46 protein-coding genes (1 of these 46 running past the window's edge) are annotated in these 57671 nt (G+C 41.6%); 22 read left to right on the top strand and 24 right to left on the bottom strand.

Annotated features, from left to right (window positions below):
- Positions 1-8, bottom strand: the beginning of a protein-coding gene (locus G6Q48_RS13920; RefSeq protein WP_166267060.1) for a type II toxin-antitoxin system RelB/DinJ family antitoxin. Its footprint begins 277 nt before the window's first position; the window shows 8 of its 285 coding nt (coding positions 1-8); it begins with the start codon at positions 6-8; its stop codon lies beyond the left edge, outside the window.
- 161 nt (positions 9-169) lie between these two features.
- Between G6Q48_RS13920 and G6Q48_RS13915 the strand changes: the two genes are divergently transcribed.
- The 6 genes from G6Q48_RS13915 (at position 170) to G6Q48_RS13890 (ending at position 6430) form a co-directional block, all read left to right on the top strand.
- Entirely contained in the window at positions 170-751 is a 582-nt protein-coding gene (locus tag G6Q48_RS13915; protein WP_166267058.1) for a HutD/Ves family protein, read from the top strand.
- 222 nt (positions 752-973) lie between these two features.
- On the top strand, positions 974-1726 hold the full coding sequence (locus G6Q48_RS13910; RefSeq protein ID WP_166267056.1) for a M48 family metallopeptidase: 753 nt from the start codon (positions 974-976) through the stop codon (positions 1724-1726).
- A gap of 237 nt (positions 1727-1963) precedes the next feature.
- Positions 1964-2605 (top strand): lysophospholipid acyltransferase family protein, encoded by a 642-nt coding sequence (locus G6Q48_RS13905; RefSeq protein WP_166267054.1) that lies wholly within the window; start codon positions 1964-1966, stop codon positions 2603-2605.
- Positions 2602-3546 (top strand): phosphatidate cytidylyltransferase, encoded by a 945-nt coding sequence (locus G6Q48_RS13900; protein ID WP_166267052.1) that lies wholly within the window; start codon positions 2602-2604, stop codon positions 3544-3546. The genes G6Q48_RS13905 and G6Q48_RS13900 overlap by 4 nt, the downstream gene beginning before the upstream one ends.
- 405 nt (positions 3547-3951) lie before the next feature.
- Positions 3952-4929 carry a 6-phosphofructokinase gene (gene pfkA, locus G6Q48_RS13895; RefSeq protein WP_047756829.1) on the top strand — a complete coding sequence of 326 codons (978 nt, stop codon included), beginning with the start codon at positions 3952-3954 and terminating at the stop codon, positions 4927-4929.
- Between the two features lie 487 nt (positions 4930-5416).
- Positions 5417-6430, top strand: a complete 1014-nt coding sequence (locus tag G6Q48_RS13890) for a sulfate ABC transporter substrate-binding protein (protein WP_166267050.1) — start codon at positions 5417-5419, stop codon at positions 6428-6430.
- A gap of 174 nt (positions 6431-6604) precedes the next feature.
- Here the strand turns inward: G6Q48_RS13890 and G6Q48_RS13885 are convergent, their stop codons facing one another.
- The 3 genes from G6Q48_RS13885 to G6Q48_RS13875 all read right to left on the bottom strand — a co-directional run bounded on the left by G6Q48_RS13885 (position 6605) and on the right by G6Q48_RS13875 (position 9568).
- Complete coding sequence (locus G6Q48_RS13885; protein ID WP_166267048.1) at positions 6605-7549, bottom strand: OmpG family monomeric porin; 945 nt, start codon at positions 7547-7549, stop codon at positions 6605-6607.
- Between the two features lie 440 nt (positions 7550-7989).
- Positions 7990-8760, bottom strand: a complete 771-nt coding sequence (gene tpiA, locus G6Q48_RS13880; RefSeq protein WP_166267046.1) for a triose-phosphate isomerase — start codon at positions 8758-8760, stop codon at positions 7990-7992.
- A 178-nt stretch (positions 8761-8938) separates the two neighbouring features.
- Entirely contained in the window at positions 8939-9568 is a 630-nt protein-coding gene (locus tag G6Q48_RS13875) for a DUF1454 family protein (protein ID WP_181489947.1), read from the bottom strand.
- Positions 9569-9603: 35 nt separating this feature from the next.
- Between G6Q48_RS13875 and G6Q48_RS13870 the strand changes: the two genes are divergently transcribed.
- Positions 9604-10023, top strand: coding sequence for a DUF805 domain-containing protein (locus G6Q48_RS13870; RefSeq protein ID WP_166267044.1), 420 nt, complete (start codon positions 9604-9606; stop codon positions 10021-10023).
- Between the two features lie 58 nt (positions 10024-10081).
- On the opposite strand, the gene fpr is transcribed toward G6Q48_RS13870, so the two are convergent.
- Positions 10082-10828 (bottom strand): ferredoxin--NADP(+) reductase, encoded by a 747-nt coding sequence (gene fpr, locus G6Q48_RS13865; protein WP_166267042.1) that lies wholly within the window; start codon positions 10826-10828, stop codon positions 10082-10084.
- A 456-nt stretch (positions 10829-11284) separates the two neighbouring features.
- On the opposite strand from fpr, the gene emrD reads away from it, so the two are divergent.
- Positions 11285-12469 carry a multidrug efflux MFS transporter EmrD gene (emrD, locus tag G6Q48_RS13860; protein ID WP_166267040.1) on the top strand — a complete coding sequence of 395 codons (1185 nt, stop codon included), beginning with the start codon at positions 11285-11287 and terminating at the stop codon, positions 12467-12469.
- 43 nt (positions 12470-12512) lie between these two features.
- Here emrD and G6Q48_RS13855 read toward each other — a convergent pair whose 3' ends face one another.
- The 3 genes from G6Q48_RS13855 to G6Q48_RS13845 all read right to left on the bottom strand — a co-directional run bounded on the left by G6Q48_RS13855 (position 12513) and on the right by G6Q48_RS13845 (position 18910).
- Positions 12513-16286, bottom strand: a complete 3774-nt coding sequence (locus G6Q48_RS13855) for a hypothetical protein (protein WP_166267038.1) — start codon at positions 16284-16286, stop codon at positions 12513-12515.
- Positions 16287-16519: 233 nt separating this feature from the next.
- Positions 16520-18046: a glycerol kinase GlpK gene (gene glpK / locus G6Q48_RS13850; RefSeq protein ID WP_166267036.1), complete on the bottom strand. Its 1527-nt coding sequence runs from the start codon at positions 18044-18046 to the stop codon at positions 16520-16522.
- A gap of 3 nt (positions 18047-18049) precedes the next feature.
- Positions 18050-18910 carry an MIP/aquaporin family protein gene (locus G6Q48_RS13845; protein WP_166267034.1) on the bottom strand — a complete coding sequence of 287 codons (861 nt, stop codon included), beginning with the start codon at positions 18908-18910 and terminating at the stop codon, positions 18050-18052.
- A 305-nt stretch (positions 18911-19215) separates the two neighbouring features.
- Here G6Q48_RS13845 and zapB point away from each other — a divergent pair, with 305 nt between their 5' ends.
- Positions 19216-19455, top strand: coding sequence for a cell division protein ZapB (zapB, locus tag G6Q48_RS13840; RefSeq protein WP_004265299.1), 240 nt, complete (start codon positions 19216-19218; stop codon positions 19453-19455).
- A gap of 396 nt (positions 19456-19851) precedes the next feature.
- On the opposite strand, the gene rraA is transcribed toward zapB, so the two are convergent.
- From rraA to priA, 7 genes are all read right to left on the bottom strand, one after another.
- A complete protein-coding gene (rraA, locus tag G6Q48_RS13835) occupies positions 19852-20376 on the bottom strand; it encodes a ribonuclease E activity regulator RraA (RefSeq protein ID WP_166267032.1) in 525 nt (174 codons plus the stop codon).
- Between the two features lie 119 nt (positions 20377-20495).
- Positions 20496-21419 carry a 1,4-dihydroxy-2-naphthoate polyprenyltransferase gene (locus G6Q48_RS13830; protein WP_166267030.1) on the bottom strand — a complete coding sequence of 308 codons (924 nt, stop codon included), beginning with the start codon at positions 21417-21419 and terminating at the stop codon, positions 20496-20498.
- A gap of 187 nt (positions 21420-21606) precedes the next feature.
- Positions 21607-22941, bottom strand: a complete 1335-nt coding sequence (gene hslU, locus G6Q48_RS13825) for an HslU--HslV peptidase ATPase subunit (RefSeq protein ID WP_102140415.1) — start codon at positions 22939-22941, stop codon at positions 21607-21609.
- A gap of 9 nt (positions 22942-22950) precedes the next feature.
- Entirely contained in the window at positions 22951-23481 is a 531-nt protein-coding gene (hslV, locus tag G6Q48_RS13820) for an ATP-dependent protease subunit HslV (protein WP_166267028.1), read from the bottom strand.
- Positions 23482-23650: 169 nt separating this feature from the next.
- The gene (gene ftsN, locus G6Q48_RS13815; RefSeq protein WP_166267026.1) at positions 23651-24457 is read right to left on the bottom strand and encodes a cell division protein FtsN; all 807 of its coding nucleotides are present in this window, start codon (positions 24455-24457) and stop codon (positions 23651-23653) included.
- A 73-nt stretch (positions 24458-24530) separates the two neighbouring features.
- On the bottom strand, positions 24531-25559 hold the full coding sequence (cytR, locus tag G6Q48_RS13810) for a DNA-binding transcriptional regulator CytR (RefSeq protein ID WP_166267024.1): 1029 nt from the start codon (positions 25557-25559) through the stop codon (positions 24531-24533).
- 341 nt (positions 25560-25900) lie between these two features.
- A complete protein-coding gene (gene priA, locus G6Q48_RS13805) occupies positions 25901-28099 on the bottom strand; it encodes a primosomal protein N' (RefSeq protein ID WP_166267022.1) in 2199 nt (732 codons plus the stop codon).
- 218 nt (positions 28100-28317) lie between these two features.
- Here priA and rpmE point away from each other — a divergent pair, with 218 nt between their 5' ends.
- Positions 28318-28533 (top strand): 50S ribosomal protein L31, encoded by a 216-nt coding sequence (gene rpmE, locus G6Q48_RS13800; RefSeq protein WP_004265313.1) that lies wholly within the window; start codon positions 28318-28320, stop codon positions 28531-28533.
- A 66-nt stretch (positions 28534-28599) separates the two neighbouring features.
- Here the strand turns inward: rpmE and G6Q48_RS13795 are convergent, their stop codons facing one another.
- Entirely contained in the window at positions 28600-29328 is a 729-nt protein-coding gene (locus G6Q48_RS13795) for an outer membrane protein (RefSeq protein WP_166267020.1), read from the bottom strand.
- 365 nt (positions 29329-29693) lie between these two features.
- Complete coding sequence (gene metJ / locus G6Q48_RS13790) at positions 29694-30011, bottom strand: met regulon transcriptional regulator MetJ (protein WP_004265315.1); 318 nt, start codon at positions 30009-30011, stop codon at positions 29694-29696.
- Positions 30012-30326: 315 nt separating this feature from the next.
- On the opposite strand from metJ, the gene metB reads away from it, so the two are divergent.
- The 3 genes from metB to ppc all read left to right on the top strand — a co-directional run bounded on the left by metB (position 30327) and on the right by ppc (position 36984).
- Positions 30327-31487, top strand: coding sequence for a cystathionine gamma-synthase (metB, locus tag G6Q48_RS13785; protein WP_166267018.1), 1161 nt, complete (start codon positions 30327-30329; stop codon positions 31485-31487).
- 12 nt (positions 31488-31499) lie between these two features.
- Positions 31500-33941 carry a bifunctional aspartate kinase/homoserine dehydrogenase II gene (locus G6Q48_RS13780; RefSeq protein ID WP_166267016.1) on the top strand — a complete coding sequence of 814 codons (2442 nt, stop codon included), beginning with the start codon at positions 31500-31502 and terminating at the stop codon, positions 33939-33941.
- A gap of 403 nt (positions 33942-34344) precedes the next feature.
- Positions 34345-36984: a phosphoenolpyruvate carboxylase gene (ppc, locus tag G6Q48_RS13770; protein ID WP_166267014.1), complete on the top strand. Its 2640-nt coding sequence runs from the start codon at positions 34345-34347 to the stop codon at positions 36982-36984.
- A 68-nt stretch (positions 36985-37052) separates the two neighbouring features.
- On the opposite strand, the gene gadC is transcribed toward ppc, so the two are convergent.
- The 4 genes from gadC to argE all read right to left on the bottom strand — a co-directional run bounded on the left by gadC (position 37053) and on the right by argE (position 43057).
- On the bottom strand, positions 37053-38606 hold the full coding sequence (gene gadC / locus G6Q48_RS13765) for a glutamate:gamma-aminobutyrate antiporter (protein ID WP_102140407.1): 1554 nt from the start codon (positions 38604-38606) through the stop codon (positions 37053-37055).
- A 112-nt stretch (positions 38607-38718) separates the two neighbouring features.
- Positions 38719-40119 (bottom strand): glutamate decarboxylase, encoded by a 1401-nt coding sequence (locus G6Q48_RS13760; RefSeq protein WP_102140406.1) that lies wholly within the window; start codon positions 40117-40119, stop codon positions 38719-38721.
- Positions 40120-40786: 667 nt separating this feature from the next.
- On the bottom strand, positions 40787-41671 hold the full coding sequence (gene metF, locus G6Q48_RS13755) for a methylenetetrahydrofolate reductase (RefSeq protein ID WP_166267012.1): 885 nt from the start codon (positions 41669-41671) through the stop codon (positions 40787-40789).
- Positions 41672-41902: 231 nt separating this feature from the next.
- Complete coding sequence (argE, locus tag G6Q48_RS13750) at positions 41903-43057, bottom strand: acetylornithine deacetylase (protein ID WP_102140404.1); 1155 nt, start codon at positions 43055-43057, stop codon at positions 41903-41905.
- Positions 43058-43159: 102 nt separating this feature from the next.
- On the opposite strand from argE, the gene argC reads away from it, so the two are divergent.
- The 4 genes from argC (at position 43160) to argH (ending at position 47675) form a co-directional block, all read left to right on the top strand.
- Positions 43160-44164, top strand: a complete 1005-nt coding sequence (gene argC, locus G6Q48_RS13745; RefSeq protein ID WP_166267010.1) for an N-acetyl-gamma-glutamyl-phosphate reductase — start codon at positions 43160-43162, stop codon at positions 44162-44164.
- A 14-nt stretch (positions 44165-44178) separates the two neighbouring features.
- Complete coding sequence (argB, locus tag G6Q48_RS13740; RefSeq protein WP_102140402.1) at positions 44179-44955, top strand: acetylglutamate kinase; 777 nt, start codon at positions 44179-44181, stop codon at positions 44953-44955.
- Positions 44956-44999: 44 nt separating this feature from the next.
- Positions 45000-46220 (top strand): argininosuccinate synthase, encoded by a 1221-nt coding sequence (locus G6Q48_RS13735; protein ID WP_166267008.1) that lies wholly within the window; start codon positions 45000-45002, stop codon positions 46218-46220.
- Positions 46221-46298: 78 nt separating this feature from the next.
- Positions 46299-47675 (top strand): argininosuccinate lyase, encoded by a 1377-nt coding sequence (gene argH, locus G6Q48_RS13730; RefSeq protein ID WP_166267006.1) that lies wholly within the window; start codon positions 46299-46301, stop codon positions 47673-47675.
- A 63-nt stretch (positions 47676-47738) separates the two neighbouring features.
- On the opposite strand, the gene G6Q48_RS13725 is transcribed toward argH, so the two are convergent.
- The gene (locus tag G6Q48_RS13725) at positions 47739-48092 is read right to left on the bottom strand and encodes a hypothetical protein (RefSeq protein WP_102140399.1); all 354 of its coding nucleotides are present in this window, start codon (positions 48090-48092) and stop codon (positions 47739-47741) included.
- 1111 nt (positions 48093-49203) lie between these two features.
- On the opposite strand from G6Q48_RS13725, the gene oxyR reads away from it, so the two are divergent.
- Positions 49204-50109, top strand: a complete 906-nt coding sequence (gene oxyR / locus G6Q48_RS13720) for a DNA-binding transcriptional regulator OxyR (RefSeq protein ID WP_102140398.1) — start codon at positions 49204-49206, stop codon at positions 50107-50109.
- A 78-nt stretch (positions 50110-50187) separates the two neighbouring features.
- Here oxyR and sthA read toward each other — a convergent pair whose 3' ends face one another.
- Positions 50188-51585, bottom strand: coding sequence for a Si-specific NAD(P)(+) transhydrogenase (gene sthA, locus G6Q48_RS13715; RefSeq protein WP_102140397.1), 1398 nt, complete (start codon positions 51583-51585; stop codon positions 50188-50190).
- Between the two features lie 462 nt (positions 51586-52047).
- Here sthA and fabR point away from each other — a divergent pair, with 462 nt between their 5' ends.
- Both fabR and G6Q48_RS13705 read left to right on the top strand, forming a co-directional pair.
- Positions 52048-52704 (top strand): HTH-type transcriptional repressor FabR, encoded by a 657-nt coding sequence (gene fabR / locus G6Q48_RS13710; protein WP_004265350.1) that lies wholly within the window; start codon positions 52048-52050, stop codon positions 52702-52704.
- Positions 52705-52716: 12 nt separating this feature from the next.
- Entirely contained in the window at positions 52717-53106 is a 390-nt protein-coding gene (locus G6Q48_RS13705) for a YijD family membrane protein (protein WP_102140396.1), read from the top strand.
- A 68-nt stretch (positions 53107-53174) separates the two neighbouring features.
- Here the strand turns inward: G6Q48_RS13705 and trmA are convergent, their stop codons facing one another.
- Positions 53175-54272 (bottom strand): tRNA (uridine(54)-C5)-methyltransferase TrmA, encoded by a 1098-nt coding sequence (gene trmA, locus G6Q48_RS13700; protein ID WP_102140395.1) that lies wholly within the window; start codon positions 54270-54272, stop codon positions 53175-53177.
- Between the two features lie 481 nt (positions 54273-54753).
- Here trmA and btuB point away from each other — a divergent pair, with 481 nt between their 5' ends.
- The gene (gene btuB / locus G6Q48_RS13695; RefSeq protein ID WP_166267004.1) at positions 54754-56640 is read left to right on the top strand and encodes a TonB-dependent vitamin B12 receptor BtuB; all 1887 of its coding nucleotides are present in this window, start codon (positions 54754-54756) and stop codon (positions 56638-56640) included.
- The gene (gene murI, locus G6Q48_RS13690) at positions 56585-57448 is read left to right on the top strand and encodes a glutamate racemase (protein ID WP_166267002.1); all 864 of its coding nucleotides are present in this window, start codon (positions 56585-56587) and stop codon (positions 57446-57448) included. Before btuB ends, murI begins: the two co-directional genes overlap by 56 nt.
- The last annotated feature ends 223 nt before the right edge of the window (positions 57449-57671 follow it).

The following is a 57671-nucleotide window of genomic DNA, read 5'->3' as shown; positions in this document are numbered from 1 at the left end:
TTGGCCATTACTGTTATCCTCTTCTTATGATGAACAATTAAATCGTAGCACATGCGGGCTACGATTTAAAATTGATTTTTTAATAGACGTTTTTTTGTTGAAAGTCTGCTATTTTCATCTCTCATTCTTACTATAAAAACAATGTATCCACCAAAGTAGGGCTCTCTTTATGACTCAGATATTAACGACACAAGATTATCGCAATATGCCTTGGAAAAATGGCCAAGGGTCGACGCTTGAACTGGCTCGCAGTCATGGTGAAGGTTTAGATGATTTTGATTGGCGAGTGTCGATTGCCGATGTTAAAACCGCGGGAGCATTTTCGTTTTTCCAAAATCGGCAACGTATTATTGGCGTATTGGAAGGAGAAGGGCTTATTTTACATGTGGATAAGAACCCAGCGGTGACATTACAGCAAAAAGAATTTTTTGCTTTTAATGGGGACAGCGAAGTTTATGCAGAACTTATCCAAGGTGCAATTCGTGATTTTAATGTCATCTATAACCCTGAAAAATATCAAGCGCGCTTACAATGGGTGAATACTGAGCTTATTAACTCTTGGGTGAGCGGAGCTAGCGAGATCTTAATTTTTAATATTGCTCCCAGTCTAGGGATGAAAATTAATTCAGATTCCTTTTATTTAAAACCATTTGAGACTTTACTAGTCAAAGAAAATCGAGAAGTTCTTCAATTTACTATTGAGCAAAATATAGAAAATGATTTTTGCATTATTGAGTTATTTATTAAATAGTTAAGTTCGTTTTTACTCTGAATTTTAATTGGTATTTGTATGACACTTATATGGCGCTTATTGTTGGAATAATATTCTGCCCATTTTGCAATTTTAGCCAAAACGTTATCAAATTCATATATTATATAATTATGGCTTTATTCCTATTGTTATTTTTCGCAAAATTCATAGTCTTTAGCGTTGTTAAAAAATAATACTTATATACTACAGGAAAAATGTTCTATGAAGATGAAAGCGCTTGTGGCAGTTGCTGTTTCTGCTGTCATTTTAACGGGTTGTAAAAATTTAGACCAAGGGATGTTGACTAACTCAGGCATGCAATTATTCCAAGCGGCAACATTGAGTGATGCAGACGTTAAGAAATTCAGTGATGAATCATGTAAAGAAATGGATGCGCAAAACAAAATTGCACCAGCGTCTAGCAAATATGCAAAACGTTTAGATAAAATCGCAAAAGCATTGGGCAACGAAGTTGATGGTACCCCAGTAAACTATAAAGTTTATATGACTAGCGATGTAAACGCATGGGCGATGGCGAATGGTTGTGTTCGCGTATACAGCGGCCTGATGGATGTGATGAATGACAATGAAGTTGAAGGTGTTTTAGGCCATGAAATGGGCCACGTTGCATTAGGTCATACACGTAAAGCTATGCAAGTTGCTTATGCAACGGTTGCTGCACGTACTGCTGCATCATCAGCTGGTGGCGTAGTAGAACAACTGAGCGCATCACAAGTTGCTGCTCTGGGTGAAAAACTGATTAACTCACAGTTCTCTCAGCACCAAGAAAGTGAAGCAGATAACTTCTCTTACGATTTACTGAAAAAACGCGGTGTTAAAACTGACGGTTTAGTGACTGGTTTTGAAAAATTAGCAAAAATGGGTAGCAGTGAAACAAGTATGTTTGATTCTCACCCACCATCAAGCGAGCGTGCACAAAACATCCGTGACCGTATTGCTGCTGACAAAAAATAATATTTAATTATTGATGTTAGTTGGATGTCGTTCTGGTGTAGTAATGTGATGATATATTGCTACATCAATCATTTATTTCCTGCTGTTTATCTCAATATTACTTTTCTTATATTACAAATCAGAACTTATCCCGTTGTACTCCTGTAACTGACTCTCTATCTTGTTAATTAAACGATATTCAGGTCTTTTCGTAATTTTGCAAATTTTCGTTTGATAAAACGTTAGCAAGGAAAAAAGATGGAAAAAGTGCAGAGAATTTCTCTTTTAGCTAAGGGAATGGGCATGCTGTTATCGGGAACCTGCCGTTTATTAACCGGTGTTCGCACACGCTGGGTGGGATGCCAACCGTCAATGAACTCGCGTATTTATTATGCCAATCATTCCAGCCATCTTGATGGTTTGGTTATTTGGTCTGGGTTACCACCTTTAATGCGCCATTTTGTTCACCCTGTTGCCGCTAAGGATTATTGGATTAAGACGCCATTTCGGCGTTACTTAGTTAATAAGGTTTTTCGGGCGGTATTGGTCGACAGAAAAGGTGATAAGCCTGCACAGAATAATATATTAGCTCCCTTAGAATCAGTATTAGAGTCAAAGCATTCATTGATCTTTTTTCCTGAAGGCACCCGCGGTGATGGGGAAACTTTAAGCCAATTTAAAAGTGGGCTCTATTATCTCGCGAAAAAATACCCTGATGTTGAAGTTGTTCCAGTGTATTTGGAAAATTTAAATCGTGTATTACCGAAGGGGTCAAAGCTTGTTGTGCCTGTGATTTGTTCAGCTATCGTTGGTAAGCCTTTAGTACCTATCATGGAAAATGAAAATAAAATCGCCTTTTTGCAGCGAGCAAAAGAAGCACTTGAGGAGCTAATGCCATGAGTATTGGGGACAGGGAGTTAGTATTACTATTGTCAGGTGTGTTTGGGATACTGGTATTTGCCAGTGTTATTGGTGGTATCCTTGCATACCGTTATTCAGGTGAAAAAAGTAACCCAACCATTGATAATTTAAATGCTCGTATCCGCGCATGGTGGGTCATGTGCATTATTTGTGTGCTTGCTGTGGTACTTGGCAACATAGGTGTGGTGATCTTATTTGCGCTGATATCGTTCTTTGCACTCAGAGAGTTTATTACCTTAACGCCAACACGACGAAGTGACCATGAAGCTTTATTTTGGTGCTTTTTTGTTTTTATTCCATTGCAATATGTCTTGGTAGGTATTGAATGGTATGGGTTATTTTCAATTTTCGTGCCTGTTTTTGTATTCCTTTTCTTGCCCACCCGTATTGCTTTAGCTGGAGATACCTTTCATTTTCTTGAACGCACTGCAAAGATTCAGTGGGGGATGTTGGTGGCTGTTTTCTGTTTAAGCCATGTTCCTGCGTTATTGATGCTGAATATTCAAGGCTATGAAGGCGAAAATGTAAAACTATTACTTTTCTTGATTATTGTGACGCAAATTTCAGATGTGTTGCAGTATGTTTTTGGCAAGTTAATGGGTAAGCGGCCTATTGTGCCTAAGTTGAGCCCAAATAAGACAATTGAAGGTTTTATTGGCGGAATATTATCTTCAGTATTAATTGGTATTTGCCTCTACTGGGTAACCCCGTTTAGCTGGTGGGTTGCAGGGCTGATGTCATTAGCGATTACCATTATGGGGTTTGTGGGAGGATTATGTATGTCAGCAATTAAGCGTGATAGTGGTATTAAAGATTTTGGGGCGATTATTGAAGGGCATGGTGGGATGCTGGATCGCATTGACTCATTGTGTTTTGCTGCGCCTATTTTTTTCCATTTAACGCGTTATTACTATACATAGTCCTATTTTATTTTCGTTTTTGTTCGTTCACCCAAAGAGCACCAAATGGTGCTTTTCTTTTGTTTTATAGGTACAGCATCGAAGGAATTTAAGTGTTATCATCAATACTTAATTTTTATTTCAAACTAAGATTCAACTAGGGTAATTCGCTTCAGTTTGTACTCTAGAGCTTTTTTTACATTGAAAGATTTACCTATTGGGGTGATCGGCTAGAATTATGTAAACTGGATCACAATAAAACATAAAAGCTTGATGGAAAGCAGATGCATAATTCACTCTTTGCCGTATTATGCTGCTAGGTGAATCAATTCAGCACTGGTAAGTCAGTGTAATTAGCGTTAAAAAGATTAACAGCGTAACGGTTTTATCGGTTTGCAATTTTATGTTCATTAATCAGAGGTCATCATGGTCAAGCAGATTAAAAGAATTGGGGTTTTAACGAGTGGTGGTGACGCGCCAGGCATGAATGCAGCGATCCGCGGTGTGGTTCGTGCGGCATTGGGTGAAGGTTTAGAAGTCATGGGTATTTTTGACGGGTACCTTGGCCTATATGAAAACCGCATGAAACAATTAGATAGATACAGCGTATCGGATATGATCAACCGCGGTGGCACCTTTTTAGGCTCAGCTCGCTTCCCACAATTCCGTGATGAAAAAGTACGTGCAATAGCCTTTGAAAATCTGAAGAAAAATCATATTGATGCACTAGTCGTTATTGGTGGTGACGGTTCCTATTTGGGTGCGAAAGCACTGACCGAAGCAGGCTTCCCGTGCATTGGTCTACCAGGTACAATCGATAATGACGTTGCAGGAACCGATTACACCATTGGTTATTTTACTGCGCTTGAAACCGTTGTTGAAGCAATTGACCGCTTGCGTGATACCTCTACATCTCATAAACGTATCTCTATTGTTGAAGTGATGGGACGTTACTGCGGTGATTTAACATTATCTGCGGCGATCGCGGGTGGGTGCGAATTCCTTGTATTGCCTGAGCAAGAAATGGCGTTCGATCGCGAAGAATTGTTATCTGAAATCAAACGCGGTATTGAGAAAGGCAAACGCCATGCAATCGTTGCTATCACTGAACACGTTTGTGACGTGGGTGAGTTAGCCAAATATATTGAGCAAGAAACCCATCACGAAACACGTGCAACGGTTCTAGGCCATATCCAGCGTGGCGGATCTCCAGTTGCTTATGACCGCATTTTAGCATCACGCATGGGGGCTTATTCCATCCAACTTCTACTGGAAGGTTACGGTGGGCGCTGCGTAGGTATTCAAAATGAGAAGTTAGTCCATCATGATATTATTGATGCGGTTATGAATATGAAGCGTGTCTTTAAGAAGGATTGGTTTGATACGGCTAAGAAGCTCTACTAAAATCTTCGTCATATTTCAAGCTGTAGGGGTGTTGGCTACGCATACTAACCCTAGTCACATACTTATGTATGCTCCTAGGGATTAGCTTTGCTTGCCGCCTACCTACAACTTGAACTCTTTAGAAGATGGATATTTGTCATATTTCGCACTGTAGCGTTGTTGGCGACGCTCGCTAACCTTAGTCACATACTGGTGTATGCTCCTGGGGATTAGCTTTACTTGCCGCCTACCTACAACTTGAACTCTTTAGAAGATGGATATTTGTCATATTTCAAGCTGTAGGGGTGTTGGCTACGCACACTAACCCTAGTCACATACTTATGTATGCTCCCCGAGCTATCCTCGTTTGCCGCCTAGTCATAACTTAAATCTCCCCCTTATCTGTTCACATATTCCCCTTAAGCATAAGTTTTTCTTTTTAATTATTTCCCGTAATTGGTGCTATCTGTCAGCCTCTCCTTATCATAAATTTAATGAGGAAAGGCAGATGGCAAGTTCATGGCAGGTAACAAAATCACAATTCACCACAGCATTGTTATTGCTGTTAGCGACAGGGGCATGGGCGAAAAACATTCAATTACTGAATGTGTCTTATGATCCGACTCGTGAGTTTTATCAACAATATAATCAGGAATTTAGTGATTATTGGAAAAAGAAAACGGGGGATACTGTCACTATTCGGCAATCTCATGGGGGTTCAGGTAAGCAAGCCATATCAGTAGTGAATGGGTTAGAAGCTGATGTTGTGACGTTGGCTTTAGCCTATGATGTTGATGCTATTGCACAAAGTGGCCGTATAGATAAAAACTGGATAGAAAAACTCCCCGATAACTCAGCACCTTATACATCGACTATCGTCTTTCTAGTCCGTAAAGATAACCCGAAAAATATTAAGGACTGGGATGACTTAGTCCGCAAAGACGTCTCTGTGGTGACACCGAATCCAAAAACCTCAGGCGGAGCACGTTGGAATTATTTAGCGGCATGGGGATATGCGTTAGATAAAAACCAGCAAGATCCTGAAAAAGCAAAGCAATTTGTTAAACAACTTTATCAAAATGTGGAAGTACTCGATTCAGGGGCTCGTGGTGCGACCAATAGTTTTGTTGAACGCGGCATAGGTGATGTATTAATTGCTTGGGAAAATGAAGCGTTGTTAGCTATCAATGAGTTGGGGGAAAGCGGGCAGTTTGAAATAGTGACGCCAAGTATTTCGATTCTTGCTGAGCCAACCGTCGCTGTTGTTGATAAAACTGTCGATAAACGTGACCGCAGGGCTGTTGCAGAAGCTTACCTAGAGCATCTTTATTCTGCGGAAGGGCAGGAAATTGCAGCGAGAAACTATTATCGTCCACGAAATGTGGAAGTGGCTAAAAAATATCAGAAGCAGTTCCCTGAGCTTAAGTTGCTGACGGTAGATGCCAGTTTCGGTGGTTGGCAATTAGCACAAGCAACGCATTTTGCGAATGGGGGGGTGTTCGACGAAATCATTCGACGCTAATACTCTTCATATTTCGTACTGTAGCGTTGTTGGCGACGCTCGCTACCCCTAGTCACATACTGGTGTATGCTCCTAGAGATTAGCTTCTCTTGCCGCCTAGCTACAGCACGAACTATTTTGAGTATTGTATTTTCGGGTATTTCTCTGTGAACTAAGTTAGTTGCAAACTAAAAATTACCACTGATATTTTACGCCGATTTTACCGAGATATAGGGTTTGCTTGTTATCATACCCTGACGTGATCCCATTCTTTTTAGGCGATTTCCATGTTGAAGGCTCATAGGCGAGTTCACTCCATAAAGTTAGAGATGGTGTAGCTTTGTATTCCACGCGGGAGCCAATGCGGAAGCCATTTTTAATTTCCTGAGTTAAATAATTATTTTTGTCATAGGTATTTTCTTGTAAGAAATAGCGTACATACGGTGTAATTTTCCAGTTGGGTTTAATGGTAATGGGTAAGTAAGCGCGAACTTGTGATTGTAAAAAGCGGGTACTGAAATGTTTATCCCATTGGTTATCAATATAAACAGTGAGTTTTGCTTTTAATGCATCTGAATATTTATAAGTCACGCCATATTCGGTTTCTGCTTCATGGCTACTGTCGTTGAAATAATTGCTGTAATAAAGATAAGAGAGCCAAAAGTTAAAAGACCAATCATCGTTGAAACGGTACTCACCGGCAGGGGTTAAGCCATATAAACGATTCGAAGAACGTGCTTTGCTGTTAGGCTCCACATCGTTTGACTCTTTTCTGTAACGAAAACCAAGTTCTAAGTCTGATTTTGAGGTGTTGATAATTTGCTTGATAGCATCAATTTGCGTGCGGTTCCGAATGTAAGAATCCCGTGAGGTTGAGAAATTGCGACCATGATTCCTTAAGGATTCACGATGATCTAGGGTAAAACGCCAGTCAGATTTAGGGTTGTATAGCTTTAATTGGCCAACTGTGCTGATTTTATCGTAGACTCTATTTTTGAATGAATCACGCTGACCTTGGTATTCTTCTATTTCCAAATAAATATTAGTATTAACTCGCCAAGAGTCATCGTTTGATTCAGAAAAACAAATTGCAGGGAATATAGTTATGATGCTATAGATTAAACCAACTATATATTTCATATTTATCCTTCAAGGTAAAAGTTATTAATGTTAATTATCTAGCTGAGCGATTAGCGAGATTAAATGTGAATTAACTTTTATAGGTTGTCTACCGTTATTATTTAATAGAGGATAAGTGGTATAGATAAAATGAAATTGAAGCCCATTTCAATTTACTGTTATTTATGGTGTTTTTATTTTGTTTCAAATTGATGAATATTTTTATTAATGATTTATTTCTGAGTTTTTAATCATTCGTTTATTAATTTATTTCGAATTTAATTAATTTCAATTTATTTTTTTAAAAATTAAATTTCAATTATATTGTTTGGTGGTAATTGTTTTTTGGCAATTATTATGGGAGTAAGGTTATTGATATTAAATTATTTATGAATAACAAAATTAATAAAAACAAAAAAACCGCCAATATTGGCGGTTAATCTCAAGGTGTTAAAATAACCTTATTTTGTTTTTTTTGCTTCAGCTGCAGCTTTAACAATTACAGCAAAAGCGTCAGCTTTCAGAGAAGCTCCACCCACTAAGGCACCATCGATGTCTGGTTGAGTGAATAGCTCTGCTGCATTGCTGGCATTAACAGAACCACCGTATTGAATGATCACTTGTTCAGCAATGGCTGCATCTTTTTTCGCAATATGGGTACGAATAAATTTATGGATTGCTTGTGCTTGTGCAGGTGTTGCTGATTTACCTGTACCGATAGCCCAGATTGGCTCATAGGCGATAACGGCACCTTGGAAAGCTTCCGCACCTAAAGAATTTAATACGGCATCAATTTGGCGAGCGCATACTTCTTCAGTTTTACCAGCTTCATTTTCAGCTTCAGTTTCACCAATACACAGTACTGGGATCAGGCCTTGCTCTTTTAATACCGCAAATTTCTTAGCGACAAATTCATCACTTTCGTTGTGATAGGTACGACGTTCTGAGTGGCCGATAATGATGTATTTGGCGCCAACATCTTTTAACATTTCAGCAGAGGTTTCACCTGTAAATGCACCTGATAGGTTAACGTCAACGTTTTGTGCACCTAATGCAATACGGCTACCTGCTAACGCATGTTTAGCTTGGGTCAAATAAAGTGCAGGTGGTGCAACAGCCACACCACAGCCATCAACGCTGCTGAGTTCATTACGCAAGCCAGCGATGAGGTCATTGACCATCTGTGTGCTGCCGTTCAGTTTCCAGTTACCCATTACCAATGGATGTCGCATGTTGTTTCCTCCAACCAGAGAGTTTGAATGATTAATCAATAAGTTATTCATCACACGCTTATGTTACACGCGCAATGTGACAATGTTGTCGCCATTCACCTTCTGCATTATAAGAACAATGGATAATAATAGCTTTGCTTTTTATCATGCTTGTTCTTAGAGCGTGATCACAGTCAGTTTAGGGTGTTTGTTGTTCTAGCTTAATCGGTTCAACAGCAAAAGTAAGCACATTATTGTCACTTTTTACTAAAATATACCTTAACGTACCTAATCGAGCTTCTTCCGCGTGAGTTGTACTATTATTGGCAATAAATTTATTTAAGGCTTCCGTAAGCTCAGGGGCTTTATCCAGTGAAACTTCAGGGGAAAATATACGGACCATTGCCATGGTATAACTTTCCATTAATTGCCGGTTTTTTTGGTTTTCTTGTGGGTTATCAGACGGTAGTAATGTGATCTGTAAACTTTTAATTTTTTCACTACCACGCTCTAACACTGCTGAGGAGTATATCTGTTGGTTAATACGAGAGGCCGCGCGAATGTAAGGAGCGGAGATATCCTGACTCGTAATGACTTTATATTCATGGAGATATAAATCTTTATATTCATGATTGAATTGATTGCGCAGCTCAGGAATAGTCAACTCAAAAGAGGGGGCGTCAGGGGCTAAATAGGCGACTTTGAAATCGGTATCTGGCAAAGTGGGGACTTTCTGAGCGAAAGCCAGTTGTGGCGCACTAAGCACAAAAATGGTTATGATGGCGTATACCGAGCGAAATAAAGTTTGGGTCATTTTTGAGCCACTCATTTTTAGTTTTCCACATTGTATCAGGATTATAGGTAATGACATTACAACAATGGGCTTTTTCCTTCAAAGGCCGTATCGGTCGCCGGCCATTTTGGGTAGGTATTGCAGTCATTTTTATTTTAATGACCGCCGTTGCCCTGTTACAAAATGCACTGCTATTTTCTGAAACGCTTGCTATCTCGTTATTTATTTTACTACTTTATCCTTTGGCGGCTATCTTTGTGAAGCGTTTACACGACCGTGGGAAATCGGGGGGATGGTTTGCGTTAATTTTATTGGCATTTGCACTTTTTTCAATCGATGTCAGCCAATTTGAACCTGTGTGGCAATGGGGGATAGGGCGTTTCTTACCATTATTAATTACTATGATAATGGTACTCGATTGTGGGGCTTTTGTGGGAATGGATGGTGTTAATCACTATGGTGAAGAAACAGAAACAGTAGATTATCTATAGCGCGAATACCATATAGCATAAATGCTACCCTGAAGATGCATCAGGGTAGTGTATGACATTACCAATATTGTTCACTAGATATATGGCCAGGCTTGCGGCGCAAGTGTTTAACCATCCCATGGCTATTTTTCAGCGTATCACGAGTATCTCTGACCATTTCAGGGTTGCCACACAACATGACGTGACAAGTGTCAGGCGAAAGTGTTAAGCCAACAGTGTTTTCGAGTTCATGATCCTCAATTAAAGCTGGAACCCGACCATATAATGAACCCGCACATTGTTCCCGGCTCACTACGGTGACAATCTTTAATTTTCCTTGGTATTGTTGTTCCAACTTTTTCATTAAGGGTAAATAACTTAAATCTTTCTCATAACGGACAGCGTGAAGTAAAACAATTTTCTCGAAACGCTCAAGGTCTTTACCCTCCTGTAAGATGGACAAAAAAGGCCCAATTGCGGTACCTGTTGATAACATCCACAAATTTTTACATTCAGGTATTTCGTCTAGCACGAAGAAACCCGTGGCTTCATCCGTGATCTGCAACGTATCATCCGGTTTTAATTGCGCTAGTTTGGGGCTAAGTTTTCCTTCGGGAACGATGACAAAATAAAATTCAAGTCGGTCATCACTGGGTGCGTTGACATAAGAGTAAGCTCGCTGAACACGAACCCCTTCGATCTCTAGTCCAAGTTTTGCATATTGCCCTGCGGTAAAGGGTTTAATCGGGGCCTTGATGACAAGGCTGAATAATGAATCGGTCCAAAATCTGGCTTCAATCACTGTTCCTGTTACCCAATTTGCCATAAATCCCACCTCTTCATATTTTAAAATCGACTATCTTAGAAATAACTCATTTTTGATATAAATGAGCCAAAGTCTGGTTTACTAGGATTTAATACTAAAACAGTTCATTATTTATGCTTATCGATAATGTGTTTCAGTGTTTTATTCTTGGAATTGGTAAGTTTTAAAGTTCAATGTACAGTTATGTTGACAATGCTGGCGAATATTACTGCCATTAGCGGAAAATATAAAATGTCGTACTACTACGAAAAGATGGCAGCTTTTGTTATCTTAGTCACACTCAAGCAAAACGCATTATTTGCTATTTATTTAAAATGACATGAAAGCGTAGAGCAGTATTTTTATATTGATAATTAAGCACCTAAATAATTTTGCGTTATTACAATGAAATAATGCAGCGTTATTTTGTGTCCGAAATAGAGTGTTTTTGCATTATTGGATGTATTTGAGAGAAAAATGAGAAAACTGGAACATTTTAATTTGCTATTGATGCTAATTGCATTGGCAGCGGTCGGCCAAATGACACAAACTATTTATGTTCCTGTCATTGCTGAAATTGCCGCTTATTTTAATGAGCCATCTGGTGCTGTTCAACAAGTGATGGCGGCTTATTTATTTTCTTATGGTTTTTCGCAGTTAGTTTATGGGCCGCTCTCTGACCGAATTGGTCGCCGACCTGTTATTTTAACGGGTTTAACTATTTTCTTATTTTCAACGATTGTGGCAATTTTTGCGCCAACATTAAATGTACTCACTATAGCGAGTGGGTTGCAGGGCCTAGGAACGGGTGTTGCGGGTGTGATGGCAAGAACCATGCCTCGTGACCTATATAAAGGCACTGCGTTGCGTTATGCAAATAGTTTATTAAATATGGGAATATTAGTGAGCCCATTATTAGCTCCAATGTTTGGCGGAATATTGGCGCATTTCTGGGGGTGGCATGCTTGTTATATTTTCCTCTTTGTCTTAGGTGCTTCTGTATTATTAAGTATGTATCGTTGGTTACCAGAAACACGCCCTGTTTCACCTGAAAAGCATAAAATGATCGCATCATATAGAGAGTTATTATCGAGTGGCTCATTTCTCTCTTATCTTGCTATGTTAGTGGGTGCATTAGCTGGAATAGCAGTGTTTGAGGCCAGTAGCGGTGTATTGATGGGCGGTGTATTGGGGCTAAATAGCATCACCGTAAGTATCTTATTTATCTTGCCTATTCCTGCCGCTTTCTTTGGTGCTTGGTATGCAGGGCGAGAGGGAAAAACGTTTTATAATTTGATGTGGCATTCAGTGCTTGTTTGTTTATTGGCTGGTTTTATGATGTGGGTACCTGGTTGGTTTGGCGTTATGAATACCTGGACATTATTAGTACCCGCAGCGGTGTTTTTCTTTGGTGCAGGTATGTTATTTCCGTTAGCAACGACAGGGGCAATGGAGCCTTTCCCTTATTTGGCAGGGGCTGCGGGCGCACTCGTTGGTGGCTTACAAAATGTCGGTTCAGGTGTTGCAACTTGGGTTTCTGCGTTGTTGCCGCAGAACGGACAGTTTAGCCTCGGGTTGTTGATGTTTTTAATGTCAGTACTCATTTTACTGTGCTGGCTACCACTCGCTAAACGAATGGCGCATTCAGAACGGACTGTCTAATGGGAAGAAGGTCAGGCTGTGAAAAGACAGACTGACCTTTAGATTACGCGCTGAGTAGTATATCAGCTTGCTTATGTTGCGGAATTGATTGTGTTGATGAATAAAAAGAGCTAGGTTCCTCTTCAGGTATTGATGATATTAACTCTGGCAAAATGGCTCCTGAATTAAATATTACCGGTCGGTTGTGATCTAGAAATTCTGTATTCTCTGCTAATTGTCCCACTGGGTTTTTATAGTCTTGTTGGAGCCAAACCAATTTTGGTATCGCATTGTCCTGCAAGTGTTGGTCGATATGAATGAGTATTCCATCCAGTTTTAGTTCAGGGGTACTGTCTATTGTGCCTTTTATTGTTAATTGATTTTGTTGTACTGAAAAATACCACTCTTCTGCTGGCACATTTTCTTGAACTTGTTTCTGAGCATCACTTGTCCATAGTGTGACCCAAAAAGCGTACTGGCCATCAGGCAAGTTTAAGTGAGTAATATCAACCGTTTGTTCGAAATTTACATCTGCAACTAAAGGTTGCTCCGCTGTGCAGTAGAGCACATCAGGTCTCGTGGAGTAATCCATTGTGTGAGTATCAAGGTGATTGAGCGCAATAAACTTCACAGAAGTATCAACTTGCCGTTTTTGGCCAAATGGGTCAGATAATGAAAAATATTGTTGATGTAGGCGGCCATTTTCAACCCATTTAGCGTAGAGCGCACTGTTTGAGGTGACTTTGTCGGTGTTGACTTTACCTGTCGAAAAATCAATTAAGCCTTCTTCTGTTGCAGCCCAGTAAATAGGGGTTCCTTGCCAATAATTATCGAGTAACAATTGGTTAGGTACTGTTTGGCCATCATGCTCTGCAAATAGACGATTCGCTAATGAATTTGGGTTGCTATAGTGAGAGAGCAACGAACCCATCTCTTTTTTGTAGTTTAATTCATGTACAGTAAACTGAACCAATTCGCCTTTATCTGCAATATTGAAGCTCACTGCGTGTGGAATTTGTAATACCTCGGTTAATAACCCATTTGGAGTCGCATAAGTGACAGTTAATGCATAGTCACCATAAATATCATATGGGCGGCCACCCCCCGTTTTTAGATTATGGTAGTCAGCGGGGAGGTTTCCTATGGTTCGATCAACAGTGATAGTGCTATAAGGATGAAGGGTATTATCCGTCATTTTGGCAAATTGGTGCTGTATCCAATAAATTGGTACATCGCGCTGATGAGGAAATTGCTCAATTTGCGTTAGTTTATAATATTCAGCGTAATTTTGTTGGGTTAGTGTGACCCATTGTTTATTGGTTTGATCCCAGCGCTGATAAAAACCGTCACCTGCAAACCCGCCATCTTCGGTATCTTCCCCTTTCGTTTTATTATATTGCCAGCGTACTCTTCCACTTAAAAATTGGTGAATTTTTTGGTTATAGGCATCTGCGTGAGGCAAGAAGGCATCATAAGCACCACTTCGAAAAGGAACAAAGCTGGAAAGCATGGTTGGCATGGCTTGTTGTAAGTGACTGTGGAGATCGTGATAAGTGACATAATATTGCCTAGATTGGTTATAGGCTGGGTTTTTACCGTGACTATAATAACTGTAAGGGTATGTTGGCTGATTATTGCGATCTTTCATATCGGTATGAGGCAAGTCAAGGCCGTGACCAAAAACTTCATGAAACATCACGTTGGGTTCGTGAACTCCACCACCGTGGTTAGGTGATGCTAGTCCTAATAGCGCCGTGCCAACACTCGAAGGCAAGATTTCAACTGCGGTATATTGATAGTCACAATTAGCATTGTTAGCAGTTTGGTATTTCTTACTATTATTGTAAGCCCAATAAATTTGTGCGCTGGGGTGGTAGCCAATTTCTTCAGGGTTATCATAATGAGGATGAATAAGAGGGATAGCTTTACTATTGGAAGAGCTAAAATATGGCGTTAAGCTTGGGTGACTCACTGTAGCAGGAGCGCTATACAATGTGAGCTGCCCAATCGGTAATATTGTCGCCGCTTCTTTTCCCCAACTGAGCGGAGAGGATGAATAAACACCATGACCTTGTTGATATAAACTGTGGCTATCAACATGAACAATTAAGTGGTTATCAAGGGTGACATTGGGTGAAAATAGGCCATATTGGTTGGTTTCTTCGGTGATAATAGGTTTGCCATTAACCGTGATTACGATGTTGATATCCGGTTGTATCCACTCACCTTTTAGCGGTACTGTAAAACGTTGCTGATGCCAATTTTGCGCTGAGACATTCATTTGTTGGGGTAACGCGGTTAATGTTTTTGGCAGATGGTTTGGGCCAGTGAGTCTCACTCGACCTAATATTTTTCTTTCTTTGCTACTGACAATAGCTTCAATATCGGGGGAGTTTGCCGCCGTTTCGCTGGTGATCTCCACATTCAATAGTGCCCAGCGATTAGCCGTTAAGCTCATATGTTTATCCGTCATATTCTGCAAGTGAGTCTGCGCAAGTTGAATATTATGGACTTTCATATCGCTTGGTGTGGGGTTGTAACGTCGTTGAGGTTCATGGTAAATCGGGTCTGGAACAGAAAACGTACGCTTCCCTGGAATGCGGAGTTGTGGTGCATTTTCAGTTTGTAACTGAATGGAAAGTGGCTGTGATTGCTGGCCATTAGGTAGCATGGCGATAAAATCAAATTGATCTGAGTGGGTTTCAAATTTTGCGTTATTGGCAATATATTGCCACTCATTGGTGGTGCTATTTAGTGTTAGTCGGCCAAATTTAGGCTGTTCAAGGATTTTGTAACCCTTAATGTGAGGATTATTTGGCAGTTTTCCTGTTATGGCACCCACAACTAAATGATTAGGAAGCTCATCTGGGTTTTCTGCGACTAAAATAGGTAGAATTTGAGGAACACTTTCTTGCGTATTATATCGAGAAATTGCCTGTTTTGTTTGTTTCAATTGGAATTGGCGAAAAATGATATTTTCACCGACAAGTTTTAAGGTATTCTTTTCATAGCTGATTTTAACTGCAGGAAGCTGATTTACTGCCATCATTTTATTAACATCAGTTTCGATGGAATGGGCAATCTGTTGCCAAGACGACGTTTCTGTAATTGGGATGTCATGTAAAGATAATACACTGTTATTATTTGTATTTTTTATAGTTATTGAAAAAAACTGGCTGTTTTCCCGTAACTCATCGGTTAGCTTCAATGAGTTTATTGTGTGGGGTGGTAGGGTGATGGCTTGCTGGAAATTGTGATTTTCTAAGGTGTTATTGGTTAATGCAATGTGTTCTACTGGGCGAAGTTCATCAATGAGTTGTTGAGTAGAAGCTGAGGGTTTTTTGTGTTTATCTTTGACTATCAATAAACTCCCATCTGTGAGTTCCAACCAGTGGCGAACGAGATCGATTTGCTTGTCATTGGCATTTTCGGGTAAGACGACGATGCTATAATGGCGATGCCATTGCCCGCTTGGTAGTAATAAATCAGCGAGCTGAGCTTGTGCTCTGGTTTCTCCATCAATCCATTCGTGGGGTGAATTAAAACTTTCAACAAACAGATTTTGCTTCGTATGGAAACTAAAGCCGGAGAAATATTTAGTGCCGAGCGCACTCAATACATAGGTTTTTTTATTTTCACCCGCTAAACGGGGCTTATCACTTAACCAACTGAATAACTTAAATGCTTTTTCGCCGTCAGCTGATTGTTCAGGGTTATCCTTTAATGCATTTATCAAGGTGGTATCTTGCTGAATAACTACCACTCTCCCTTTTTTATACCATCCTAGTTGTAAGTTACCTTGCTGTATCTCATCAGCAAATATTTTAAGGTTATCCATTACCATAATCCATTTTTTGAGGGTTAATTTTGAATTTTATTGGAATGTTATTCTAGATAAACTCAAAAAAACGGTCTAATTTATTATTGTTTTAATAACTGCACTTTCATTGATTAACTAATTAGTTATTAGGAAAAAGTGATATTTATAGGGGAAGTGGACAGGGGAAAGAGGAAAGGCCATATAAATTATATGGCCTTGGGGGATTAAAAATAAAGGCGGTTAAAAATAGACTAGCCGCGGTCTTCCCACTCTTGGGCGCGTGCTACGGCTTTTTTCCACCCTTCGTATTTGAAATTACGTTCTGTTGTTTCGATACCCGGTTTGAATACACGCTCAATGGTCGCTTTGCTCTGTAACTCATCAAGGTTATTCCAGAAGCCAACCGCTAAACCTGCAAGGTAAGCGGCGCCCAACGCGGTGCTTTCCCTCACTTCAGGACGCTCAACAGGAGTACCTAAAATATCTGACTGGAATTGCATTAAAAAGTTATTGGCGACAGCGCCCCCATCAACCCGCAGTGCTTTTAAGCGTTCACCAGAGTCTGCTTGCATTGCATCGAGTACATCACGGGTTTGATAAGCGATGGACTCTAAGGTTGCGCGAATGATGTGGTTGCGATTTGCGCCACGCGTTAGGCCAAAAATAGCGCCACGCGCATACGGGTCCCAATATGGTGCGCCTAAGCCTGTAAAGGCGGGAACAACATACACGCCATTACTGTCCTTCACTTTAGTGGCAAAGTACTCAGAGTCAGTCGATTCATCAATCAATTTCAATTCATCGCGTAGCCATTGAATAGATGCACCGCCTACGAAAACGGCACCTTCAAGGGCATAATTGACTTCGCCTTTTGGACCGCACGCGATAGTTGTCAGTAGGCCATGATTTGAACGTACTGCGGTTTCCCCTGTATTTAGCAGTAAAAAACAGCCGGTTCCATAAGTGTTTTTAGCCATACCCGGTTTTACACACAGTTGGCCGTATAGAGCGGCTTGTTGGTCTCCCGCCATCCCTGAAATTGGGATACGAGTCCCACCTTTCCCCCCAATATTGGTTTGCCCGTAGACTTCGGAAGAGGGGCGTACTTCAGGGAGCATTGCACGTGGAATATTGAGCGCTTTGAGAATTTTGTCATCCCACTCAAGGTTACGGATATTGAATAACATAGTTCGAGAGGCATTGGTGTAGTCGGTGACATGAACACGGCCTTGTGTCATTTTCCAAACGAGCCAAGTATCCACTGTCCCAAACAGTAATTCGCCTTTCTCTGCGCGTTCACGTGCGCCTTCAACATTATCTAAAATCCATTTTACTTTTGTACCGGAGAAATAGGGGTCAACAACCAGCCCCGTATTTTGGCGAATATACTCTTCTAAATCGCGGTCATTTTGTTTTAGATGCGTACAAAAATCAGCAGTACGGCGACATTGCCATACAATCGCATTATAAACAGGCTTACCTGTGGCTTTTTCCCATACGATGGTGGTTTCACGTTGGTTAGTGATCCCAATGCCAGCGACTTCATCAGTACGAATATCCGCTTTAGCGAGTACTTCTACAAGTGTTGAGCTTTGTGATGCCCAAATTTCCATTGGGTCATGTTCCACCCAACCTGGTTTAGGATAAACTTGGGTGAATTCACGTTGTGAAATGCTGACAATATTTGCATCATGGTCGAGTACAACTGCGCGTGAGCTGGTTGTGCCTTGGTCGAGTGCAACAATATACTTTTTCGCAATAGTGGTTTCAGTTGTCATAATTTAAGCCTGTTCCGAGGATTTGGTGTTTTTAACGGATAATGTTTCTGTTTTGGTCTCTTCTTCACATACCATGCAAGGTAAGTGGCGACCAATCAGTTTGCGATAGGCGAATGCGCCTAGCAGACCACCAACAATAGGTGCTGTCAATGGGACAAGGAAATACGGAATATCGCGGCCACCAGTCAGGGCAATATCACCCCAACCTGCGAGGTAAGCCACAACCTTTGGACCAAAGTCACGAGCAGGGTTAAGTGCGAACCCTGTGAGCGCGCCAAATGACCCACCGATGACGGCAATTAAAATACCGATTAACAATGGCGCGAGTGGGCCACGAGGAACACCGTTGCCATCATCAGTTAACGCGAGTATTAAACAAACAAGAATGGCCGCAATAATGACCTCAATAAAGAATGCATGAGGAACACTAATTTGTGGGGCTGGGTAGGTAGAGAAAACACCCGCAGTAAATAAGCTTTCTTGTGAGCCTCTAATGATGTGATGGACTTGGTCGTAATCGAAAAATACAGGGGAATACATTGAGTAGACTAATGCGGCAGCAAAGAAGCCACCTAGCATCTGTGCGATGATATAAGGCACGACTTTGCGTCTATCAAAACACGCAAACAGCCATAGTGCCAGGGTGACGGCTGGGTTTAGGTGGGCACCTGAGGTGCCAGCGGTTAGGTAAACGGCTAAAGCAACGCCAAAGCCCCATATAATACTTATTTCCCACAAGCCTAGTTGTGCGCCCGCTATCCTAACGGCAGCAACGCAACCTAGACCAAAAAAGACCAGTAACGCAGTCCCTAAAAACTCTGAGATGCACTGACCCGTGAGTGATGTAGTCGTCATTTGGCTCATATGTTTCTATCCTACGAAAATGAAAAATATTGTAATGTTTTTTTAAGTTAAGATTTTCTAATCGAAAATCATTAACTGTAAATTTATCGTTAAAGAACATAAACGAGAAATATCGAAATTGAAAAGTGTGTGTTACATCACTAAAGCGAAACAAAACAATCAAAAATAGTGATGGATTCGACCTTTGTGATGTGATCTGACCAGTGTTTCTTAATGAAAGTTATGACGATTCAGAAGGAAGGAACTGGACACAGAGGATCATGCTACTTACAATCGTGTAAAAGCTGATAAGGGAGACCAGAATTATGTCATTTGAAGTATTTGAGAAACTCGAATCCAAAGTTCAACAAGCGATTGATACAATCACACTGTTACAAATGGAAATCGATGAATTAAAAGATAAAAATGGTGCGTTAAGCCAAGAACTGGAAACAGCAAAATCAGGCACAGATTCACTGGTGCGTGAAAATGAACAGTTAAAGCAAGAGCAGCAAGCTTGGCAAGAGCGTCTGCGCACTTTGCTCGGTAAGATGGAAGAAGTGTAATTTCTCGTCATACTTCGCGTTGTAGGGGTGTTGGCTTCGTCTCTTCGCCCTAGTCACATACTTATGTATGCTCCTAGGGTCTTATCGACTTTGCCGCCTACCTACAACACGAATTATTTAGAGAAATGTTTGTTATGCCTCACATTGTAGGGTGTTGGCTTCGTCTCTTCGCCCTAGTCACAGACGTTATATGCCTCTAGGGTCTTATCGACTTTGCCGCCTACCTACAACACGAATTATTTAGAGAAATATTTGTTATGCCTCACATTGTAGGGTTTAGAGAAACTTTCGTCATACCTCACGTTGTCACAGGGTTGGCTTCGTCTTTTCGCCCGATTGAGATAAAAATAAGGGCCGCAAATCATTGCAGCCCTTATTTATAGAATTTTTAACGGATTATGCGTCGATATTGTCATCTTCAACGAAACCGTCGTTCTCATAAGGTGTTAATGGCTCTTCAGAAAGGATAATACCGGTGTTATCGGCATAGAGGTAATCACCAGAGAAGAAGGTGACTCCACCAAAGTTGACTCGGATATCACTTTCCCCAATACCTTCATCAGGGCAACCAGCAGGCATTGCAGCAATGGCTTGAATACCGAGATCAAGCTCCATCAGTGCATCAACTTGACGGACTGCACCATAAACCACAATACCTTCCCAGTGGTTATCAACGGCTAGCCTTGCAATTTCAGCATCAATGAGTGCCTTACGGACAGAGCCGCCGCCATCAATCAGTAGAATACGACCAGAACCATCCTCTTCCAGCAAATCATACACTAGGCCGTTATCTTCAAAACACTTAACCGTAATGATTTGACCGCCAAATGAAGTACGTCCACCAAAGTTGGAGAAAAGGGGTTCTACCACGTTAACGCTTTCTTGGTATATATCGCAGAGTTCGGAAGTATCATATTTCATAGGAGTTAGGTCTTTTTTGCTGCAAGAGGTAACCAGTATATCCCTTTTGAACCGTACTTGGCAAAGCTACCCGCCTAAAAATAGGCGGAAAAAGTCAAAAAAACGACAAATAGTGATTATTATTTGCTCATCACAACGCCGATAGAGAATAAAACGTTAGTCACGAGCGCGGCTTTTACCATATTTTCCAGTAAAGGACGCATACCTTCTGGCGTAGGGTCACTCAGAACACGGCGTAAATGATTCATTAACATCGGTACGGCAAGTAAAAATAACCAACCGCTCCATCCGTGCAAATAAATTAGATTAAAAAAGGCCAAACATAAAATAGCCGTAACTATAATAATAGTGTGGTAAATGCGAGCGCCTTGGGGGCCTAAGCGCACCGCTAAGGTGTTTTTGCCTGCTTTAATATCATTTTCGATATCACGCATATTATTGATATTCAATACCGCGACAGAGAGCAACCCACAGGCCGTTGCAGGCAGGACAGTGATGATATTAAAACTATTAGCCTGTAAATAATAAGTCCCAATGACACTTAGCCAGCCAAAGAAGATCAAGACAGAAATATCCCCTAGCCCTAGGTATCCATACGGTTTCTTGCCAACGGTATAGGTAATGGCAGCTAAGATAGCAATAAGCCCTAATGCGACGAAACCAATGGCATCCTCTGGTTTTTCACAGGCGACAATAATTAAGAGTAAGCCAGAAAGGCAGGCTGCTGTAATATTTAGCTTGAGCGCCTTTTTCATATCTGCTTGCGTGATAACGCCTTTTTGCATGCCGCGTAATGGACCAATACGTTCAGCCGTATCAGAGCCTTTGACCGCATCACCATAGTCATTCGCAAGGTTCGATAAAATCTGTAATAACCCCGCGGTGATAAGTGCTAATAAAGCGACGGGCCATTTAAAATTATTCGTTAAATAAGCGAGTGCAGAGCCTGTCACAATCGCAATCACCCCTAATGGTAGGGTTTTAGGGCGGAGACTTTCAATCCAAGCTTGTTTACGACTTATTGTTGTGGATGTCGACTGCATGCAGTTACCTATAATTCAAACTCTTTAGAGACGTGTTCTTGATAGTTTAATAACCCATCATATAGATGAATACCTTAGTATTTTCAATGCAATGGGCAGAATATTTCATAGAAAAAAGTGCAGCGATAAAAGCTGCACTTTAGTCGATGTATATTAAGGATACATGAAAACCAGATAATTAATAAGATTATAAAATAAATCTACTTAAGTCTTCATCTGCCACCAGCTCATCTAAGTGCTGTTTGACATAGTCTGCATCGATTTGGATAGTTTGCCCGTTACGGTCACTGGCATCGAAAGAAATATCTTCCATTAAGCGTTCAAGCACCGTGTGCAAGCGACGAGCACCAATATTTTCGGTTGACTCATTCACTTGCCATGCTGATTCTGCAATTTTACGAATACCGTCAGTTGTGAATTCAATATTCACGCCTTCTGTTGCCATTAACGCTTTATATTGTTCAGTTAATGAAGCGTTTGGTTCCGTCAAAATTCGTACAAAATCTTCAGTGGTCAGCGCTTGTAGCTCAACACGAATTGGTAGACGACCTTGGAGCTCAGGGATCAAGTCTGATGGGCTCGAAACTTGGAATGCACCTGAAGCAATAAACAGAATGTGGTCAGTTTTGACCATCCCGTGTTTAGTAGAAATGGTACAGCCTTCGATTAATGGCAGTAAATCACGTTGAACCCCTTCACGGGATACGTCTGGGCCTGAACTTTGTCCGCCACGTTTACAAATTTTGTCGAACTCATCGATGAAAACAATACCATTTTGTTCAACGGCTTCAATCGCTTGCTCTTTCAGTTCTTCAGGGTTGACTAATTTAGCCGCTTCTTCTTCAACGAGCAGTTTGAATGCCTCTTTGATTTTCATCTTACGAGGTTTTTGTTTTTGGCCTGCTAAGTTTTGGAACATGGATTGTAACTGGTTTGTCATCTCTTCCATGCCCGGAGGCGCCATAATTTCAACGCCCATAGGGGAGGCCGCAACTTCGATTTCAATTTCTTTATCGTCTAATTGGCCTTCACGTAATTTTTTACGGAATGCTTGGCGAGCTGGGGAATGCTCATCCGTTGGCTCAGACTGCCCCCAGTTATTTTTTGCTGGTGGGATAAGCACATCTAAAATACGCTCTTCAGCCATTTCTTCAGCACGATAGCGGTTTTTCTCGATAGACTGCAAACGCACCATTTTAACGGCTGAATCAGTTAAATCGCGAATGATGGAGTCAACTTCTTTACCTACATAGCCGACTTCAGTAAATTTGGTCGCTTCGACTTTGATAAATGGCGCATTGGCTAATTTCGCAAGGCGGCGAGCAATTTCAGTTTTACCCACCCCTGTTGGCCCAATCATCAAAATATTTTTTGGTGTGACTTCGTGACGTAATACTTCGTTTAACTGCATACGGCGCCAGCGGTTACGCAGAGCAATCGCAACAGAACGTTTGGCTTTATTTTGGCCAATAATATGATTGTCGAGTTCGCTGACAATTTCGCGTGGAGTCATTTCGGACATACTAAATCCTTATGATTTTGAAGAAATTTCTTCAAAGTTGACGTTATGGTTGGTGTAAATACAGATATCACCCGCAATAGCGAGCGCTTTTTCAGTGATTTCTTTAGCGCTTAAGTCTGTATTTTCTAACAAAGCACGTGCGGCTGATTGCGCATATGGGCCACCGGAGCCAATAGCAATCAAGTCGTTTTCCGGTTGAACCACATCACCATTACCCGTAATGATTAGTGAAGTGTGTTCATCAGCGACAGCTAATAAGGCTTCTAATTTACGAAGCATGCGGTCAGTACGCCAATCTTTAGCAAGTTCAACGGCTGCTTTGGTTAAATGGCCCTGATGAAGTTCGAGTTTGCGCTCGAACAGTTCAAATAATGTGAATGCGTCTGCGGTGCCACCGGCAAATCCGGCAATGACTTTGTCGTTGTATAAACGGCGAACTTTGCGGACATTGCCTTTCATGACGGTATTACCCATCGTCGCCTGTCCATCACCACCAATTACGACCTGGCCATTACGGCGAACACTTACGATTGTTGTCATGAGTTAGCCCCTGGTTTTATTACAAAAAAGAATGCGGTTGAATGTGATTTTCAAAAGATTAAATTCAAGTGATAGTTGTTTAATTAACTATCACTTGAACTAGGTTGAAGACACAAAGTACCGCTCATGAGTACATTAAAACAGTACATGGGGGGGGCGCTGAGGTTTTTCAACCCCCAGACGCACGAAGAATACAACCAGAAACACCTGCACTTGCTGCGCGGTCACGCATTTTTTCGGCAGTGGACTTGGAATAAGGGCCTAAAACAATACGGTGCCAACCACCACCTGCACTTACACGGCTTTCAATACCTGAAAATGCCAGAGTGGCTTGTACAGACCCGGCTTGTTCAGCTGTACGGAATGAACCACATTGAACAATCATGTTTTGCAAACTGTTAGCCGGTTTAGTACTTGGTGCTGTTTGTGGTTGAGCTGCTGGCGCAGTTGGTTGAGCCTCAAGCTTCGGAGGGATATTAGCCGCCGGTTTACGTTGCACTGGCTCGATAGGTTGGGCTGGCTCATTGATTAGCACTTGTGAGCGTGGCACCGGTTTACCATTCGAGGGAACTTCTTGTAAATTGGTCACAGGTTGACGTCGATCAGAATCGATTTGTTCTAATAGCTGGCGCTGCTCAGGTGTTAAATCTGATGGGCGCACAATATTATTACCTGTGCTTGGTTGTTGAATATTTGGCGTATCCACACCACGACGTTCGAGCTCTTTAATATAGCGCCAACGCTCTTCAGGTTTTGGTGGAAGCGTACTTCCCGGTGTTGTTGGTGTGACAACTTGGGGTTGCGGCGTGTCCTTTTTATTTTGGGTGATGTAAAACAGGCCGCCAACAAATAGCACGACAATCGCGACAGCGACAACCAATGTTGTCATTGGTAGTCCTTGTGCTTTCTTGGATTTACCTTTGCTTTTTTTACGAGCGGATGAGCGCCCTCGAGCTACATAATCTTTTTGTGCCACGCTATTAATTCACTAGTTATCAATTGTTCGTCGTCATTTGGCTTAACATGTTACTTAACCTGAGCAACTTTGACTAGCTTTTAGGCGCTTTTGTGCTCTCTCTGATGATTAAATCAGAATCTAGGAGACGTGAGCCCGGGTTAACATTGTGTCCATGGATCTGCTCAAGCAGTAATTGCATCGCATGATGACCAATTTCAGCGCGAGGTTGGTTGATAGTCGTTAGGGCTGGTAAGGTGTATTTTGCTTGTTCTAAGTTATCGAAACCAACAAAAGAGAGGTCATCTGGGAGCGTTAAGCCCATTTTTTTCGCTTGCCACATCGCGCCAATCGCCATGATGTCACTATGGCAAAAGATTGCGGTTGGTGGTTCAGGAAGTGACAGTAATGTTTTTACCGCTTCAGCGCCACCTTCATGGGTAAAATCGCCACGAACAATATAATTTTCACGCAATTTTTCGCCTGTACGCAACATGGCTTTTTTATAACCTTCTAAACGGTATTGGCTTAAAGGCATATGGTTGGGGCCTGCAATACAAGCAATCAGTTTATGGCCTTGTTTTTGCAGGTAATGTGTCGCATTAAATGCGGCTGTGAGGTTATCAATATGTACAGTAGGCAGCTTTAGTTCAGGGGCGAATTCATTTGCCATCACAATCGGAGGGAGGTTTTTCTGCTCTTCGGTTGAGATATCGAAGGGAATATTTGAACCCAGTAAGACCATGCCATCAATTTGTTTGGTAATAATGAGGTTAATAAAGGCATTTTCTTGTTTTTCTTGGTGTTTGCAGTCCCCAATCAAAACAAAGTAGCCTTCTTGAGCTGCGATTTCTTCAATGCCGCACACGACATCACTAAAGAAAGGGTCACGGATATTAGGAACGAGTACTAGAATTGTTTTTGATTCATTGCGCTTATAGCTTCTAGCAAGGTTATGAGGATAATATCCAACATCCATCACCGCTTGTTCGACTTTTTGGCGTGTTTGCAAAGAAACTTTTTCCGGGTTCATGAGTGTTCTAGACACCGTCGCTGTCGAAACGCCCGCGGCACTAGCAACATCTTTCATTGTTGCCGTGTTATTGTGTTTTTTACTTTCCACAACGCCTTCCTTAGATTGATTTAATCGTTTGCTTTTTTTGAATGGCGCAAGTACGTCATTATTAGTGGTTATTCTAATTGGTTTCTCAATAATATCTGTTACCTAGTTTGCATAAAAAGTGTGACTTGCGTCATTTTTTAGAGCTACTTCGCAAATTTTGAAAATAATTCTAAGGGCAAAAAGATAAATGAAACTCAATGTGTATAAAAAATGCTCAATTTGACTGTTTAGCATTATAGGGTAAATAATTCAAATTTATCAACATACTGCGAAGAAAATATTGGTATGGTTTATAACGTTAAATGGTTAGATAAAATGAATCATTTAGCATGGATAATGAGTTAACAATCCGTCGGGTCAACATCAATGTTCCATTTTACCTTGCGACTTTCTGGCTGTTGAAGTATTTCTGGCAGTCGCTTCGCCATAAACTGCTGTAGATAAAGTCGTGAAGGGTGCTGCAATAGCAATTGCCAGCGGAATCGGCCACCGCGTTTGGCTTGAATCGACGGCGAAGGGCCTAGGATCCACATTTTCGCGTCACTTTGGGGATGTTCAGCAATATATTGCCGCACATTTTGCAGAAATTGGCGTGAATCTTGGTTGTTGTGATCTTCCGAGCGGATCAATATATGGCTGGTATAAGGCGGTAACATCGCGACCCTACGCTCCTCCATCGCTTCTTGGGTAAATGCATTATAACCCTCTTCAAGCAGTGTGAGTAACAGAGGGTGCTCGGGATGGTGGGTTTGTAAGAACACTTCGCCTTGCTTACCGGCTCGCCCCGCTCGACCAGAAACTTGCACGTATAATTGGGCAAACCGTTCGGCTGCACGGAAGTCGCTCGAGAATAATGCCCCATCGACATCTAATAAGGCGACTAAGGTGACATCAGGAAAGTGGTGGCCCTTGGCGAGCATCTGCGTACCAATAAGAATGCGAGCTCCTCCTTCATGCACTTGGTTTAAATGCTGCTCCAGTTCCCCTTTGCGGCTGGTGGTATCACGGTCAATACGGGTAACAGGGGTATCAGGGAATAGTTCACAGATACCTTCCTCAAGTTGCTCAGTTCCCATACCAACAGGCACTAAATGCGTTGAACCACATTGTGGGCATTGGCGAGGCACAGGGCGTTGGCTATCACAATGGTGGCAGCGTAATTGATGAAAGTTTTGGTGCAAGGTGTAATAGTGGTCACAACGCTGGCACTCCGCAATCCAACCACATTCATGGCAAATTAATGTCGGAGAATAGCCTCGACGATTTAAAAATAAAATCACCTGATTGTTTTGTGCAAGGTGTTCTTTAATATGTTGAATCAATAAATGCGAAAGGCCAAATTTTAACGGCTGGCCTTTTAAGTCAATAAGGTGTTGAGCCGCAGGACGTGCATTACCGGCACGAATCGTGAGATTTAATTGCCGATATTTATGTTGTTGAACATTGAATAAGGTTTCCAATGACGGGGTCGCGGTCCCCATGACAATCGGTATATTGTTCTTTTTAGCACGGAAAACAGCTAAATCACGGGCGTGATAACGCCAGCCATCTTGCTGTTTATATGAGCTGTCATGCTCTTCATCAATAATAATAATGCCAAGGTGGGCGAAAGGGGTGAACAGTGCCGAGCGAGTACCAATAATAATGGCATTTTGCCCTTGTTTAGTGCGTAACCAAACAGCTAAACGCTCGCTATCGTTAAGCCCTGAGTGCAAAACATCTACGGGGGCATTGAAGCGCTCACGAAAACGGTTAATGGTTTGTGGGGTTAAGCCAATTTCAGGCACCAAAACTAAAGCTTGCTTACCTTGGGCAAGGACATTTTCCAATACACTCAGATATACTTCCGTCTTACCGGACCCTGTGATCCCTGCGAGCAGCCATGGCGAAAATTGGTCATCTTCAGCACGTATAGCACCGACCGCTGTGGCTTGCTCACTATTAAGGCGCAGCCTTTCACCACAAACTGTAAAGCTTGGTTGCCACTTTTCGCTAGTCGGTTGAACGGGGTGTAAATCAATATAAGCTTTCTTTTTCAGTGCTTGCAGAGCGCTTTCACTGATTTCAAGCTCACTGACTTGATGGCGATAAACGGGTCTACGACGCAAAAGTGCAAGAGCTTGCTGCTGTTTTGGAGAACGTTTTAGTTCATTAAGGTCAACCGCTAAGCCTTCATCCGTTACTTGCCATTGCCAAATAGGGGTAAATTCAGCGGGTTTACCTTGGCGCAATAGTGTGGGTAATGCGTGGAAGAGTACTTCGCCTATTGGGTAATGATAGTATTGAGAAGACCACAGTAAGAGCTGCCAAATATCATCAGGGAAGAGTGTTTGGTGGTCGAGAACCAACTCGATGGCTTTTAATTTATCTTCAGCAAACTCGCTTTTATCGCTGTGCTTTACCACAATACCAAGGGCTTGGCGCTTGCCAAATGGCACCATAACACGGCTGCCAATCACTGGGAGTGGCATGTTATCAGGAAGGCGATAATCAAATGTGCGGTTTAAAGGGACAGGTAAAGCCACCTGAACGACGATCATATCTGGTTTTCCGTCTGTTTTTTATGCGATAATGCGAGCGATTGTTGACTAGAGTACCACAAAATTTACTCGGTTTTCATTGCGTGATAAACAGAATTTCTGTATGATCCGCCGCCTTTGGTATCTATTTTTACCAATATATTAAATTCAATCAACACGACGTGTGGTGTCCGGCGTTAGGGCTGGAATGGCGACACGGCCTTAATAGAGGTTCTCCCATGAAAAAAGGTATTCACCCTAAATACGAAGAAGTTACTGCAACTTGTTCTTGCGGTAATGTAATGAAAATTAATTCAACTGCTGGTCACTCGCTGAACCTGGACGTTTGTGGTAACTGCCACCCGTTCTATACTGGTAAACAGCGTGATGTTGCGACTGGTGGTCGTGTTGATCGCTTCAACCAACGTTTCAGCATCCCAGGTTCTAAAAAATAATCGAACTTGTGAATGCGAAAAAAAAGGGAAACTGAGTTTCCCTTTTTTAATGCCTAAAATAAGCCGTTAGAAACGGTAAACCACGCCAAACATGATGTCATTACTACGTACTTTCACTTTGGACTTGAGCGTTTCGCCATCTGCGTTATAGCTAACATCTGATTTTCCTGCATCTAAGAAACGATAGCTTAAATCTAATGAAAGATTATCATTAATTGCATATTGTGAACCTAAACCTAAGCTCCAAGCAAAGTTACTGTTGGTTTTCGATTTAGAGAATGAATCATAGCCATAGTACATACCATGATGGCTTTTTTCTTCGTATGAATAACTAGATTTATGCTTAATACTTGCTAAACCTAATCCAACTGATACGTAAGGGGTAAAATTGGTTTCATTTTTGAAGTCATAATAAGCATTAACCATGAAGGTATTCAATGTGATATCGTTTTTGATGTCATCTGAAGCGGTAAAGAAGCTATTGTTTTCATAGAAAAGATTATGTTTAGATGAAGCTTTACCTCTTAGTGCAATATCTAATTCAGCACGTAACGGAAGAGATGTCACATCATATAAGTCATAACCTAATGCAATACCACCACCGAATACTGCCTTGGTTTTGCTACCGTTGTTATAGCTTTCATAAAAACCTACATCTGATTCTTCCCATTTCTGGTCTGATAATTTAAGAATAGATGTACCTAATTTTCCAGAAACATAAAAACCATTACTAGATGCCATAGCCAGACCACTAAACGTAAGGCTTAAAAGAGAAACTAAAATTACTTTTTTCATTGCTTATTTACCATTTAATAGTTAGTTAAATATCCTTATCTATTATATGGCATAATTTTTAATTGATTTAAGTGGAATTATCAAATTATTGATAAACAAAACAAATTGCTTTTAAAATATTAAATTTGCTAATTAAATAGAACTAAAACACAGAAAAGCACAAAAAGCTAAGTTGTTATCCTGTCAATTTTAACAGTGTTTGATGTTAATGGATTAGGTTTGGCAAAATGAGTAATGGCCTACCTAGTGCTTGTTGAATTTAAACTCATTCATAGGTATCTGGGCGGAAATATAGAGGGGTAACTACGCCGCAAGGCTTGCGACGTAGTCAAAACTTTTAGGCACGTAATGGCGACTAATTGGGATTAGTATTCCCACGTTTCAGGGTCGATACCTAATTCACGCATAATTTCTTTTGCAGCTTCAGGGATCTCGTCATTACGCTCTTTACGCAAATCTTCATCATTTGGCAGTGGTTGGCCTGTGAATGCATGTAAAAAAGCTTCACACAGGAGTTCACTGTTAGTGGCATGGCGTAAGTTGTTAATCTGACGACGAGTCCGCTCATCAGTTAAAATTTTCAGTACTTTTAATGGGATAGATACTGTGATTTTTTTAACTTGCTCACTCTTTTTGCCATGTTCAGCATACGGACTGACATACTCACCATTCCATTCAGCCATGGGATACCTTGGATATTTTCAGTAATAATTAAAAATAATATGCACATTCTTTTTAATAGAAACTTAATCTAAGCTTTCAAGGATGAAGAACTGCATACAAACGTGACGACACTTCACTTAGTTTATCACAATATTTTTTGTGAAATTAGTAAGTTAAGCTGATTTGTGTGATTGACTATCAATTTACACATCATAATTAAGGTTGATTATTCCATTAGTTGATATAAACGTAAAGAGGTTTGGACGTCTAGATATGTTGACGTCCAAACATCCGATGGGTATGATTTAGCCTATCACTGTTCAGGAGAAGCGTTTATGACTTACAAGCCGTCAACTATCGCAATTCATAATGGATTAAATGAAGACCAACAATTTGGTTGCGTAGTGCCTCCCATTTATTTATCCAGTACCTATAATTTTACTGATTTTAATGAACCGAGAGCTCATGATTATTCACGTCGTGGAAACCCAGGGCGTGATATTGTGCAAAAAACATTGGCACAACTTGAGGGGGGTAGTGGTTCGGTAATGACTAACAGTGGGATGTCTGCGCTTCACCTGTTATGTACCGTTTTTCTGCAACCGGGGGATTTACTCGTTGCGCCACATGACTGTTACGGCGGAAGCTACCGGTTATTTAATAGCCAAAGCCAGCGTGGGGCGTATCAGGTGCAATTTGTCGACCAAAGTGATGAATCTGCATTGCAGGCTGCATTAGCGAAAAAGCCCAAATTAGTGTTAATCGAAACACCAAGTAACCCGCTATTAAGAATTTTTGATATACAGCATATTGCACAGTTGGCTCATGATGTAGGTGCATTAGTCGTTGTAGATAATACTTTTTTAAGCCCAATTTTGCAGCAGCCTCTTTCACTCGGTGCAGATTTTGTGGTGCATTCATGCACTAAATACCTGAATGGCCATTCTGATATCGTTGCAGGGGTGGTGATTGCGAAAGAAGAAAAGTGGGTAACAGAGCTTGCTTGGTGGGCGAATAATATTGGTGTTACTGGGGGCGCTTTTGATAGCTATCTACTATTGAGAGGTATTCGGACATTATCTCCACGTGTATTACAGCAACAGCAAAATGCACAAGAGATCGTAAAATATCTTAAATCACAGCCTTTAGTGAAAAAATTGTATTATCCTGCATTAGAAGATCACCCCGGGCACGAAATAGCAGTAAAACAACAAAAAGGCTTTGGAGCGATGCTGAGTTTTGAATTTGCAGGTGATGAGTCACAACTTCGCCATTTTCTTCGCTCACTCAGCTTGTTTACATTAGCGGAGTCATTAGGTGGTGTGGAAACATTGATTTCCCATACCGCGACAATGACGCATGCAGGTATGTCAGCAGAAGCCCGTGCGCAAGCGGGGATCACAGATAGCTTGCTAAGAATTTCAGTGGGAATTGAAGACTCTCAGGATTTAATCACAGACTTAGACCACGCATTTAAGGTTGCGGCACAACGTTAGCGGAGTTTTTTGATGAGTGTACTAACAGCGGTTGAGGTGGCTCCTTGCCACCGCCAGTTACATAAGTTTGGGGGCAGCAGTTTAGCCGATGCGAAGTGCTATCAACGCGTTGCAACAATTATGGCAAACTATAGCCAACCCGGTGATTTAATGGTGGTTTCTGCCGCGGGTAGTACAACCAATCAGTTGATTAATTGGTTGAAATTAAGCCAAAGTGACCGTATTTCAGCTCATCAAGCTCAACAGTCATTACGCTGTTATCAACTTGATTTAATTGAATCTCTTTTACCCGAACAGAAAGCCATAGAATTAAGCCAACTATTTATTCACGATTTAGAGCGTTTAAGTGCATTGTTGGATCAACCCACAAATGATGCGACTTATGCAGAATTGGTCGGCCATGGTGAAATTTGGTCTGCGCGTCTCATGGCTGAAGTGCTTGCACAGGCAGGTATGATGAGCGCTTGGTTAGATGCACGCTTATTTTTACGCGCCGAACGCGCGGCACAACCACAGGTTGATGAAATCCAATCACGTTATTTATTGCAACAGCAGCTAACTCAGTTACCGAACAGGCGTATTGTCGTGACAGGCTTTATTTCGCGTAATCAGCAAGGTGAAACCGTACTGCTTGGGCGTAATGGGAGTGACTATTCTGCAACACAAGTCGGCGCGTTGGCTGATGTAGAAAAAGTCACGATTTGGAGTGATGTCGCTGGGGTATATAGCGCGGACCCTCGCAAGGTGAAAGATGCCTGTTTGTTACCCTTACTGCGCCTAGATGAAGCCAGTGAATTAGCACGTTTGGCGGCACCTGTTTTACACACACGCACTTTACAGCCTGTTTCCGTGAGTAATATTGATTTGCAATTAAGGTGTAGCTATCAACCTGAACAAGGTTCAACAAAAATTGAGCGGGTACTTGCGTCAGGTGCAGGAGCAAAAATTGTCACTAGCCATGATGATGTGTGCTTAATTGAATTGCGCATCGCGACAGGGCGTGACTTTAAACAAATTTGCAAAGATGTGGACTTATTACTTAAACGAGCTCAATTACGTCCTTTGGCTCGCGGTATTCATCATGACCGTTCTTTACTGCAATTATGTTATACCTCCGAAATTGTCGAGAGTGCTTTAAATGCTCTTGAAGAAGCCGGTTTACCGGGGTCATTATCATTACGCGAAGGTTTTTCTCTGGTGGCATTAGTCGGTGCGGGGGTATGTAAAAAACCGCTACATAGCCACCGTTTTTATGAGGAACTGAAAGGGCAACCTGTTGAATTTATTTGGCATTCAGAGGATGCGATTAGTTTAGTGGCGGTATTGCGCTCAAACCAAACAGAGCACCTAATTCAAGGGATGCACCAGAGCTTATTTCGTGCAGAAAAACGCATTGGTTTAGTGTTATTTGGTAAAGGAAATATTGGTGCGCGTTGGCTAGAGCTTTTTGACGCGGAACAACACAAAATTTCGGCACGTAGTGACTTTGATTTTGTCTTAGCAGGCGTAGTAGACAGCCGCCGTAGCTTACTGAATTACCAAGGGATTGACCCAAGTCGTGCACTAGCTTTCTTTGATGATGAAGCCGTAGAGCATGAGGACGATAACCTATTTTTATGGATGCGTTCCCACCCTTATGATGATCTCGTGGTGTTAGACGTCACGGCAAGTGAAACACTGGCAAATAATTATGTTGATTTTGCGAGTTATGGCTTTCATGTGATCAGTGCAAATAAAATTGCGGGTGCAGCGCAAACGGCACAATATCGTCAAATCCGCGATGCATTTTCAAAAACAGGTCGTCATTGGTTATATAACGCGACAGTAGGGGCAGGGTTACCGATTAACTATACGGTTAGGGATTTAAAAGAAAGCGGTGATTCTATCCTGAGTATCAGTGGTATTTTTTCGGGAACGCTATCATGGCTATTTTTACAGTTTGACGGCTCCATTCCATTTAGTGAGCTAGTAGAGCAAGCTTGGCAGCAAGGGTTAACTGAGCCAGACCCACGTATTGACCTATCAGGGCAAGATGTTATGCGGAAATTAATTATTTTAGCCCGTGAAGCGGGTTATGACATTGAGCCGGGTGATGTGAGGGTTGAATCTTTAGTACCAAAACAAGCACAGACGGGCTCTTTGGATGAGTTTTTTGAAAACAGTGCTGTCATTAACGAACAAATGCAGCAGCGCTTAGAAGCTGCGCAAGAGCTCGGGTTAGTGCTACGCTATGTAGCGCGGTTTGATGCGGTAAAAGGCAAGGCAAAAGTGGGCGTGGAAGCCGTGAAACCGGAACATCCTCTGGCTTCATTATTACCGGGTGACAATGTGTTTGCTATCGAAAGCCGTTGGTATCGAGACAACCCATTAGTGATCCGTGGCCCTGGCGCAGGACGAGATGTGACTGCGGGCGCTATTCAATCCGATCTCAATCGACTCTCTCAACTTTTATAATCATTTTCCAATCGTATTGGTGTTCCCTATGGTATAGGGGGCATCAATGCGTCATGAAAATTTTTAATTTATCCTTTCATTTTCTGTTTTTTATTCTGACGATTTAATTCTTAAACATTATTCATGTCTTAAAAGTGCTGAATCGACGATATATTGCGCTGAAACAATACTTAAATAAGAAAAATTAATAAAAATAAGGCTGTAATTAAATTTCAGAAAAATCCCCCAAAGTCATTTTTTTCTGATATGAATATACACTGAAGGGTAAATTTAGCGGCCTGCATCACAAAACGACAACTCTAACGCAGCCGACTGAAATTTAGTTACAGGAAACAGGTAGCAGTCTGTTAACCGTGAACCGTGCGGGAATGCATTCTGCCAGAAGCACAAGGTCAGGAGTCTCATGAATCAGCAATATTCCGCAATGCGCAGTAATGTCAGTATGCTGGGTAAGCTACTCGGCGATACCATCAAGGAAGCCTTAGGTGAGGACATACTCGACAAAGTTGAGTCCATTCGTAAGCTTTCCAAATCTTCTCGTGCAGGTAATGAAGTTCAGCGCCAAAAGCTGCTGATGACATTACAAAATCTCTCTAATGATGAATTGCTACCCGTTGCAAGGGCATTTAACCAATTCTTAAACCTGACAAATGTCGCGGAGCAATACCACAGTATTTCACCTCATGGTGAAGCCGCAAGTAACCCAGTCGCATTAAAAAATCTGTTTGGCCGACTAAAAGGCAAAAACTTCACTGATGGCGATATCCAAAAAGCGGTTGAACAGCTTTCAATTGAGCTGGTTTTAACGGCTCACCCAACAGAAATTGCTCGTCGTACATTGATCCATAAATTGGTTGAGGTAAATAACTGTTTATCACAACTCGACCATGATGATATTGCGGATTACGAACGCAATAACATCATGCGTCGCTTACGCCAATTGGTGGCGCAATCATGGCACACCGATGAGATCCGTAAAATTCGCCCAACACCAATAGATGAGGCGAAATGGGGCTTTGCCGTTGTTGAAAACTCATTATGGGAAGGGGTTCCCGCTTTCTTACGTGAATTTAATGAACAGCTGGAAGACTCAATTGGCGCGGTGTTACCCGTTGAAGCCAATCCGATTCGTTTTACCTCATGGATGGGGGGTGACCGTGACGGTAACCCGAACGTGACTGCGGATGTGACTCGCCAAGTTCTATTGTTAAGTCGCTGGAAAGCTGCGGACTTATTCCTCAAAGATATTCAAGTATTGGTTTCAGAACTTTCGATGACGGAAGCGACCCCAGAGCTGCGTGCGTTAGCCGGGGGAGATGACGTTGATGAGCCTTATCGCCAAATCGCGAAGAATTTACGTAGCCAACTATTTTCGACGCTAGAGTACTTAGAGCGCCGTGTAAAAGGCGAGCAAGTTTTACCACCGGCAGACTTATTGGTGGATAACGCCCAATTATGGGACCCGCTATACGCGTGTTATCAGTCACTGATTGCCTGCAATATGAAAATTATTGCCAATGGTCAGCTCTTGGATACTTTGCGTCGCATTCGTAGCTTTGGTTTACAGCTGGTACGTATTGATGTGCGCCAAGAAAGCACTCGTCACACAGAAGCCATTGCAGAGCTAACTCAGTATTTAGGGCTGGGTGATTACTCTCAGTGGTCAGAAGAAGAGAAACAGCAGTTCTTACTGGCTGAGTTGCAATCTCTACGTCCACTGATCCCACAAGATTGGCAACCAAGTGCGGAAACTCAGGAAGTATTTGAAACGTGCCGAGTGATAGCAAAAGCCAAAAATGATTCTGTCGCGGCATATGTGATTTCAATGGCGAAAGTCCCATCAGATGTGTTGGCGGTTAAATTACTGCTGAAAGAGAATGGCGCGTCAGTTCGCTTACCCGTCGCGCCATTATTCGAAACACTGGAAGATTTAAATAATGCTGAAAGTGTGATGACAAAGCTTTTAAGCATTGAATGGTATCGCGACCTTATCGATGATCGCCAAATGGTGATGATTGGTTACTCGGACTCAGCAAAAGACGCAGGGGTAATGGCGGCTTCATGGGCGCAGTATCGCGCACAAGATGCATTGATTAAGTTGTGCGAAAAAGAAGGCGTGACATTGACGCTATTCCACGGACGTGGTGGCACAATTGGTCGTGGTGGTGCGCCAGCACATTCGGCATTATTATCTCAGCCCCCGGGAAGTCTAAAAGGCGGTTTGCGTGTGACTGAGCAAGGGGAAATGATCCGTTTCAAGTTTGGTTTACCACAAGTGACCATCAGTAGCTTGGCGTTATACGCCAGTGCAATATTAGAAGCGAACCTATTACCACCACCAGAGCCTAAAAATGAGTGGAAGTCGGTGATGGATTCGTTATCTGATGTTTCTTGCGCGATGTACCGTGATTATGTACGTGAACAACCGGATTTTGTCCCTTATTTCCGTGCTGCGACGCCAGAATTAGAGCTTGGCAAGTTACCGCTTGGGTCACGTCCTGCTAAACGTCGTCCAACGGGGGGCGTTGAAACCTTGCGTGCTATTCCATGGATTTTTGCATGGACACAAAACCGCTTAATGTTACCCGCATGGTTAGGGGCAGGAGCAGCGTTAAAACATGTCATTGAGAAAGAAGGCAAACAAGCCATTCTTGATGAAATGTGGCAGCAGTGGCCATTCTTTAATACGCGTATTGCGATGTTAGAAATGGTTTATGCAAAAGCGGACTTATGGCTGGCGGAATATTACGATCACCGCTTGGTAGAAGAGCGCTTATGGCCATTGGGGCAAAAATTGCGTGACCAGTTGTCTGAGGATATTAAAAGCGTATTGGCGGTTTCGAAAGACGAAGCGCTAATGGCGGATTTACCTTGGATAGCGGAATCTATCGCATTACGTAATGTTTATACTGACCCATTAAACGTCTTACAAGCAGAGCTTTTACACCGTTCCCGCCAACAAGAGCATTCAGACCCTCGTGTTGAACAAGCACTGATGGTGACGATAGCCGGCGTGGCAGCAGGAATGCGTAATACGGGTTAGTTTTCTTCATTTGAAAGTAATTAAATAATTTAAGGGCTGCCATTTAGCAGCCCTTATCATTTTACAAATCAATGTGAGCTAGATGAGCTATCATCTGACTTATCATGATGGATCAAGTGATATGCAGAACGAGCTCGAGGGTGAATAAAGAAATGGTTAGTTGGCGCATTATGCGTTTTGATATGCACCATAGAGACATTAGTTTTCTTACCTTGTTTGTTATGGAAAGCATAAATAACAAAGGGCAGTAAGAAAATAATCACAAAGCTAACCGCAAGTAACGTCACATAGGTGGTATTACTCGCACCATTCGGTAAAGAACTCGGTGGGAAGAATGAAATCACAAAGGCTAAAATAGAAACAATTAGGCCGACTAACGCAATGAGAACTTTAATGCCTTTACCCCCCGGTATATTAAAGACACGTTTTTTCTCGGGTTGTTTGCAAACTAACTGCATATAACCTAAAAATAGCATGAAATAGCTACATAAATAGATAACTACCGTTAAGGCTAGAGCAATAAGGAATGACATATTACCACCGCCCCCAGTATTGGTGAGGACGATAATCGCTACTGTTGTGATCAGCAACTGGGAAATCACCAGTGTTACCGGTACGCCATTTTTATTCACTTTGGCAAAGCTTTGCGGCAGAATACCTTTCTGTGCCGCGACATACATACCGCGGGATGGTCCAACAATCCAAGAAGCAATCTCAGCCAGTACGCCAAGTAATAATAGTGCAGCAATAATCCTTACGGCCCATTCAAGGGATGAATTAAAGTGTGTGACAAGCACATTGAATGTCTGTACCACGCCAGCAGATAAATTAATTTCACTGTTTGGGATCACGGCTGCCACCGATAACCCACCAATTGAGCTTAAACAGATTGCCGCTATCATGAGTAAAAACATGGCTGCGGGGTAATCTCGACCGGGGTTTTTCATCTCATTGACGTGAGTTGCTGAAGCTTCAACACCCATATAGCTCAAAATAAAGGCGACAAATACCACGAGTGTGCCAATTTTGGTGAAATCAGGAATAAAGGTTTCGGTACTAATTTCAATGGCCAATGGAGAGCCGCTGACTAAATAACTGATTGCCAAAAAGACCAAAATCAGCGCTGGAAGTAAGATACCCGCAAAGAAACCGACTTTCGCAATCGTTGCCGTATATTTGGTTCCACCAAACTGAGTGAAAGCCAATACCCAAAGAATAACAAGTGCCCCTATCGTTTTGGTGATTGGGTCTGTATTAAGTTCTGGCCAATTTAAAATATAAGATAGAGCCCCTAAGACGAAATACAGCATAGGAATAAAGCCAATCGCAATTTGTAAATAGCCAAATGAAATGGCGGCAAATCCCCAACGTTCGCCTAATGTATTAGAAACCCATGCAAATACACCACCTTCCTCCCAACCTTCTACGGTTGCCATTTCTGCGGCACACAATGCGACAGGAATAAACCACAATAATCCTCCTAATAGCAGGAAAAATACGAGGCTAAAGCCAGATGTTGCAAATGTTGGGTATTCATAAACGGCCATCACCATTGATGCAGTAATGGCAAAAAAGCCAAGTAGTGTCAGTTGCTTTGTGGCTGGAGCTGTCGTTGTTGCCATACGAGTTCTCCTCAAATCGATAAACAATCTGCCTTTGCAGGGCGGATCTCAGTAGGAGCCAAAGAACCTAAGGCTCTTTGGCTCGTTAACAACACAATCATGAATAAAAGAATTAACTGTGATTAAAGCCGCCGCCTTCTTCTTCCGTTAGCGGGTTATTGACGGGGTGCTTATCGAAATACTCTAATGTACGTTTGAAGTCATCAATGAGTAATGCGGCTAAATCTAAACTGACGCCATGACGCACTAGAATACGTTGAATAACAAGATCTTCACGGTTTGCTGGCATTGAATAGGCAGGAACTTGCCAGCCGCGACTACGCAGTTTGTCTGCGATATCATAGAGGGAATATTTGCTGGTGGTTGTGCCTTCTTTCAGTTTCCATGCTAGTGCAGGGATACCCGTTTGGCTATTACCATCAAAAATCATTTCAAATGGCCCTAATTTTTCAATTTCACGGCTGAGGTATTGTGCGGTTGCATAGCAAGCGTTGTGGATTTTTGCATAGCCTTCGCGGCCTAGCCTCAAGAAATTATAATATTGAGCAATGATTTGACCGCCAGGGCGAGAGAAATTCAGTGCGAATGTTGGCATGTTACCGCCTAAATAATTCACATTAAAAATCAATTCTTCGGGAAGGTCTTTGGCTTCACGCCAAACTACCCAGCCAGCGCCTAATGGGGCTAAACCAAATTTATGGCCTGATGCATTAATGGATTTTACCCGTGGTAAGCGGAAGTCCCATTCTAAATCGGGAGCACAAAATGGGGCTAAGAACCCGCCACTCGCACCATCCACATGGATAGGAATATCCAGACCCGTCTCTTTTTGCAGTTTATCGAGCGCATCGTGTACCGCTTTTACGGGCTCATATTGGCAGGTAAATGTCACCCCTAGCGTTGGCACGACACCAATGGTGTTTTCATCGACACGTTTGAGCACTTCTTCCGGTGTCATGATGAGACGGTCACCTTCCAGAGGGATTTCTCTGAGCTCAACATCGAAGTAACGGGCAAATTTGTGCCAACAGATTTGAACTGGGCCACAAATTAAGTTGGGTTTATCGGTTGGTTTCCCTTTAGCAGCCTGTTTTTTACGCCATTGCCATTTTAACGCGAGCCCCCCAAGCATTGCAGCCTCTGAGGACCCGATGGTTGAACAACCAAGGGTATTTTCTGCTTCTGGTGAATTCCATAAGTCCGCTAACATATGTACGCAGCGGTTTTCAATTTCTGCTGTTTGTGGATATTCGTCTTTATCTATCATATTTTTGTCGATAGATAAGTCCATTAAATCACGAATTTCATCATCCACCCATGTCTGGCAGAATGTTGCTAAGTTTTGGCGTGAATTCCCATCTAACATTAATTCATCGCGTACTGCACTAAATACATTACGTGGTGCTTGTTCTTTCAATGGAAATTTGGTTTTCGGTAATGATTTGGATAATTCTAATGATGCATAGACATCATCTATTCCATTGTATTTTGAATTTAATGCATTATTACTCATGCTTTAATTCCTCAATGACTATGTGGTAATCAAATAGTATTAATCTTGAGCTCAATATTAAATATACGCTGACTTTTGAAAAATTCAAAAGCAATCAAATAAAAAAGATAATTTAATGAAAACTGTCATAATTAGAAAGTCACAGTGGAGTGAATGATGGTTTGTGATTATTTTGGTTATAGATAATTTTTTGCAAGAGCTGATTGCTTTCATAAAATGATGCTCAGGTTACAAGATTTAACTAAACTATTACATTTTTATGGTTTTTATTTCTGCTAATTTAGCTTTTTTATTATTTTTATTTGATTTTATATGGGTGGAAAATGTGGCGAAAATAAATTAATATTCATCAAAAATGAATATTTCAATAATGTTAACTTATGTAACTTTTATTTAAATTCTAATTTTCATTGTGTTTAAAGTTAATTTGTACCGTTAACCGTTAAATATATTTATTGTGGTGAAATGAATTTGAATATAAAGAGGGTAATAACATGAGCTATATCGTGGAAAAGTTTCCCGCGAATTTAATGAGTTTGGATATTACGTTAATATATTTTTCTTAAAGAGACAGGGTCTTTTTTAAACAAGAAATAGAAGATATCTATAAGTATAGAAGACAAGTAGCAAAGGGATGAGACAAAAATAGTTGCCTCATCCTAAGAAATTAAGGCCTAACTCCCAGAGTATGGCAGATGGCATAGGTGAGCTCAGAACGGTTCAATGTATAAAAATGGAAATCTTTCACGCCTTCACGGCTAAGGATTTTAACCATGTCCATGGCGATTGATGCCCCGACAAGGTTGCGGCTCTCAGGGTCGTTATCTAGCCCTTCGTACATTTTACTCATCCATGCCGGAATGCGAACGTTAGTGAGTTTGGCGAAGCGCTCTAATTGACGAAAGTTAGAGACAGGTAAAATCCCCGGCACAATTTCCACATCAATTCCTGTTGCGACGCAGCGGTCACGGAAACGTAAATAGCTTTCAACATCAAAGAAAAACTGGGTGATTGCACGGTTAGCACCTGCATCAATCTTCTTTTTTAAACTAATTAAATCGGCTTGCGCGCTTTTGGCTTCGGGGTGAACTTCAGGATAGGCTGCGACAGAAACATCAAAATCCGCTTCGCCTTTTAACAGCTCGACCAAATCAACGGCATACATATCTGGCTTACGGCTGTTGTCAGGCAAATCACCACGCAATGCAACAATATGGCGAATACCATTATTCCAATAGTCACGAGCAATCTCTTTTAGTTCATCAGAGCTTGCATCAATACAAGTTAGATGAGGAGCTGCAATCAAGCCGGTTTTATCTTTAATATCTTTGATGATGCTGTGCGTTCTATCACGTTCACCGGAATTCGCACCATAAGTCACAGATACAAATTTAGGTTTCAGGTTTTTCAGCCGATCGATGGATTTCCACAGTGTCTGTTCCATCTCTTCACTGCGAGGTGGGAAAAATTCAAATGAAACATTAATCTGGCCATCTAATTCAGCTAAGTTTTGATTTAGCGCTTCGCGCTGATTTGCGTGAAAAAAACTCATACCCTGTAACCTCGCAATTTGCAGACTTACTATTTCTTGTACGTTATTATATCCATTTGTGCGTCTATACGTTTAGACGGCTAAATAGAAATTACCAGATCGGTACCAATAGTCAATACTTAAATTAAATTATGACGCTGAGGTTTTTTCAAAGGCAACAGGAAAATAATTCATGATCAATAAAACGCGGCTCTAATTTAGTGCCGCGTTTTGAATAGGAAAAAGATCGTTTTACTCAGTAAAACAGAAGTGCTCAATCATTTGGCTAATTAGTTGGCGAGTAGGCTCAATAAAGCGCATATCGATAAATTCATCAGGTTGATGTGCTTGCTCAATAGAACCAGGGCCAAGAACCAACGTCGGGCAGAGTTCTTGGATAAACGGCGCTTCAGTACAGTAATTCACGGTATCCGCTTTTTGCCCTAATAACTGTTCAATTACTGCCACCATCTTGTGATCCGTTGGGCATTCATAGCCAGGGATCGGTGGATGCATGGGCTCAATCGCCAAGCGTCCCGGCCAACGGGCACTAACAGGCTCAAGAGCTTCATTGAGTAGTTCATCTAAGTCTTGCAAAGTTAGCCCCGGCAGCGGGCGAATATCCATATGTAATTCACAACAACCACAAATTCGGTTAGCAGCATCACCACCATGAATATGACCAAAGTTCATCGTCGGGTAGGGAATGACAAATGCAGGATTGTTAAATCGTTCTTTTAACGTATTTCGTAAATCCATTAAATGAGAAATAGATTCATGCATTAATTCAATCGCATTGACGCCACGCTCTGGGTCACTAGAGTGCCCCGATTGCCCAGTAATACGGATAGCGTTCGATAAATGCCCTTTGTGTGCGCGGATCGGTTGTAACGACGTCGGCTCACCAATAATCGCAAAATCCGGTCTTAGTGCTGTACTAGCTGCAAAATAGCGTGCCCCAGCCATGGAGGTTTCTTCATCCGCTGTTGCTAGGATATGTAATGGTCGCTTGAGCTGCGTTAGATCCATATCGCGTAACGCATCGACAATAAACGCAAAGAAGCCTTTCATGTCTGCGGTTCCGAGCCCATATAACTTGCCATCATGCTCTGTCAGCTCAAACGGGTTTTTGCTCCAACGTCCATCATCAAAGGGCACGGTATCGGTATGACCACATAGCATCAGCCCACCATTTCCTTCGCCAATGGAAGCAAGCAAATTATATTTATCACGTGTTTCCGGCACGGGTTGAATGTTGACCGAAAAACCTAACGTCTCGAGCCACCCACCGAGAAGCTCAACAAGGGCTTTATTGCTCTGGTCCAAATGAGAATCAGTCGCACTAATCGACGGAATGGCAATTAATTGACGATAAATCTCAATAAATGCAGGTAATTTAATATTCACTGTTGACAGCCTTTATCCATAATAGTATCAATATTCATGCACTTTATTTGAATAAAAATACACATTAAACTGTTTGGGGCACGAGTACAAGGTAGAAAGCATATGTTGAACACACTCATTATCGGGGCCAGTGGCTATACTGGAGCAGAATTAGCCGCTTATTTGCAACGCCATCCTGAAGTTAATCTTCAAGGATTGATGGTATCGAAGCAAAGTGCGGATGCAAATAAACGTTTTTCTGATTTGCACCCTCAGTATAAAGGCATCATAGATCTTCCTGTTCTGCCATTAACAGATGTCGCAGAAGCAGCGAAAGGTATTGATGTTGTTTTCCTTGCCACGGCACATGAAGTGAGCCACGACATTGCACCTCAGTTTCTTGAAGCGGGCTGCATTGTGTTCGATTTATCGGGTGCGTATCGTGTTCAAGATCCTGCCTTCTATACGCAATACTATGGCTTTGAACATACAAATACTGAATGGCTAATGCAAGCAGTTTACGGTTTAGCGGAATGGCAGGCCGATAAAATTCGTCAAGCGCAGTTGATTGCGGTTCCAGGGTGTTACCCAACGGTTTCCCAATTAGCCCTTAAACCATTGATTGAAGACAATTTACTGGATGAAGCGATGTGGCCAGTGATTAATGCCACCAGCGGTGTTTCCGGTGCAGGCCGTAAAGCCTCGATGACCAATAGCTTTTGTGAAGTGAGTTTGCAGCCTTATGGCATCTTTACTCATCGCCATCAGCCAGAAATTGCGACTCACTTGGGAAGAGAGGTTATTTTCACACCACATTTGGGTAATTTCTCTCGGGGCATTCTTGCCACGATTACATGCAAAGTAAAAACGGGTGTGACGGCAGAAAAAATCACACAAACGTTTAAAGATGCTTATCAAAATAAACCGTTAGTGCGGCTATATGAAAAAGGCGTTCCTGCATTGAAATCGGTAGTGGGGACACCGTTTTGTGACATTGGCTATGTATTGAATGGTGAATATCTGATTTTAGTGGGTACAGAAGATAACCTACTCAAAGGTGCGGCAGCACAAGCCGTTCAGTGCATGAATATTCGTTTTGGTTTTGCTGAAACTCAGTCTTTATTTTAAGAAGGATTAACCCCATGCAACCCTTAGTGATTAAATTGGGCGGAGTGTTACTTGATAGCGTCGAGGCACTTGAAAAATTATTTACAGCTATTCAAACCTATCGTCAAGTCCATCAACGTGAGTTGGTGATTGTGCATGGCGGTGGCTGTTTAGTTGATGAATTGATGCAAAAACTGCAATTACCTGTCGTTAAAAAGCAGGGGTTACGGGTCACGCCAGCAGACCAAATCGATATCATTACCGGGGCATTAGCAGGTACGGCGAATAAAACATTATTGGCATGGGCAACGAAGTATCAACTTCCGGCTGTAGGGCTTTCCCTCGGTGATGGACAAAGTGCCACAGTAACGCAATTAAACGAAGAATTAGGCCATGTTGGTAATGCGAAACCCGGCGATGCGAAGTTATTGAAATTATTGTTGGGGGCGGGGTATTTACCCATTATTAGCTCTATCGGTATCACCTCTAACGGTGAGCTGATGAACGTAAATGCGGACCAAGCGGCAACCGCTATTGCCCAAGCCTTAAACGCAGATTTGGTTTTACTGTCTGACGTAAGCGGTATTTTGGATGGCAAAGGCCAAAAAATTGACGAAATGACGACACAAAAAGCGCAAAAGCTCATTGAGCAGGGAATTATTACTGATGGAATGATTGTGAAGGTCAATGCGGCATTAGACGCTGCGGCTGCCTTGCAACGTTCTGTTGATATTGCAAGCTGGCGTCATGCAGAACAACTTCCTGAGCTGTTTAATGGAACAGCAATTGGAACACGGATCTTGGCATCATAAATGAGCCATGGAATAACCATATTAATTGAGCGGATAGGTACGTTATGAAAAAGGGCATTAAAAAGATTGTATTAGCATATTCAGGCGGTCTGGATACATCAGCAATTATTCCATGGCTAAAAGAAAACTATGATGATTGCGAAGTTGTGGCCTTTGTTGCAGATGTGGGGCAAGACAGAGAAGAGTTAGTCGGCGTAGAGAAAAAAGCGCTACAGTCAGGTGCATCTGAGTGCTATGTCGTCGATTTACGTGAAGAGTTCATCAAAGAATATATTTACCCTGTTCTTAAAACAGGTGCGTTATATGAAGGTAGCTATTTATTAGGTACGTCAATGGCTCGCCCAATTATTGCTAAAGCACAAGTTGAAATTGCCTTAAAAGTGGGTGCAGATGCGGTTGCTCATGGCGCAACAGGTAAAGGTAATGACCAAGTACGCTTCGAAAGCACCTATACGGCATTAGCACCACAGTTACAAGTGGTTGCGCCATGGCGTGAGTGGGACTTACGTTCCCGTGAAGCGCTGCTCGATTATCTGAAAGAGCGTAATATTCCAACAACGGCAAGCTTAGAAAAAATCTATAGTCGAGATGAGAACGCATGGCACATTTCTACTGAAGGTGGTGTCTTAGAAAGCACGTGGAATGCAGCAAACCAAGATTGCTGGGTATGGACCGTTGACCCGCAAGATGCACCAGATGAAGCTGAATTAGTGACTGTTGGTGTTAAACATGGTGAAGTCGTTTCGGTGAATGGGCAAGCATTGTCTCCACTCGGTTGTTTAGAAACATTAAATACTTTAGGTGCAAAACACGGTGTGGGTCGTATCGACATCGTTGAAAACCGTTTAGTGGGGATGAAATCTCGTGGTTGTTATGAAACCCCAGGAGGCACCATTATGATGGCCGCACTGCGTGGCATTGAACAACTGGTGCTTGACCGTGACAGCTACAAATGGCGTGAGCAACTTGGTTTAGAAATGTCATATGTCGTTTATGATGGGCGTTGGTTTGCACCATTACGCCACTCGCTGCAAGCAGCTGCTGAATCATTAGCGCAAGATGTCACGGGTGAAGTTGTTCTGAAATTATATAAAGGGCAAGTGACTGCGATTCAGAAAAAAGCGGATAAAAGCCTGTATTCAGAAGAATTTGCAACATTCGGTGAAGATGAAGTCTATGACCACAGCCATGCAGGTGGGTTTATTCGCCTTTACTCACTGTCTTCACGTATCCGTGCGCTGAAAGAACAAAACAAAGCGAAATAAATCAAATGATAGTCCCCCGGCAGCCAAGGCCGCTGTCGGGGTTAAAAACTTATTTTATCAATCAGGTAGGGATTAGTTATGGCACTTTGGGGTGGGCGTTTTAGTCAACAAGCAGATCAACGGTTCAAACAGTTTAATGATTCATTGCGTTTCGATTACCGCTTAGCGCAGCAAGATATTGTTGGCTCAGTCGCATGGTCAAAATCACTGGTCACAGTTGGTGTATTGTCTGATAGCGAACAACAAACTTTAGAACAAGCGCTAAATACCCTACTTAAAGAAGTGCAAGATAACCCTGAAATCATCCTGCAAAGTGATGCAGAAGATATTCATAGCTGGGTTGAAGGTAAGCTGATTGATAAAGTGGGGGATTTGGGCAAAAAACTACATACTGGCCGTAGCCGTAACGACCAAGTCGCAACGGACTTAAAATTGTGGTGTAAAGACCAAGTCGCATTATTACTTGAAGCGGTGACAGAATTACAAAAAGCGTTGGTCATCACCGCGGAAAATAACCAAGACGCAGTGATGCCAGGTTATACACATTTACAGCGTGCGCAGCCAGTGACATTTGCCCACTGGTGTTTAGCCTATAGCGAAATGTTAGCGCGTGATGAAAGTCGTTTACAAGATACATTAAAACGCTTAGATGTCAGCCCATTAGGGTGTGGTGCATTAGCGGGAACTGCCTATGATATCGACCGTGAGCAGCTTGCATCTTGGCTAGGTTTCGCTTCGGCAACGCGTAATAGCTTGGATACAGTTTCAGACAGAGACCACGTCCTTGAATTATTATCAAACGCAAGTATCGGTATGGTTCATTTATCTCGTTTCGCAGAAGATTTAATTTTCTTCAATAGCGGGGAAGCAGGTTTTGTCGAATTATCAGACAAAGTGACATCCGGTTCATCATTAATGCCACAAAAGAAAAACCCTGATGCATTGGAATTGATCCGCGGAAAATGTGGGCGTGTTCAAGGTGCACTGACAGGTATGATGATGACGCTAAAAGGGCTTCCTCTTGCTTACAACAAAGATATGCAAGAAGACAAAGAAGGGCTATTTGATGCATTAGATACTTGGTTAGATTGTATGCACATGGCTGCATTGGTTCTTGATGGTATTCAAATTCGTCGTAGTCGTTGTGAAGATGCAGCAAAACAAGGTTATGCGAACGCAACCGAATTAGCCGATTACCTCGTTGCTAAAGGTGTCCCATTCCGTGAGGCTCATCATATCGTGGGTGAAGCAGTTGTTGCCGCAATTGGGCAAGGTAAGGCTTTAGAAGAAATGGCACTCAGCGAATTGCAAAAATTCAGTGATACTATTCAGTTGGACGTTTATGAAATTTTATCACTGCAGTCTTGTTTAGATAAACGATTAGCAAAAGGCGGGGTTTCTCAGAAGCAAGTGGCAAAAGCCATTGTGGAAGCAAAAATTCGATTAGGGCTGTGATTGGCTGTCGAAGATAAAATGGGGGGTAGCATGACTACCCCGATCCCCATAACGCGTTTGTTTTTAAATATATTTAATGGTTAGCATTCCGAGTTGTTTTTCTTCATTCACCCAGTTATATGAATACTCCCCTCTGCCATCATTAATTACTTTCCACCCTTGTGTGTTTGTGATGTCATTTAAATTCACTTTGTTGGCAACCATATCAGACTGGTTATTTAAGCAGTTTAAAGTGACGTGTTTGTCAGTGACATCATTAAAACAAGGCGGGAATACTACCGCACCAGAAAAATTAATAACGCCATTTTGTTGGTCACTGTTTGCATAGGCATTAATCGATGCGCCAGCGGTAACCAATAATAACGCAGTAAGCGAACGAACACCGAATTTTTGAATATTTGATAATGAATTTTTCATAATAGTATCCCATCATTGATTTTTGATTAATCAACTTGCTGTATGTTTAAATTAGATATGTGTGCTTTTTAAATAAGAATAATAATAGTGATTCGATATTCCCTGGTGTTTTTGATGAAGGGATTATAAATTGAAAAACGCCGTTTAGGTGTAAAATAAAAAAAGGAAATGTTTAAAAATATAAAGAAAATAAAATTACTACCATTATGATTTAAATCTATTTACTCATACTTTCGCGGCTGCAGATTCTAATTTTTGCCATGTTATTGGTGTAATATGTTGTATTTTTGCTTTCTAATGAATTTTTTAGGTTTTATCCTCTGTGTTTTTTCTTGCTGTTATCAATCTGTATTAATGCTTAGTGTGGGATTTAACAAAAGTGGGTTGTAATTTACATTTATTTTTATATAAAAACTTACAAACTTTAATAAAGAGTGAAAGGGAATATAACAAAATGTTTCTTTCATTTGACGTTAATATAATGATTAACATGCAGGGTGGTATTTGATTGGGATTATTCATCAGTTGAAGAGTATATATTAGTACTAAGTTTGGTTAACTCCTTTAGGGAGTAACAAAAAGAGCTCCGAAGAGTCTTAATGGAAGTGATGGTGAGACAATTACTGATACTCTACTTTGATGAGCCCAGTATTATTCGAACTACCTACCCATTTAAATTCATAATTTCCGAGTTGATTAGATAAAGCTATGCTTTTTGTCGTACTACTTAACTTATGAATATCGATATACTCTGTTTTCACATTTGGGATAGGTAATAAGACCTTACTTAGCCACGCTAAGAGGCGATTTGTCGACGTTTAGATCTAAAAAAAATCAGTTAACGCCTTTATTTAGCATGTTATGCTAAGATGTTTATGATAAATAAATTTAACCATTAGTTAACGGATTATCTATTTTAAAGGATAACTAGCAAGACGTATTTTGTTTCCAAATATTACATTTTGTTTCGTTTTATTGCGAGTATTGTTCAAAAAATGAGGTTTTCCTACCATTTTTCAATTTATTAATAGATAAAACAAAACAATATCGATATAGTGATTGGTATTATCTATCTTTGGTTTGACAGAGAATTCACGAAAGGAAAAGAAATATGAATATTCGAGATTTAGAGTACCTCGTCGCGCTCGCCGAACATAAACACTTTAGACGTGCCGCGGATTCCTGTCATGTCAGTCAACCTACGCTTAGTGGCCAAATTCGTAAATTAGAAGAAGAACTTGGTGTCATGCTATTAGAAAGAACTAGCCGAAAAGTTCTTTTTACTCAACAAGGTTTATTATTAGTTGAGCAAGCCCGTACTATTTTGCGTGAAATTAAAGTATTACAAGAAATGGCTGCCCTCCAAGGGGAAAGTATGTCGGGCCCATTACACATTGGTTTAATTCCAACGGTTGCGCCATACTTATTACCTCATATTATTCCGCAATTGCACCAAGCTCACCCTAAATTAGAAATCTATTTGCATGAAGCACAAACCCAACAATTATTAGCTCAGTTAGATAGCGGTAAATTAGATTGCGCTATTTTGGCGGAAGTTAAAGAAACGGAACCTTTTATTGTTGTACCGTTATTTGAAGAGCCCATGAAATTGGCTATTTATGAAAGTCATCCATGGCGTGATCGCGATACAATTGAAATGAGCGAACTTTCAGGTGAAAAGCTATTAATGTTAGAAGATGGCCACTGTTTACGTGACCAAGCCATGGGTTTTTGTTTCCAAGCCGGTGCTAAAGAAGATACACATTTCAGAGCAACGAGCTTAGAAACGTTAAGAAATATGGTGGCAGCAGGGAGTGGAATTACACTTTTACCAGATTTATCGGTACCTAATGAAGTTTGTCGTGATGGGGTATGCTATTTAAATTGTATTGAACCTGAGCCGAAACGAACAATTGTATTAGTTTATCGCCCGGGTTCACCGCTACGTGGTCGCTATGAACAATTAGCTGAGACCATCTATAACTCAATGGATAACTATTATAAAAATAGAGTTTAGAGATTAAAGCACCAATATTAATTACTTTTTAGTTGATGATGGTTGCCAGGTTATTGGCAACCATAAATCACAAAATAATTAAAATAGTCGATTCAAACCATTTAAAGCTGCAACACGGAAAGCTTCCGCCATCGTCGGGTAATTGAACGTCGTATTCACGAAATATTCAATGGTATTACCTTCACCTTTTTGTTCCATGATAGCTTGGCCGATATGGATAATTTCAGCCGCTCTCTCACCGAAACAGTGAATGCCTAATATCTGTAATGTTTCTCTGTGGAATAATATTTTCAAACTACCGACATTCATACCTGCGATTTGTGCACGTGCTAAATGTTTAAACTGTGCCCGGCCGACTTCATAAGGCACTTTCATTGCCGTCAATTCTTGTTCGGTTTTGCCAACTGAACTAATTTCAGGAATGGTGTAAATCCCTGTTGGTATATCTTCCACTAAATGTGCATTACCTAAACTACCACCAATGGCTCGGGCTGCAATTCGGCCTTGGTCGTAGGCTGCAGAGGCCAAACTTGGATAGCCGATAACATCACCAACAGCATAAATATGTTCATTAGTGGTACGATATGCTTTATTGACTTTAACTAAACCGCGGCTATCAGACTCTATTCCTACATTAGCGAGACCTAAGCTATCTGTGTTACCGGTTCTTCCGTTCGCATACAGTAAACAGTCAGCTTTGACTTTTTTACCCGACTTCAGGTGAACGATAACACCGTCTTCGACCCCTTCGATTTTTTCATATTCTTCATTATGACGAATAACAACGCCACTATTCCAAAAATGATACGATAAGGCATCTGACATTTCTTGGTCAAGAAAGGCCAAGAGATGATCACGGGTATTGATTAAATCAACTTTAACCCCTAATCCACGGAAAATAGATGCGTATTCACAACCGATGACACCGGCACCATAAATAATCACATGGCGAGGTTCGTGAGTCAGGTTGAGGATAGTGTCACTGTTGTAGATTCGAGAATGGTTGAAATCAACGTCGGAAGGGCAGTAAGGGCGAGAACCTGTGGCAATCACGATTTTATCTGCACTTAAAACGTCACAACTTCCATCCGCGTAGCGAACACTGATATGTTGCTCATCGATAAAGGTGGCTTCCCCCGAGAACATTTGGCAACCATTACGTTCGTAAAACCCTTGGCGCATGCGTGTTTGTTGGCTAATTACTGTTTCAGCATGACGAAGAATTTCAGAAAAAGAGGAGCTTAAGCTACGGGAGTTATCACTATAAAGAGGGTTTTGGTTGAATTCGATAATACGGCTAACTGCATGGCGGAGGGCTTTTGAGGGGATCGTCCCCCAGTGGGTACAGCCTCCGCCGACATTATTATAACGTTCTATAACAGCAACGTTTTTTCCTTGTTTCACCAGCCCCATGGCGGCGCCTTCACCACCAGGACCGGAACCAATGACTATTGCATCAAAATGGGTAAGTTGCATGAGGTAAGACCTGCTCTAAAACAAAATGACAACAAGATGTTATCATTAGTTGGTTATTTCACCTAATTTCCTCGCCCTCTTTCAAATTGATACAGGTTAGCTACACTCGCTTACCCTAGTTACATACTTATGCGTGTTCCTAGGGGCTCGCTTATTTGGCCGCCTTGTCTCAATTCAAAATTCTTAGAGGAATTGTTTTATAAAAAAAGAAAGTCAGAAAATCGAGTGCATTTTTGGTGAATCTATTTTTTGCAGTTCGGGTAGGGTAGAGGGGAAAGTGATTGCTTCTATATATAAGAAAGCGGTGAAGGGAAACACGGAGTGAGTAAGCGAAATTCTGAAAATGAGTAATTTGTCGTTAGAGTCGATTTTTCTCTGAACCAGATGCGCAAATTTCAGGTATGCTAGGCGAAGAGTAATGCTTATTACATTTACCTTCCATGATAAGAAACTAGGATCACCGTGAGCAACACAATTGGCGTTAGAGCAAAACAAAAAGAAAAAACTCGGCGTTCACTCGTCGAAGCCGCATTTAGCCAATTAAGCGCTGAACGGAGCTTTACTAGCCTCAGTTTGCGGGAAGTTGCACGTGAAGCTGGGATTGCACCGACTTCATTTTACCGTCATTTCAAGGACGTTGATGAACTCGGGCTGACGATGGTCGACGAAAGTGGCTTGATGTTACGCCAGCTAATGCGCCAAGCAAGGCAGCGCATTGCAAAAGGTGGGAGTGTGATCCGTACATCAGTCTCAACTTTTATGGAGTTTATTGGTAATAACCCTAATGCCTTTAGGTTATTATTGCGGGAGCGTTCGGGTACATCTGCTGAGTTTCGTGCAGCAGTTGCTCGGGAGATTCAACATTTTATTGCGGAATTGGCCGATTACCTTGAACTTGAAAGCCGTATGCCTCGTCATTTTACTGAAATGCAAGCAGAGGCAATGGTCACGATTGTCTTTAGCGCAGGTGCGGAAGCGCTCGATATCGATGAAGAAAAACGCAGAAATCTCGAAGAACGGCTGGTATTACAGTTAAGAATGATAGCGAAAGGTGCCTACTACTGGTACCGCCGGGAACAGGAAAAACAAAATCAAACTGACCCAGACCTCACTAAATAATAAGGAGAATCAATGACGGATCAAAAAAGTTATGAAAGAAGCACTCTATTGCTAGCCTTTGTGATTGGCCTTGCAACCCATGGGACCTTTTCAACGCTGTTTAACTCGTTGGTCGACTTTTCATTTTTCCCAATTTTAACCCTGATATTGGCGGTGTATTGCTTACACCAGCGCTATTTACATCAAGCGATGCCGATGGGGCTGCCAAAATTTGTTGCAGGTAGTTTTTTTATTGGGTTATTTGGCTATGCCGCGATTTTACGTGTTCAAAACCCTGAAATAGGCTCTAACTTTATCCCTGCAACCTTTATTGTCATCATTGCATTGTGGATGTACTCAAGCTGGAAAGCACGTAAGAGAGAAAAAGCGGAACTCGCACTTGAGCAAGAAGTTGAAAATTAAGTTTATACGACTTTTCTAATATAAGACGCCGTAGTTCACATCACTGCGGCGTTTTTGTTTTCAGCCAATTAATAGCGGCTTAGTAGTACCCCACTTTCCATATGATGGGTATACGGGAATTGGTCGAATAAGGCTAATTTCTCTATTTTATGGGTTTTAGTCAGCTCAACTAAGTTGTCGCATAGGGTTTCTGGGTTGCATGAAATATATAGGATATGGTCATAACCCTGAACTAGCTTCACTGTTTCTGTATCTAAACCACTGCGAGGCGGGTCAACAAAAATGGTATTGCATTGGTAATCAGCTAAAGAAATACCTTCCAGACGCCTAAATTCACGAGCACCTTGCATGGCTTGGGTAAAATCCTCTGCGGACATACGAATAATTTGTACATTTTCAATATTATTGGCTTCGATATTATATTGAGCTGCTGCTACAGAAGGTTTTGCAATTTCAGTCGCTAATACGCGTTCGAAGTTTTGCGCTAATGCTAAAGAGAAATTTCCATTTCCGCAGTACAGTTCCAATAAATCACCCGTCGAATTCTGCGTTGCCTCAATTGCCCACTCCAACATTTTGATATTGACCTGCGCATTAGGTTGCGTGAAGCTATTTTCGACTTGGCGATAAACCATTTTTTTACCCATCACAGGTAAGACTTCATCAACATAATCATTATCTAACATGATTTTGGTTTTTGAGGCACGGCCAATCAACTGCACATCAAAGCCTTGCTCAACTAAAACAGCTTTTAACGCTTTTGCTTCTGTCTCCCACTCTTCACCCAGTTTTTTATGGTAAAGCAGCGAAACAATTAGCTTATTACTTAGTGTTGATAAATAGTCAATTTGAAATAATTTATGGCGCAGTAATTCATTTTGCTTAATGAGAGGCAATAATGCTGCCATCATGTCATTAATAAGCTGACTTGCGACAGGGAACTGATCAATACGAATACGCTCTTTTGTTTCTTTATTGAACATAATATGAAACAGGTCATCACCTTCATGCCAAATGCGAAATTCAGCACGCATCCGATAATGGGATGTTGGAGATGAAAATATTTCAGGTTCTGGGGCGTTAAAAGGAGCCATCATCGCCTTTAAACGATCCGTTTTTTCTACGAGCTGTTGTCCGTAGTCTTCAGTGTGCAAGGTGTTTGGCATGTTTGGCTCCATAAAACAGTAATAAATTCGTATCAGGAGCGAAATTGTAGGGAAAGCGGCGAAGATGTCCAGTTTTCATTATCCATCCGTAGACACTTATAACTATTCAACTTACGATAATAGACTGTGGTTTAGGGAATTTGGTGTGAATCCAAAGCTGACGCGCAACGGTAATTAAGGTATCCCCGTCATTCTTCAAGCTACATGGGTGTTGGCATCGCTTAGTTACCCTAGTCACATACTTCAGTATGCTCCTAGGGATATCTTCGCTTGCCGCCTACATGTCACTTGAATTATTTAGGGGATATAACAGGTCGAATTTTCATTTTATATATCGTTTTTATTTCATATATAGAAGCCCAACTTGTCACTTATAAGTCCGATACCTACCACACTTCCAATCGCTTAGTTGAATATCTGCGCGAATCTATATTCAACCTCGCGGAATGTTAATTGAATTGATTTTCCGAGTGTAATCATAATGAATAATAAAAAGTCGCTGCCGTTATCGGCCGCTGCGCTGGCAGTACTGTGCGCTACTTCTTCTTTGGCAAGTGCAAATAACCAAGCTGACCAAGTCGTTGTGTCCGCTAACCGCTTTGAACAACCGATTTCTTCTATATTAGCGCCAGTGACGGTGGTGACTCGTGAAGATATTGACCATTGGCAGTCAAATACCATTATTGATGTATTAAGGCGCTTACCGGGAGTGGATATTGCCCAAAATGGCGGAATGGGGCAACAAAGCTCCTTATTTATACGTGGCACAGAGTCACGTCACGTTTTAGTGTTAATTGATGGTATCCGTTTGAATCAAGCAGGTATTTCCGGTTCTTCCGATATGAGCCAAATCCCAATTTCTCTGGTACAGCGCATTGAGTATATTCGCGGCGCACGCTCTGCGGTTTATGGATCTGATGCTGTTGGTGGTGTGGTGAATATTATCACTCGTCGTGATAACGATGGCACAACATTAAATGCAGGTATTGGCTCACACAGCTACCAAAACTATAACGGTTCCACTCAGCAAAAAATTGGTGAGAATACAACGGTAACAGCTGCCGGAGCTTATACGCATACCAAAGGATTTGATTTGGCGCCAAAAGAAGTTAGCCCGAGACAGTATGATAAAGATGGATTTTTGAGTAAGTCACTGTGGTTAGGTGTTGAACATCAATTTTCTTCAGAAATCTTAGCGTACGCAAGAGCATATGGTTATGACAATCGTACGAGTTATGACGTATCAGAATATGCGGGAGTTAGTGTTGATACACGTAAACTCTATAGCCGAACTTATGAAACAGGTTTGAAATATCATCAAGGGAAATATTCATCATCATTGATGGGAAGCTATGGTTATTCAAAAGATTACAATTTTGATCCAAGAAAAGGGCAATATAGTGAATCTGCAAATCTTGATGAGTCCAAACAGTACAATATTCAATGGGGTAATAGTTACCTATTAGATAAAGGAAATATTAGTGCGGGGATTGATTATCAACGCCAAAGTATTGAGCCTAGCAGCTACGCGATGATCAATGAAAAACAGACGTTAAATAACACAGGGATATACCTCACAGGGCAATATGCAATTATTGATTCTGTAACAGCAGAAGCGGCTATACGTTCTGACCATCACTCTGAATTTAATTGGCACACAACATGGCAATCAGGCCTTAGTTGGGAGTTTTATGAAGGCTACAAACTTGTTGGTTCATATGCAACTGCTTATAAAGCACCTAATCTAACCCAATTATATGCATATTCTTCATCGGCATATGGAACAACGCTAGGTAATCCGAGCTTGAAACCTGAAGAAAGTAAACAGTGGGAGGTTGGTGTTGAAGGAACAACGGGACCACTATTTTGGCAGGTCAATGCATACCACAATGATATTGATAACCTGATTGCATATAAAGCAGGTAACCCAATTAGTTCTTATGAAAATATTGGTGAAGCTGAAATTAAGGGAATTGAATGGGTTGGTGAGTTCGAAACTGGCATCCTTCATCACCAAGTTACCTATCAATATGTTGACCCTCGTAACAAAAAGACGGATAAGGTTCTCGAGCGACGCGCTAAGCAGCAAGTTAAATATCAGCTAGATTGGGCTATTGATAAAGTAGACATGGGGCTAACCTACCAATATATAGGCTCCCGCTATGATAATGACTATAGCCAATGGCCTTCTAAGCGAATAAAACTCGGCGGCGTTAGCCTTTGGGATCTAACAGCTGCATATCCAATCACTTCACATCTCACAATTCGTGGTAAAATAGCTAATATGTTCGATAAAGACTATGAGACCGCGTATGGTTATCGCACCGCTGGAAGAGAATATTTCCTCACAGGAAGCTACAACTTCTGATAACACCCTATCTGTTCGCCCGACCATTCTAGTGTTTGACTCTGGAGTGGGCGGGTTATCTGTCTATCGTGAAGTCAAAAAAATGATCCCGAATGCTCACTATATCTATGCATTCGACAATGAAGCCTTCCCTTATGGTGAAAAAAGTGAAGAGTTTATTATTGATAGGGTCTATCAAATCGTAAATGCAATTGCTGCAAAGCATCCTTTAACTATTGTGATTATTGCGTGTAATACCGCAAGTACGGTCAGCCTTCCTAATTTGAGAGCACATTTTACGTTCCCAGTTGTTGGGGTTGTTCCCGCCATTAAACCCGCAACCAAGTTAACGCGTAATGGCGTAGTTGGTTTATTGGCGACGAAAGGCACTGTAAACCGCGAATACACCAAAGAGCTGATCGAACGGTTTGCAACAGACTGCAAAGTGATTTCTCTCGGTTCTGCGGAATTAGTTCAACTTGCAGAAAGAAAGTTACATGGGGAAACTTTACCTCTAGATGAAGTTGCTCAAACTGTCAGGCCATGGATTAGAATGCCAGAGCCGCCTGATACCGTTATTTTGGGTTGCACGCATTTTCCTCTATTAATAGAGGAGCTCGAAAAAGTGCTACCAAATGGAACTCGATTTATTGATTCAGGTTCTGCAATCGCCAGAAGAACCGTCTGGCTCATTAATAATCAAGAAGAAATCGCCAATTCAGAGGAAGAAAACTTCGCATATTGCTTATTAATGGATGACAACGCAAAAGGATTACAGCCTGTTCTCGAAGCAGAAGGGTTCAAAACGCTGGAAAAACTAGCTATCTAAGTCAAATTTGATGGAAAGCTGAGCGAACGGAAAAAAATATGAAAAAAGGGGTTGCCAGATTTTTCTGACTCCCTATAATGCGCATCCACTGACCGGGAACAAGACAACGCAAAGCGCGATGAATACTGAAACGGCAGCGAGAGATTCTGAAAAGAAAAAGCAAAAAATTGCTTGACTCTCACGGAGGAAAACGTAATATACGCCTCCTCGCAACAACGACCCG

Origin of the sequence: Providencia sp. M-27, from assembly GCF_011077905.1 — a bacterium.
Lineage (GTDB): Bacteria > Pseudomonadota > Gammaproteobacteria > Enterobacterales > Enterobacteriaceae > Providencia > Providencia huaxiensis.
This window is presented reverse-complemented; position numbering and strand designations above follow the sequence as displayed.

Coding starts and splice junctions, on each gene's coding strand:
- G6Q48_RS13915 (WP_166267058.1), top strand. CDS start 170: ATGACTCAGATATTAACGACACAAGATTATCGCAATATGCCTTGGAAA.
- G6Q48_RS13910 (WP_166267056.1), top strand. CDS start 974: ATGAAGATGAAAGCGCTTGTGGCAGTTGCTGTTTCTGCTGTCATTTTA.
- G6Q48_RS13905 (WP_166267054.1), top strand. CDS start 1,964: ATGGAAAAAGTGCAGAGAATTTCTCTTTTAGCTAAGGGAATGGGCATG.
- G6Q48_RS13900 (WP_166267052.1), top strand. CDS start 2,602: ATGAGTATTGGGGACAGGGAGTTAGTATTACTATTGTCAGGTGTGTTT.
- pfkA (WP_047756829.1), top strand. CDS start 3,952: ATGGTCAAGCAGATTAAAAGAATTGGGGTTTTAACGAGTGGTGGTGAC.
- G6Q48_RS13890 (WP_166267050.1), top strand. CDS start 5,417: ATGGCAAGTTCATGGCAGGTAACAAAATCACAATTCACCACAGCATTG.
- G6Q48_RS13885 (WP_166267048.1), bottom strand. CDS start 7,549: ATGAAATATATAGTTGGTTTAATCTATAGCATCATAACTATATTCCCT.
- tpiA (WP_166267046.1), bottom strand. CDS start 8,760: ATGCGACATCCATTGGTAATGGGTAACTGGAAACTGAACGGCAGCACA.
- G6Q48_RS13875 (WP_181489947.1), bottom strand. CDS start 9,568: ATGAGTGGCTCAAAAATGACCCAAACTTTATTTCGCTCGGTATACGCC.
- G6Q48_RS13870 (WP_166267044.1), top strand. CDS start 9,604: ATGACATTACAACAATGGGCTTTTTCCTTCAAAGGCCGTATCGGTCGC.
- fpr (WP_166267042.1), bottom strand. CDS start 10,828: ATGGCAAATTGGGTAACAGGAACAGTGATTGAAGCCAGATTTTGGACC.
- emrD (WP_166267040.1), top strand. CDS start 11,285: ATGAGAAAACTGGAACATTTTAATTTGCTATTGATGCTAATTGCATTG.
- G6Q48_RS13855 (WP_166267038.1), bottom strand. CDS start 16,286: ATGGATAACCTTAAAATATTTGCTGATGAGATACAGCAAGGTAACTTA.
- glpK (WP_166267036.1), bottom strand. CDS start 18,046: ATGACAACTGAAACCACTATTGCGAAAAAGTATATTGTTGCACTCGAC.
- G6Q48_RS13845 (WP_166267034.1), bottom strand. CDS start 18,910: ATGAGCCAAATGACGACTACATCACTCACGGGTCAGTGCATCTCAGAG.
- zapB (WP_004265299.1), top strand. CDS start 19,216: ATGTCATTTGAAGTATTTGAGAAACTCGAATCCAAAGTTCAACAAGCG.
- rraA (WP_166267032.1), bottom strand. CDS start 20,376: ATGAAATATGATACTTCCGAACTCTGCGATATATACCAAGAAAGCGTT.
- G6Q48_RS13830 (WP_166267030.1), bottom strand. CDS start 21,419: ATGCAGTCGACATCCACAACAATAAGTCGTAAACAAGCTTGGATTGAA.
- hslU (WP_102140415.1), bottom strand. CDS start 22,941: ATGTCCGAAATGACTCCACGCGAAATTGTCAGCGAACTCGACAATCAT.
- hslV (WP_166267028.1), bottom strand. CDS start 23,481: ATGACAACAATCGTAAGTGTTCGCCGTAATGGCCAGGTCGTAATTGGT.
- priA (WP_166267022.1), bottom strand. CDS start 28,099: ATGATCGTCGTTCAGGTGGCTTTACCTGTCCCTTTAAACCGCACATTT.
- rpmE (WP_004265313.1), top strand. CDS start 28,318: ATGAAAAAAGGTATTCACCCTAAATACGAAGAAGTTACTGCAACTTGT.
- G6Q48_RS13795 (WP_166267020.1), bottom strand. CDS start 29,328: ATGAAAAAAGTAATTTTAGTTTCTCTTTTAAGCCTTACGTTTAGTGGT.
- metJ (WP_004265315.1), bottom strand. CDS start 30,011: ATGGCTGAATGGAATGGTGAGTATGTCAGTCCGTATGCTGAACATGGC.
- metB (WP_166267018.1), top strand. CDS start 30,327: ATGACTTACAAGCCGTCAACTATCGCAATTCATAATGGATTAAATGAA.
- G6Q48_RS13780 (WP_166267016.1), top strand. CDS start 31,500: ATGAGTGTACTAACAGCGGTTGAGGTGGCTCCTTGCCACCGCCAGTTA.
- ppc (WP_166267014.1), top strand. CDS start 34,345: ATGAATCAGCAATATTCCGCAATGCGCAGTAATGTCAGTATGCTGGGT.
- gadC (WP_102140407.1), bottom strand. CDS start 38,606: ATGGCAACAACGACAGCTCCAGCCACAAAGCAACTGACACTACTTGGC.
- G6Q48_RS13760 (WP_102140406.1), bottom strand. CDS start 40,119: ATGAGTAATAATGCATTAAATTCAAAATACAATGGAATAGATGATGTC.
- metF (WP_166267012.1), bottom strand. CDS start 41,671: ATGAGTTTTTTTCACGCAAATCAGCGCGAAGCGCTAAATCAAAACTTA.
- argC (WP_166267010.1), top strand. CDS start 43,160: ATGTTGAACACACTCATTATCGGGGCCAGTGGCTATACTGGAGCAGAA.
- argB (WP_102140402.1), top strand. CDS start 44,179: ATGCAACCCTTAGTGATTAAATTGGGCGGAGTGTTACTTGATAGCGTC.
- G6Q48_RS13735 (WP_166267008.1), top strand. CDS start 45,000: ATGAAAAAGGGCATTAAAAAGATTGTATTAGCATATTCAGGCGGTCTG.
- argH (WP_166267006.1), top strand. CDS start 46,299: ATGGCACTTTGGGGTGGGCGTTTTAGTCAACAAGCAGATCAACGGTTC.
- G6Q48_RS13725 (WP_102140399.1), bottom strand. CDS start 48,092: ATGAAAAATTCATTATCAAATATTCAAAAATTCGGTGTTCGTTCGCTT.
- oxyR (WP_102140398.1), top strand. CDS start 49,204: ATGAATATTCGAGATTTAGAGTACCTCGTCGCGCTCGCCGAACATAAA.
- sthA (WP_102140397.1), bottom strand. CDS start 51,585: ATGCAACTTACCCATTTTGATGCAATAGTCATTGGTTCCGGTCCTGGT.
- G6Q48_RS13705 (WP_102140396.1), top strand. CDS start 52,717: ATGACGGATCAAAAAAGTTATGAAAGAAGCACTCTATTGCTAGCCTTT.
- trmA (WP_102140395.1), bottom strand. CDS start 54,272: ATGCCAAACACCTTGCACACTGAAGACTACGGACAACAGCTCGTAGAA.
- btuB (WP_166267004.1), top strand. CDS start 54,754: ATGAATAATAAAAAGTCGCTGCCGTTATCGGCCGCTGCGCTGGCAGTA.
- murI (WP_166267002.1), top strand. CDS start 56,585: ATGGTTATCGCACCGCTGGAAGAGAATATTTCCTCACAGGAAGCTACA.